Raw genomic sequence first — 56,348 nt, 5'->3', positions numbered from 1 at the left:
GCTCGTTCGAGGTCGCCGCTTACGACCAGGGCGCGCACGTCACCTTCCTTGGACCGTCCGGCTCGCACATGGGTCACAAGGAGACGGTCAAGGACACCGCACGCGTGCTGGGACGGCTGTACGACGCGATCGAGTTCCGCGGGTTCGACCAGCAGGCCGCCGAGGAGCTCGCTACATGGTCGGGCGTGCCGGTCTACAACGGGCTGACCGACGAATGGCACCCGACCCAGATCCTCGCCGACTTCTTGACGTTCACCGAGCACATCCCCAAGCCGTTGGAGCAGGTGGTGTTCTGCTATCTCGGCGACGCGAGATTCAATATGGCCGACTCATACCTGATCGGCGGCGCGAAGCTCGGCATGGACGTCCGCATCTGTTCTCCGAGGTCCCTGTGGCCGCGCGATGAGATCGTGGCCCTCGCGCGCGAGTCGGCGGCAGAGACCGGCGCCACGATCACGCTGACAGACAAGGTCGCGGAAGCGGTGGCCGGCTGCGACGTACTGCTGACCGATGTGTGGGTCTCGATGGGCGAGCCCGACGAGGTCTGGGCCGAGCGCATCGAGCTGCTAGGCCCGTACCAGGTCAACGCGGAGGTGATGGCGGCGACCGGGAACCCGGACGTGAAGTTCATGCACTGCCTGCCGGCGTTCCACAACGCCGACACCCAGGTCGGTCAGGAGATCGCCGACAAATTCGCGAGGGAGTCGCTCGAGGTGACCGAAGAGGTCTTCGAGTCGGCTGCATCGCTGGTCTTCGACGAGGCGGAGAATCGGTTGCACACCATCAAGGCAGTTCTCGTCGCGACCTTGGCCGACTGAGATGAGGATCGTGGTCGCGCTGGGCGGCAACGCGCTGCTGCGCCGGGGCGAGCCGATGACCGCGCAGAACCAGCGGGTGAACGTACGCGCCGCCTGCCAGTCGCTGGCTCCGCTGGCAGCCGACCACGAGCTGGTGATCTCGCACGGCAACGGCCCCCAGGTCGGGCTGCTGGCGCTCCAAGGTTCGGCGTACAAGGAGGTCGACCCGTACCCGTTGGACGTCCTCGGCGCACAGACCGAGGGCATGATCGGCTACCTGATCCAGCAGGAGCTGGGCAACCTGCTGCCCGCGAACCGGCGCATTGCGTCGTTGCTGACGATGATCGAGGTCGACCAACACGACCCGGCATTCGGCAACCCGACCAAGCCGATCGGACCGATCTACAGCGCGGCCGAGGCCGATGCGCTGGCCGCCGACAAGGGCTGGGTGTTCAAACCGGACGGCGAGCACATGCGGCGGGTCGTACCCTCGCCTGCGCCGAAGAGCATCTTCGGCGTCGAGCCGATCCAGTGGATGCTCGAGCACGGCACCGTCATCACCTGCGCCGGAGGTGGCGGGATCCCCGTCATGTACACCGACACCCCCGTCCCGGCCGGCCGCGAGCTCATCGGAGTCGAGGCGGTCATCGACAAGGACCACGCCAGCGCCCTCCTTGCCCTCGACCTCAACGCCGATGCCCTGCTCATCGTCACCGACGTGGACGCCGTCTACAGCGGATGGGGAACCGCCGACCAACAGGCGATTCGCCGGGCTTCACCGGCGGAACTGTCCGCCGCGGAGTTCGCCGAAGGGTCGATGGGACCGAAGGTCAGAGCCGCCTGCACATTCGTCGAACAGACCGGCAGGCTCGCAGCCATAGGCTCCATCGACGACACAGCGGCCATACTGCGCGGTGAGGCCGGGACACTGATCACCACGGCCCGGATCCCCACGGCAGCGGGGGAGGCTCGGTGACCGCCACGGATGGAGCAGGTGCACGAGTCGAGGCAGTGGGAGAGGAGTACGCGCTCGAGGCGGACGAGGTGATCCGACGAGCTGGGTCTGACGCCGGCTCGGGCCTGACGAGCACCGAGGCCGCAGGCCGCCTCCGCTCGGTGGGGCTCAACGAGATCGCCGCGGAGAAGCCGCCGTCGGCCTGGGCGATCGCAGCCCTTCAGTTCCGTGACCCGATGAACATCATGCTGGTCGTCGTCGTGGGCGTCAGCCTGCTGATCGGCGAGATCTCGACCGGGATCATCGTCGCCCTGCTGGTCGTGCTGAACATCGCTCTCGGAACGCGGCAGGAGCTCACTGCCAGGGCGAGCGTCGACGCGCTGGCCAAGATGCAGGTCCCCCAGGCGCGGGTGGTCCGAGACGGCGGGGTCACACTGGTTCCTGCGACGCAGGTCGTGCCCGGTGACATAGTCCAGGTCGAGGCCGGTGACGTCGTGCCGGCCGATGGCCGCATCTTCCGGTCGGCGACGCTGGAGGCGCAGGAGGCGGCCCTCACCGGCGAAAGTGCGCCGATAGCCAAAGACTCCGGCGCCCTCGGATCAGCCGACGTGGCCCTCGGCGACCGGACCAACATGCTCTTCCAGAACACTTCGGTTACCCGAGGGACAGGCGCAATCGTGGTGACCGCGACCGGTATGCAGACGCAGATGGGCCAGATCGCGACCATGCTGAGCTCGGTGACCCGCACCAAGTCACCACTACAGAAAGAGCTCGACTCTCTGACCAAGGTGCTCGGGTTTATCGCCTGGGGCGCGGTCGCCGTGATCGTCGTCGCCGGCCTGATTCGCGGCACGCCGGCGAAGGAACTGCTGCTGCTCGGCATCGCGATGGCTATCTCGGCGATTCCGACCGGTATGCCGGCGTTCGTCTCGGGGCTGCTGTCCCTCGGCGCGAAGCAGCTGGCCGAGGCGAAGGCTGTGGTGAAGAACCTCACCGACGTCGAGACCCTCGGAGCGACAAGCGCGATCAACACCGACAAGACCGGCACCCTCACCCTGAACCAGATGATGGTCTCGACCCTCTACGCGTCCGGCTCGTGGTTCAGCGTGGAGGGTGAGGGCTATCGAAAGACCGGGGGCATCCGGTCGGTGGCCGGTGGGGCGGTCCCCGACTTCACCCGGCTGGGACTCGGCCTGGTCCTCGACAGCGACGCGGTCGTCGGTGACGACGGGTCGGTGATCGGTGACCCGACGGAGGCGGCGCTGGTGGTGCTCGCGGCGAAGCTCGGCATCGACGCGGAGGAAACCCGTCGGATGTATCCACGGCTGGCGGAGGTTCCCTTCGACTCCGAGTACAAGTTCATGGCGACGTTCCACCGGGTCCAGGTCGACGGCGCTGAGCACGTCATGGGGCTGGTGAAGGGCGGGCCCGACGTGGTCATCGCTCGATGTGGGCATGCCGGCGGCCCGTTGAGCGGATCGCAGGTGCCCATCGAGGCAGCACGCGCCGGCATCAACGAGGCCAACGAACGAATGGGGAAGAAGGGTCTGCGTGTCTTGGCGTTCGCTGCTCGTCTGGTGTCGGACGACGAGTTGGAGGCGATGTCGAGCGATCCGATGTCGCTGATCCAGGGTCTCGGGTTCGTCGGGCTCGCGGGCATCATCGACCCGCTGAGGGCAGAGGCCAGGAGCGCGGTGAGCGCGGCGCTGACCGCAGGCATCGACGTCCGGATGATCACCGGGGACCACGCGGTCACCGCCCGGGCGATCGGTGAGGAGCTCGGCCTCGGGCCGGGTGCGATCAGCGGCGCAGAGCTCCAGGCGCTGACCGAGGACGAGCTCAAGCGGCAGCTGCCCGGGCTGCACGTGTTCGGTCGCGTCACCCCCGAGGACAAGTTGCGCCTGGCCCGGGCGATGCAGGAGGAGGGCATGATCGTCGCGATGACCGGCGACGCGGTCAACGACGCAGCGGCCCTCAAGCAGGCCGACATCGGAGTCGCCATGGGTAGCGGCAGCGAAGTGACCAAGCAGGCCGCACGGATGGTGCTCACCGACGACAACTTCGGCACGCTCGTTCACGCGGTCGAGATCGGCCGCCGCGCGTACGACAAGGTCGTCTCGTACGTGCGGTATCAGATGACGCAGCTGCTCTCCTTGGTGTTCCTCTTCCTGGCCGCGACGATCTTCAACCTCAACGAAGGCGTCGCCATGACGCCGTCGATGGTTTTGTACCTGTTGTTCTTCGCAACAGCCGTCGGAGTCGTGACGATCGCGGTCGATCCCGGCGATCCGGACGTGATGCACAGGCCGCCTCGTGACGCGTCGGTGACGATCACGAACCGAAACGCCGTGGTGATGTGGATTGTGTACGCACTGGTGTTGTTCCTCGCTGCGCTGACCCCGCTGGTCGCCGGACCTGACGAGCCGAAGGTTCACACCGCGAGTGTCTCTATGACGATGACGTTTGCCGTCATGGGGCTGGGCACCGCCTTCAACGCAGTGGTCAATCGCCGGGACCCGACCAGCGGTCTGCTACCGCCGATCGTCAGGGCGGTCGGGATCAGCCTCGTGACAGTCGCGCTGCTGTTCCTCGCGACGCAACTGCCAACCCTGCAGGCCGGTCTGCTGACCGTCCCTCTCACCCCGCACCAGTGGCTGGCCTGTGCGGGTCTGGCGGCGCTGCTCCCGATCGTCGTCGAGATCGGCAAGCTGATCCGGAGGCGCAGGAGCGGTAGGACGACGACCTTGGACCCCGAGCATGCGGTCGCTCCGTCCCGTGCCCGGAGCACGCCTCAGGTGTAGACCTCGGCCCACGCGGCGCCGGTGTTCCCGCCAAGGCTTGGCTGACGCGAAAGCACCGCTCGGCCATGCCTCCCGTCAAGCAGGACAAGTTGGCGGCGATCCAGGAGGCCTCAAGACCGGTCTCGCTGATCCTCGCCCCCGGCTGCGGGCGCGGTGCCGGCGTCTCGGTGCTTCCAAACCGCGTCGAGCACGAGCGCCAGGACGGGGAGCAGGATCATGGTCCAGAACGCCTTTGGGTCATTGCCGTAGGTGTCGACGGCGAACACGACAAGCACCACGATCGAGAAGATCACCCCGGCCAGCAGGATCGCCAGGTTGGCGCCGATGGTGTGCCGGAGGCGGATCGCGGCTACTCCGACGAGGACGAAGACGGCGAGCGAGACGGCGCTGCCGATGGAAGCCAGAGCGCCGAGGTCGAACACGTTCACAAACAGCAGCGTTGCGACGGTCGTGATCCAGAGACCGCCGTGGGGTCCGAGTCGAGAGGTCTTGCCGAACACGGTGGGGAACTGACCAACGTCGGCGAGGGCGCTCGTGAGCCCCTCCGAGGCGTACAGGGTCGCTGTGACGGATGAGGCGGTGGCGAGGAGCGCGGCGATCGCCATGGCCGCGAAACCGGCGTCGCCGAGGGTCGGCCGCACCGCTTCGGCGATCGCGGTCGGGCCGAATTCGACGACCTGGCTGACTGTGAGGGTGCCGAACACGCCGAGGGCAATGGCGACGTAGAGCACCGTCGTAACGCCCAGAGCCACGTACATCGCGCGCGGCAAGTTTCTGCGCGGGTTCTCGAGGTCTCCTCCGGTGAAACTGATCACCGCGAAGCCGAGGTAGGCAAAGAATGTGAGCGCGATACTGGAGACGATGGAGTTGACCGAGGGGTACCCACTGGGCGCGAGCAGGTGTGTGTCGAGATGAGTGAGGGTCACCACGACGAAGATCGCGAACACCGCGAGCAGGGCGATGACGATGACGGATTGGGCGCGGTCGACCGTGCGCGGCCCGATGATGCAGAGGAACGTGGTCGCCAGCACCATCGCCGATGCGAAGAGTTTCGTCCACCCGGTTGCATTGTTGTCCCCGACAACGATGGCGCTGGCGTACTCCCCGAACGAAACCGCGACCATCGCACCGACGACCACGATGGCCGTGAGGTAGCCGAGCCAGGCCGCGACTCCGACGAGCCGGCCGTTGCCGAAGCCATGGATCAAGTAGGTGATCAGGCCCCCTGAGGACGGGTAACGCGTCCCCATCTTGGCCATCGCGTAGCCCAGCGCGAGCGACACAACCCCGGCCGCCAGGAACGAGATCCACACGGCCGAACCCGCGATCGCCCCCGCCTCGCCCAGCAGGGCGAAGATGCCGGCGCCGACCATGGCACCGATACCGAGGAAGACCGCGCCGCGAAGCGTTAGTCGAGCATCGGGGGGGCGTGCATCGGATGACGGGGGCTGGTTTGGCTTGATGGCCATCGCAGGATTCCTCTCCCGGTCCGGCGAAATCCTGCCGCCGGTGGTCGGACACGCCGCCTTAATTGAGAATACATTGTTCCGCTGCATCGGCCAGCATGAATGTTGTCAAATAGATCCACGACTGCTCCGGGATTGCGGGATCACCAGGTGCCGAGGATCAAGAACGCCCGCAAGCCTGCGGCCACGACGACATCGCGGGTGCTGGACCGTGACGTGTCTCGATCACGGGACTGCCTGGCCCGGCGCGATCCGCAAACCTGATGATATTGCGCAGATGCTCCGTCGAACGCTCCTCGGAGCCGCCGTGGCTGGCACAAAGGCTGCCCCGGCGACATCGGCGAGATCCTCACCCTGGTCGAAGCGGAGATCGCTTCGCGCGACGCCTCGAAACGCCCGAACCCACGTCCTACTCCTCATCCACGACCTGCAGCCCGAGTCAATCGCAGCAGAGCCTCAAGTCGAACTGGTCAGCCTTGAGCAGGCCGCCAATGAGCGCAGGACAGAACGACGGGCCCATGTGCCGCGTGATGTGGCGCACCTATTTGTCACGGAGCGCCGACGCGTCCATCGGGTGGTCGCTGCTGCTGAGCTTGAAGCCGAGATCATCCGCGACGGTGATGCCCATCCACTCGTCCGCTCAGGTCTGTGCGACGGCCGGGCGGGCATTGTTCTATCGACGATGGCGACGTTGACGTTGTGATCCACGAGCTTGCCGACAAGGCAGTGTGGTCGCTCGGGTCTGGATGGCAGCCCACCGAGTTTTACCTGGACGAGATCGGAAAGTAGCACGACGACACCGTGCTCTCACTCAGGGCTACTTGCCGCCGACAGTCCGCGCTGTCCGTCTCGCGGCGAGGTGTGACGCTCTCCTCTAGGAGCCCCTCGTGCGCCCAAACGCGGGAGTGGTCGGGGTTGACGCCGGCGGCGGCGCGGCCGAATTTGGCTGTTGGTCCGTAGGCCCGCCGGCGGGCTAGCTCGGCTTCCTTAAGGGCAGGTTCGGGTAGTCGCCCGGGCGGCGTCGCCATCGGCCGCGGTGATCGGCAGCGCGTACTTGCCGGCGACCTGGAGGTATCGCAGGACGTAGGTGCATCGGTAGTTGCGGTTGATCGGCAGCCACTCGCCAGGCCCACTGTCGTTCTTGGAGGCGTTCGCCGGTCCGTCGACAGCCAGCAGGTTCGCGGCCTCGTCGTTAGCGAAGTCGACCCGTCGCTGCAGCGGCCACCGGGCCGCGCCCATGTCCCACGCCCGCGCCAACGGGTACAGGTGGTCGATCTGCACCTTGGTCGCGGCGGCCTTGCGGAACTCGATCCGGCGACCGGTGTAAGGGTCGGCGGGAAGCGTGCCGGCGATGACGACGCATCTCGAGCGGGCGCGATACTGCGCCGCCGTCAGCTGGGCCGCGAGTACGTCGTTGCGGGTGTCGCAGCCGTTGTGACCGCCAAGCCCTGCGTGATCGTCGGTCCAGGACTGCCCGAACTGGTCTCGCCTGTAGCCAGCCACCTCCGGCCGGCTGGCGATGACGCGGACCTGGCGGAGCTCGGCGAAGATCAGCTTGGCCGTGCCGGTCGCTGGCGGAGCCGCGGCGGGACTGCGGGTGGGTGTGGTCCGTGCCGGCGGGTTCGACCCGACCGGGTTGGCGCCGGTCATTGGATAGGTGCACCCCGTAGCCGCGAGGCCGACCACGATCGCTGCGGCAAGGAGGGTTCGCATCACGCGACCTTAAGCCACCGCCGAGATCTCGCCCGCCCAGACGCACCGGATCAGCCTCATCTCAGTCGCTACGACTTCGCGAGCTGGCTGACGCTCAGCAGCTCAGCGTGGGAACACTCTGGGACCAAGAGGGGCCAATTCGACTCAACTGGAGTCGAAAGCGACCGAACTGGTGATGACTGGTCACGCCTGGAGAGGAGTATGGAGGTTGGGTGCGTCGGTTTCCCAATCCGCGGGTTGTGGGTTCGAGTCCCACGGCCCACCAAAAACCGTGTATGCGCTGACCTTTGATGCTACGCACGGCTTGGGTGGTGGTGCGGCGCATGACGAGGTCGTCGTTGCCGGGCAGCTCGATGGCCAGGGTTGTCTCGGACTGGAGCACGGTGCGAGAGTGGGCGCCTGCACCCCGGTCTTGCCTTTTGCGGGCTCGCATCCGGCGGCGCCCGTGGTTCAAACCCTTGTCGGAACAGATGCAGGTGTGGCCGAGTATCCTGACCTGCATCGGACTAGCTGGCATCTCATTCTCTGGAGAACCACATGCCCGGCAGCAGTTTTGGCGCGTGCCCGCTCCGTGCCCGTGTCGATCCGCGCCTCTTGCGATTCAGCGCCGGGGCCACAGCGAGTGTGCTCGCCGTGGTGCTGCTCATCGTTGACGTTGCTCGACCATTGGGTCTCGGCCTGCTCGCCTCCCAGGTCGCCGTGTTTGCGTTCACCGCGTTCGTGAGTTTTCAGTGGTCGTTGTGGGCGCAGATCTTCGCCCGTGTCATCTGGCCGCGGATCGGAGTGCCAGCCGAGTTGGAGGATGCTCGGCCGCCGAGATTCGCCCAATTCGTCGGCTTCGTGTTCACCGCTCTGGCGCTGACCACCTTTGCACTCGGTGTCGATGTCGCTGGCTACGGCCTCACCGCTCTCGCCTTCGGCGTGGCAGCCCTCAACGCATCCATCGGGCTGTGTTTGGGCTGCAAGGCCTACCAACTGATCCGCCGACCGAAACCGGCCTGAGTCTGGTCGACCGCGAACCCACCACACGTCCAGGCGCTGCTCGCTCTCCCAGACGTGACTGTCGTGGTCGGAGGACCGCAGGCCACCTGCGACCACCGGATCGAGGAGAACTCTGGGACTGAGCCGGCGGCCGTGCACGGGCTCCTCTTCAACACCCCGAGCCAGAACGCAATATTGAGCGCGCTGGTCAGTGGTGGGTCCCGGCCGGGGATCTGCGGGGCATGCGCGTGACGAGCGGGATGCTGAGGGCGACCAGGGCAAGGACGACGATCAGGCTGATCTTCATGGCGTGGTCCAGGCCTGACGTTGCGCCCTGGAAGAAGATCGAGGTGACTGCTGCCGATCCTATTCCGGCGGCGAGTTGTTGGATCGAGCTGAGCGAGCCGCTGGCACTGCCGGCCTCGTCGGGGTTGATGTCGCCGAGGGCGACGTCGAAGATCTTGCTGTAGCAGGAGCCCAGCCCGAGACCGATCACGCAGAACGCCGGGGTGAGCGTCCGCAGCCCAAGGCCGGTGCCCGAGGCAATGACCAGCACGAGCACCCACCCGCAACCGGCCAGGACGATTGCCAGCCCGATGAAGATCAGGGTGCGGCCGAGCTTTGGCGACCAGGCCACCCATGGCGGCGAACGCGGAGCCGATGGTGCCCAGGGTCAGCGGCAGCATAGCCAGCGCCGCGCCGCGCGGTGAGGCGTGCAGTCCCTCCTGCAGGAACAGCGACAGCACGTAGACCAGCCCGATCGTGGCGGCGAAGACGGCGAGCCCGACGAGCAGGCCGGAGGTGAAGCCTCGGTTTCTCAGCAGCGATGGTTTTGAGCAGCGGGTCTGCGGCAGTCGACTGGCGGTGGGCGAAGGCGGCGGAGAATGCTAGGCCGGCGACGATCGAGGCCATCGGGATCCTGGTCCAGCCGTTGGTGGAGCCCTCGATCAGGCCGTACAACAGGCCGAACATCGCGCCGGCGAGGAGGCCCGAGCCCCAGCCGTCAACGACCGTGGAGTGGTCGCCGTCGTCGTACGGGAGGATCCTGACCGCCACCGCCAAACCGATCACGCCCAGGGCCAGGTTGATCAGGAAGATCGGGCGCCAGGACAGCCCGAACAGGTCGACGCTGATGATGAAGCCGGCCAGTACCGGGCCGCCGATGGTGGCCACCCCTAGCAGCGGGCCGAACAGGGCGAGCGCCTTCGTGAGCATCTCCCGCGAGAACGTCTTCGTCATGATCGCCATGCCCTGCGGGATCAGCAGAGCGCCGAAGGCTCCTGCGCCACCCTGGCCACCACCAGCAACGCCGGGTCGGGGGACAGACCCGCCACCGCCGAGGCGACCGTGAAGCCGGCCATCCCGATCAGGAAAAGCCTCCGCTGCCCGTACTTGTCGCCCAGCCGGCCGCCCACTACGAGCAGCACGCCCATGGCGAGCATGTACGCCGTGCCCAACCATTTGATCAGGCCCTGGCCGCCATGCAGCTCCTCGGCGATGGTGGGCGCGGCGATGTTTGTGACGGTCGAGTCGATCACGTCCAGGGCGTCGGCAAGCAGCACCAGCGCCAGGATCGCCCACATCAACCGGGAGGACGTCGGACGGGTCGTCGTGGTCGTCAGTTTCATGATCGCGGTTCCCTGCTCTTCGGGGCCGGCCCCTCGTGGGCAGCCTCACCCCTGCAACGAGCACCACCGCCCCGATCCGACACCACCTCCCGGATAAGTTGGTTATCTGGAACCGGCAGCAACCTCGGCGTCCTCGGCCAGTACAGCCAGCTCGGCGTCCGTCGCCTCGCAGGCCGGGCCGTCGGGTTGTCGGGCTGTGGGGGCAGAATTGCCGTGTGAAGAAACCCGAGACCGATCCCGTGGTCGCGCGCAACCGCAAGGCTGCCCACGACTACCATCTCGGCGAGTCCTGGGAGGCGGGGATCGTGCTGCAGGGCTTGGAGGTGAAGGCGCTGCGTGCCGGGCGGGCGTCTCTGGTCGGCGGCTTCGCCACTGTCGAAAACCGGGAGATCTGGTTGTACGGCGTGCATATCCCGCAGTACTCGCAGGCCCGCTGGTTCAACGACGGTTCACGCCGCAAGCGGAAGCTGCTGCTGCATCGTGCCCAGATCAACAAGATCGAGCGCAAGGTCAATGAGAGCGGGCTGACGATCATCCCGGTGTCCCTCTACTTCAAGGACGGTCGCGCGAAGGTGGAGATCGCCCTGGCCCGCGGCAAGAAGACCTGGGACAAGCGGCACACGCTCGCCGAGCGCGAGGCCAGCCGGGAGGCCGAGCGTGCGGTCAGCCGCCGGCTGAAGGGTCGCCCGGACTAATCAGCGGTACGCAGGGCTGCCCATGAACGACGCACGCAAGCGGCCCTGGTGACCGGCTCCCCGAGACAGCTCGGCAAGCGGGTGAGCGCCCTGCGGCTCTCCCACGGGGGACGGTGGCCGCGCTCGACCTCCGCAACAGCGTCCACGTCCGCATGGTAGTTGCCGCGGGCAACGGTATGATCGCCCCGGTGATCCAGCATGCGCTGTGAGCTCAGGGCGTAACTATCATGGTCGTCCAGCCAGCTGATGATCTCCATATCGGCCCCGGAGAGGCAGTCGGGGCGGGTGAGGCGCTGGAGGATGAACGACCCGGCGCTCGACGACCGCCCTCCGGGGAGGCTGGCATCGATCGGTCGGCGCTCAGCTCACGCCGACTCGTTCTCGCCACCCCTGGGGGAACCGTCGCCGACTCGTTCTCGCCAGACCCTGGCGAACTCGTCGCCGGCTCTCGCGACGAGACTGGCCTACAGCCGGGGTGCGTCCACCCTGCTGTGAGTACGAACAGCGACGGCTGAGCACCGTCTGCGACATGGTGCGATCCGGGCAGTGGTTCAGCCGATCCTTTACCCCACAAGGGCTGTCGATTCTGAGGTGCGGTGATCGTCAGGTAAGCACCACGGGTCACGAAGAGACCCAGAACCTGAGGAGATCTGATGTCCCATCCAGTTGTTCACACCGAGATCCGGTCCGAGGACCCTGACGTCACGCGCAAGTTCTTCGCGGACCTCTTCGGCTGGAAGGTCGCGTCCGAAGGCGGCTTCCCCGGCTACACGTTCATCGACACCGGCAGCGAAGCCGGCCCTTATGTGGCGATCGGCCCACGGCAAGGCGCCGAGGACGAAGTTCTGTTCTTCGTCGCGGTCGACGACGTGACCGCGACCCTGCAGAAGGCCGAAGAGCTCGGTGGCAAGATCATCCAGCCGACCCAGCAGGTGCCGGGCACCAGCTTCGGCGTCTTCGCCGACGTCCACGGCCACAAGGTCGGAGTCGCCGCGAACGGCTAGGAGCAGACCAGCCTGGCTCGGCCCAGTCGGCGTGGTCGTGGTCGTGGGCGTTGGAGTCGCGGGTCGCGAGGGTCAGGTACTGCGCACCGGTGACGTCGACGGGCTGGGGTGCGGAGGCGTTGGACGTACGGCGTCCTGAAGGGCTTCGACTCGTCCTCGACCATCGCGACGTACGATTCGATCGCGTGATGATGCCGGGGGCAACCACTCCGGCGACCACGCTGACGGCTATGAACATCATTGATCGCAGCAACTACAGCGGTATCACCATCCTCCCGAGCAGGATCCCGAGCCGGAGTCGATGCCGAACCTCGCGCTGAACAAGCCCGCGACCGCCTCGACCGGGTTCGAGATCGCCGGCCAGGCGGTGGACGGGAACCTGTCCCGGTGTGGCTCCGACCACACCGACGATCACTGGCTCCAGGTCGGTCTGGGGACGCCGACGGGCGTCAAGGGCGCGACCATGTACTGGGAGGCGGCGTACGCCAGGACCTATGCCATCCAGGTCTCCGATGACAGCAATGCCTGGCGCGACGTCTACTCCAACAACGCCGGATCGGGTGGGGTCGAGACAGCTAGTACCGCGTCAAGCAAGGTGGGGAGGTAATCCGGAGTGACCACCCCGAAGCCGGCCCCGGCGGCCAGGTGCGGGGTTCACCCCTGATCTAGCCCCTTCACCCCAGGTATGCGGTGGGTAGAAGGGTGCAGCTGCGAGGTTCTCCCCTGAGATTGACCCAGGCGGAAGGCAAGTGCAGTAACGACCTCGACGTTTCCTGGCGCGGCAGTAGCTTCGCTCCGACGACAGCCCGGTACGTCCGGCTGCACTGCATCCAGCGAGCCACCCAGTACGGATTCTCCCTCTGGGAGTTCCAGATCCACAGACACATCCGAGTCGATTTAGGATCGAGCTACATCGACGAAGGGGACCGGCGTGCTGACCTATCAGCTGAGCTCGCGAGACCTGGAGGAGGTGCGATTCGCGATCTCGCCCGCGGCGGAGATGGTTTTGTCGTTGCGGGCGTTGCGAGATCCGGGGCGGTTTCCGTTGCAGCTGGGGTGGGTTCGGGGTGTGCAGCCGGTGGTCGAGCAGGTGGATTGGTCGGTGTTGCGGTGGCTGGTCAATGACACGATGGGGAGTCCGGATTTCCTGACGCCGCGGCCTACCTCGCCGTTGACGCAGATCCAGGATGAGCTCGAGATCATCGGGGCGGTGGATCGGCGGACGTTCGAGCGGCAGTTCGTCGCGGTCAACAAGGAGGTTCCCGACGAGCTTGCCGGTGCTGATGGTCCCGCCAGGGTTGTCGACGCGCTGCGTGCGTACTGGCAGTTGGCGATGGCGCCGTACTGGGATCGGATGCGCACGATTCTGTCGGCCGACATCAGCTACCGCGGGCATGTGCTCACGCAGCACGGGACCGGAGCGATGCTGAACGGACTCGGGCCAGCCATCAGTTATCAGGACGGGCGACTGAAAGTCGATCGGGTCAGCGATCCGAGTCGGACCGAGCGGGTGGACGGGCGGGGGCTGGTGTTGCAGCCGACGTTGTTCGGGCCGCATGCGGTGATTCCGTTCGACGTCGGGGCCGAGCCGCTGCTGGGGTATCCGCCGCGGGGGCAGGCCAATCTGTGGTCCGTCGTCGAACCGCCGTCACGGCAAGACCTTGCACAGTTGATCGGTACGCCGCGAGCCCACATCCTCGCGTTGCTCACGCACCCGCGGACGACGACCGACCTGGCCGGCGAGCTGAAGGTGACGCCCTCGGCCGTGAGCCAGCACCTGCAACTGCTGCGTCGTACAGGGCTGGTCGAGGCTCAACGCACCGGGAAACAGGTGCTCTACCGGCCGACCGAACTCGCCGCCCTGCTCACCGGATCGGACCTCGACTGACCGGGGAAGAGGAGTACTCACGGATTCGGCTTGTTCCCGTTGGCGGCGGCCGTCGGCTTCCCGTTGGCGGTGGACTTTCCGTCGGCGCGGAGACGTCCGGAGCGTCGGCCGCCGTACCGCTGTCCTCGCCGGCCGCCTCCTCTTCTGCCTTCCGGCGTACCCACCACACGCGTGCCAGCTTGGCGGATCCCAGGATCGCGGCGATGACAATCGCGGTCACAACCACGCCGGCGACATCGAGCAACCCCCACGCCCACTCGTACCACGGCGGCTGCGTTTCGGCGTCGACTGCAATCGCCCGCTCGAAGGTACGGCTGCTGAGGGGCAGGTCGTTCAGCTCCACGACCAGGGTGAGACGGAGCGTCCGCACACCATCGGTCTGCGGTGTCACGCGCCAGGCCCACCCGGTCACCCCGTCGATGAGCTGGAACTTGTCGCTGAGCGGCTGTACGTCGAGCCCCGAACCCCGGAGCTCCGCCCGCATGTAGGTGCCGATGGGAAGATTCTCGATGATGACGGGGCCGTGCCGGGCAGCGTTCTAAGCGACGGTGACACCGTCAAGTTGCCGCGCTGCACCCGCACCGTGACCTCGAAGTCCTCTTGCACCCGAGCCTGAGCAGTCGGGTTGTACGCGACCAGACCCTGCTCGAGCTCTCGCCGCGCGGCCTGCTCGTACCGCTCGCGCGAAGTCGGTTCCCGACTCGTCGAGGCACTCGGCTCTGGCGTGGACGACCCGGTCGGCTCCGACGTGGGCGGCGCAGTCGGCCGTGACGTGGCCGGCGCAGTCGGCCCTGACGTAGCCGCCGATGTCGTCGCCGGCTCGGACGTCACGGGACGACACCCGGCGGATCGGCCCCGCCGAATCCGATCCTCAGCGCCACGACAACTGCTGCCAGCACCACAGCTGCGGCTATCAGCAGGCCAAGTCTTGTTCCCCCGTGAGCCCGATCGATCGTCCCCGTCGCTGCTCACGTTCCCCCAATACATACGGTAGCGGTTTCCGGCGTTGGCGTATGCCTTCGAGACGCGTTGGCGATCATGGGAAGACGTGAGCTAGAGTCGAAAGCGCCGCGGGAGCTTGCAGGAGTGGGCTGAGAGGGTGACTGGGCCGTCGCCGACCGCTGAACCTGAATCGGGTAATTCCGGCGTAGGGAGGAAGCGATGCAGGAAGCTGTCTGGGTCAACGGTGCGGCGACCGACGTCGCCCCGGGGAAGTCCGTGGCCGAACTGATCGCCGAGTACTCCGACCGCACCACCGGGATCGCGGTCGCTATCAATCAGAACGTGCTCACCAGGGCCGAATGGGCGTCCACCGCCCTGCGAGCCGGCGATCGGGTCGAGATCGTCAGCGCGGTGCAAGGAGGCTGACATGGACGATCCACTGGAGCTCGGCGGGCGGACGTACACCTCGCGCCTGATCATGGGCACGGGCGGTGCGGCCAACCTGGAAGTGATGGAGGAGGCATTGATTGCCTCCGGCACCCAACTGACCACGGTCGCGATGCGCCGGCTCGGGACCGGCCACGAGGGCTCGGTGCTCGACGTACTCAAGAAGCATGGCATCGACGTCCTGCCGAACACGGCCGGTTGCCACACTGCCGCCGAGGCGGTGTTGACCGCGAAGCTCGCGCGGGAGGCGTTGCAGACCGACCTGATCAAGGTCGAGGTCGTCGCCGACGACCACCTGCTGCTGCCCGATCCGATCGAGTTGCTCGACGCCGTGGACGCCCTGGTGGCCGACGGGTTCACGGTGCTGCCCTACACCAACGACGACCCGATTCTCGCGCGCCGGCTCGAGCAGGCCGGCTGTGCCGCAGTGATGCCGTTGGCGGCGCCGATCGGGTCCGCGCTCGGCATCCGCAATCCGCACAACATCGCCCTCATCGCCGAGGCCGCGAACGTTCCGGTGATCGTCGACGCGGGCATCGGTACGGCGAGCGACGCCGCGCTGGCGATGGAGCTCGGCTGTGCCGCCGTCATGCTCGCCACCCCGGTCACCCGCGCCGAGAAGCCTGCCCTGATGGCCGCGGCCATGCGCGACGCCGTCTCCGCCGGCCGAGCCGCCCGCCTGGCCGGCCGTGTCCCCCGCCGCTGGCAGTCGGCCCTGGCCTCCTCGCCGACGACCGGTCTGCCTACGTTCTAGCCGCCAGTTCGGCAGCTTCGGCGAGGTCGACCGGGCGATCCAGCAGTAGCGCGGTGAGGGACAGGGCGAGGTCTTGGTTGGGCTGGAGGGTCAGCGGGCTGTCCCACGCCAGCGCTGGACCGGCACCGACGTACCCCGTGGAGCGAAGGAACCACGGGCGTACGTCGCTGGGCTGGACCAGGAGCAACGTGGTGATGATGCCGGCGCGATGCTGGACGAAGGCGAGCCACGGACTCAGCGAGCCGAAGGCAGCATCGGTCCCTTCGCCGGCTGAGCTGAGGACAGTCGTGGTCTCGGCGGACGGCAGTCGCCAGAAGATGCCGCCGTACCCGGCGTCCGGACGGCCCGTGGTGGCAGGGCTGTCGATGCGGATCGATCCGTAGCGAGCAGTGAGAACGCTCTGCCAGTCCAGCCGCCAGCCGCCGTCGGCCAGCGAGCCCGTCAGTTGTCGGCGTTCGACCAGTTGCGGCCGGCCTTGTTCGTCGTACCAGGTGAGTTCGTCGCGCAGCGTGTGATCGTCGTCGACGGCGACGCTGCGGCTGCGTTGCTGACCGTGGTTCGTGAGCAGGGTCGGGCCCTGGCCCCGGACGAAGGTCCGGCCGCCCCAATGGGAGGTGCCGTTGACCCCGGCGACCGCGAGCGAGACGCCGTAGTGATGCCGGTGGTCGACCGGGCTGACCTCCGTGAGCGGTTGACCGCCGAGCGTCCGGACCGGATGCAGATAGGGCCGCGGCGAGTGGACCTCCGGCGTCCGCCGCCCGAACTCGTACCGCGCGAGCATGCCGGAATCGCTGCTGAGCTCGAAGATGTCGCCCTGCCGCTGCCAACCCACGCGCCCGGCCGGCGCATCCCCATGCAGGCGCGGCGCCTGCGGCACCGGCCCTGTGCTCGCCCGCACTGCCAGCCGCAGCTCGGGTACGCCGTCCACCTCGACATCGGATCCCGCGATCGTGGCGTACATCCGCCGCCACGCCAGCTCCCCAAGGCCCTTCTGCGGCACCCGCACAGTCGTCAGCGACGGTACGGCGAACCGCGCCAAGCCGATGTCGTCCATCCCGGTCACCGACAGGTCCGCGGGTACGGCGACGCCGACTTCGTTGAGTCGCGCAAGCAAACCGAAGGCCACCAGGTCGTTGAAGGCGACCACGGCTGTCACGTGTGATTCCAGTACGCGCTCGACAGCGGCGTACCCGTCCTCGATCGACCAGCCGCAGTCGAGCCGGACGATCTCCAGCCCGGGAATCTCTCGCTCGGCCACCTCGAGCGATCGCAGCCGGGCCGTGTTGGACGCGCTCGCCGCCGGCCCGGACAGGAAGGACAGCCGCCGGTGGCCCAGGCCGACGAGGTGATCCACCAGGATCCGCACCGCGCGGCCGTAGTCCACGACCACTGACGAGACCTCCGGAGGGCCCTGCCGGTTGACCAGGATCACGGGCTGCACCTGCGGCAGCAGTTCGAGCAGGCTCTCCTCCGGCAACCGCGGCGACACCATGATCAGTGCGTCGCACCGCCGCCGGGCCTCCACGGCGATGGCCGCCTCGGCGCTGGGGTCCTCATCGGTCTCGGCGACCAGCACGCGGTAGCCGGCCGCGGCCGAGGCGTTGGTGATGCCACGCAGGATCTGCTGGAACAGCGGGTTGCCGAGATCCGGCACCACCAGCGCGACCATGTCCGTCCGGCCGAGGGACAGGCTGCGGGCCAGGTCGCTGGGCCGGTAGTTCAGCCGGTCGATGGCGGCCCGCACCCGCTCGGCGATGTCCGGCGCGACGGAGAGGCGCCCGTTCATCACCCGTGACACGGTTGCCCGCGACACCTCCGCCGCCCGCGCGACATCGGCGATCGTGATCGAGTCCTTCGGTGTCCGGCCCACGATGGTATCTTCTCCCGACGGAAACCGGTTTCTCAACCCCGTCCGCGATTTGCCCGGCCAACCGGGAGAAGATGAGGCGACGACTCTCTGGGAGGAACTCTTGACCAAGCTCTCGTTCCCGCGGCCCGATGGTGTTGCCCCGGGCAACGGTTACAGCCATGTCGTGACCGGACCGGGGCAGTGGGTGGCGATCGCCGGGCAGGTGGCACTGGATGCCGACGGGAAGTTCGTCGGGGTGGGTGATCCGGCCGCGCAGGCGCGCCAGGTGTTCGCCAACCTGGACGCGTGCCTGAAGGCAGCCGGCGCCACCTTCGCCGACGTCGTGAAAATGACCTACTTCGTCACCGACATCGCCTACCTGCCCGCAATCCGCGCGGCCCGCGACGCGTACGTCGACACCGCCAACCCACCCGCCGGCACGGCCGTCCAGGTCGTTGCCCTGTTCAGCCCCGACGCCCTCCTGGAAGTCGAGGCCTACGCCGTCATCAACTGACCCACTCCCGTCCTCGCCTTCCTCCCGCCCAGCAACTTCAGGGGATAACCGGCTCTTCTGTTGGATGTGTGGGTCGCTCCGGAGGGCGTTGCGTGGTGCTCCTGGTCGGTTCCCGCTCCGTCCCCGCCTCACCCGGTGTGGGGCGGGGCGGACTGTCGACGGTCGGCCGCTGTTGGTCGGCGGGGGTTTGTCTGGGGGGAGCGATACCCCCTGGATCGGCAGGCCAGACTCCCCCAACCCGGTCGGAGCGTGGGAGAGGGCTGGGCACGGGTCCGTGGTGCTGGAGGGTGTGGGCACGGAGATACCGGCCCGGGATGCGCCCCGTTCTGTTCGGGTGGAGGGTTTTCTGCCAGGGAGGGTTTTCCTCCCTCACCGGGCTAAAACCCTCCTCGCACCAGACACAGACCCCATCGAACCCCACCGACCAGGTGATGGACGATTGCGTGAGCCTAGGTCGGCCAGCCGAACGCGAACACATCCTGTCGAAAGTCCGCTGGACCGCGACCGCACCACCTGCAGTACCACCATCCCCACCCACACATCAGTCAGAAGAGCCGGATAGCCCTTGAGGTGGATGGTCGCGCGGATCGCGGCTGTCGGCTTCACCAGCGTGTCCACTCAGAATCGCAGCGGGCAACCATCCAGGTCGGGGGCGGGCACGGGACCCGGGTGGAGCGAGGTTGGGGAGGGTTAGCGCAGGAGGTCTACCGCGACGCGGGCGGCTTCGCCGATGGCGGCGTCGACGCGTGGCTGGCGGAGATCGCCGCGCGCGGCCAGGGTGAAGATCGCGAGTGCGAAGGCGGCACCGTCGGGCAGGGTGACCACCCCGACCTCGTGGCGGAGGGCTCCGAACGTCCCGGTCTTCCCGGCGACGCGGATCGCGTCGTGCGGGAAGCCAGAGGCCAAACGGTGGCCGAACACCTGCCGATGCATGGTCGCCTGCACGAACGCGGTCTGCTCCGGTGACAGCAACTCCCCCGCCCACAATCGCCGCAACAGCGACGTCAGATCCCGCGGAGTGCTCGCCGACGCATTCGCCGCCTCGTAGATCCCGGCCGGATCGGTCCGGTCGTTGTCAGCGAGTACGGCGAGTGCCGCATCCGGATCGTCCAGCCCCGTCCGACGTTGTAGGTCACGCAGGTTCCCCGCGGTCCCTCGTCGTACCCAGGTCCGTTGCAGGCCGAAGGATTCCAGCAAGCCGGCCAGCCGCCGCAACCCGACCACGTCGAGCAACGCATCGGCCGACGCGTTGTCCGACACCGTCATCATCGACACCGCCAGGTCGCGCAGCGACACCGTCACCGGGTCCGCGAACAACGACAGCCCAGTAGGCCCGGCGGTCCGCGTCGACGGATCCAGCGTCACCCGCTCGCGCGGATCGACCTCGCTCAGATCCACCAACCGGCAGAACCCGGCGAGCAGCGGCAACTTGTACACAGACGCCATCGGTACGACGCGATCCGCATCCACCTCGACGGTCGACTCCGGCGCATCGAGTGCGACCGCGTGCAACCAGCCGCGAACGCCGGCGTCCTCGAAGACCGCGCGGATCCGGGCGCTCACGACGCCACCAACGCATCCGTGAGCTGCGCCATCACGTCCGCCGGGCGGAGGAACGGCGTACGCGTCCTGGACCAGACGAGCCGGAGCCGCAACGGCAGCGGATCATCGACGAGCCGGTGCCGGCCGATCCCCGGAGCGGCGAGCGCCGGATCTGCCGTCACCACCGCGACCTGACCCGCGGCCGCCATCGCCAGTCCGGCCCGTTCGTCCGTGACCACGACGGTCCCGCCGTCGGGCCGGTGCAACGCGAGCGTGTCCAGGAACAGATCCCGCGCCGCCGGCGCCTCGGCCCGCGGCCGGACGGCGATCTGCAGCCGCTCCAGTTGCCGCAACTTCAGCTCCGAGCCGTCATCGGCCATTGCCGACGTCGGCACCAGTGCCCAGGTCGGCAGCAGCGTGACCGGTCCGGCCTCCAACCCGTCGAGCACGGCGGGATGCAGTACAGCGGCCAGCGTCAGCCTGCCCGCGGACACCTGAGCTACGAGCGAGCTGGTCGGCGCGGACAGCACCGTCACCCGGCTGCCCGGGATCACCTCACCACAAGCCGCCGCTACCGCGGCGCCGGCCGACGGCGGGACCTCCGGCGCGAGGCCGAGCCGGATCTCCGGCCCCTCCGGATCGCGCCCGACCGCGGCCTGATGCAGCTCCTCGATCGAGCTCAGTGCCCGCCGCGCGTACGGCAGCAATGCGGCGCCGGCCGAGGTCAGCTCGACCCGGCCCTGGCCGCGCTCGAACAGCTTGGCCCCGACCAGCGCCTCGAGCCGGCGCAGTCCTTGCGACAACGGTGGCTGGGTGATGCCGACCACCCGGGCCGCGTCGCCGAAGTGCTGTTCCTCGGCCAGCGCGATGAAGATCTGCAGATGCCGCTCAGTCAGCATGACCCGGCTGACCTGCGCTGATATCTCCAGCCAATCGCTTCATGCGTAAGAGCATATTCGACAGCCACCAACGGCCTCACCTTGACTGAAGCTCCGGTACGGCGAGAGGAGACACGGTGAAGGTGAGTCGCAGAGGCATGCTGACGGGCGCGGCGGCGGTTGGCGCGGCCGGCGTGATCGGCGCGGCGACCCGCGAGGACGCCGCCACGGCGGAGACACAAGCCGGCCAGACCCAGACGGCCCAGACGTCGCAGACCCAGGCGGCCGAGACACAGGGCGGGTCAGGGCAGCGGACCCCGGTGGAGGTGACCTGGTTCGGGACCCACGCGTGGCAGTTGCGCTGCGGCAAGAGCGTCGTACTGACTGATCCGTGGCTCACCCGCTTCAAGACCGGAACGTTCACGCCGGAGGGTGCGGACCCCAAGACCAAGCTGGTGATCAAGCCTGAGGTGATCGATCGCCACCTCGGGACGGCCGACGCGATCCTCGTCCACCACGCGCATTACGACCACATGGCCGACGTACCGTACGTCGCGAAGAAGACGCAGGCGACGGTCCTGGGCACGCAGACCCACGTCAACCTGCTCCGCGCGATGCGCACCCAGGAGGACCTGCTGTCACCGGTGCGCGGCGGCGAATACCTGCCCTTCGACGGCTTCGCCATCGAGGTGTTCCCGTCCCTCCACTCCTGCGGCGGGAAGCGGCACACCTACGCGTACCCGGGCTACCACCTGGAGTCCGTGCCACCGCGCCCGCGGGTGATCGAGGACCTGGTGGAGGGCGGCACACTGGCGTACGTGATCACGATCGGTGGCCTGCGCATCCTCAGCCTCAGTACGGCGAACTTCGACCAGAACGCACTGCGCGACCTGCAGGTGGACGTCGTGTTCGCGGCGCCCGGCGGCGAACCGGGCATCACCGACCGGCTGTTCGACACCATCAAGCCGGTGCAGAAGGTCATCGCGACCCATTGGGACGACTTCGACAAGCCGCTCGACGAGCCGGGCGTTCCGTGGACCGATCTCGGCCCGCTCCGCGCCTCGGTCGAGAAGGCAGGCGCGGAGTTCGTCCTCCTGGATCACCTGGAGAAGATCACGCTTTGACCCGGTAGTGATACGAGGCGACGGTCTGGAAACCGAGGCGGTCGTAGAGGGCGCGGGCCGGCGCGTTGGCCTCGACCACTGCCAGCCAGATGCGGCCGATCCCCTGGGCCGTTGCCGCCTGCAACAAGCCGTGGATGACTGCCTGGGCCAGTCCCTGCCGGCGCAGGTGGTCGTCGACGGCGAGGCAGTACAACCCCGACCAGTCGTCGACGAGCGCGAGCCGCCCGATCGCCGTGATGTGGTCGCCGGACCAGACGGTTGCGTACAGGGCCCGGCCGCGGTGGAGGATCTGCCGGGCGGTCGCCTGCTCGTCCGGCGAGCCGTGTCCGTCGACCCGCCACCAGAAGTCCGTCCAGCTGTCGTCCGGCGCCGAGGAAATATTCACCTCGACCGTCGGCTCGGCAAGCTTGGCGAGGATGTCCGCGACCTCGGCGCACTGCACCAGCGTCGGTGTCCGGATCTCGTAGCCACGCGCCTCGAGGTGCGCGTCGAGATCGGCGGGCTGCGCCGCCGAGCTGATCTGGAAGGACGGCGTGATGCCGTGCGCCTGGTACAGGTTTTCCACGTAGTCCAAGGCTTTTCCGAGGTCGAACGGCGCGTTCGCGGGCAGCACCGAGTTCGCTCGGAGGGTCACGCCGGCGTTGCGGCGGACCAGCCAGCCGTCGAGTTCGGTGCTGTCCGCGGCGGGCCAGCCTTGGTTCATCAAACCATTCATGCGAGCTGTAGAGATCACTCGCCCAAGAGTAAAAGCAGGCGGATTAAATTGCAACCGATTGCATAATTATTCATACATCCCGGAGTGTCCCGATCACGTCCGCCAGCAGATCGATGCCCTCGACAACTTCCTTCGGGGTGAGCGAGCCGTAGCCGAAGACCAGCCCGGCCGGCCCTGGGGCCGACACCCAGTACGGCGCCAGTCCGTAAACCCCCAGACCGCGTTCGAGCGCAGCCGCCTGGAGTGGTTCCTCGGCCAGATCCGGCGGCAGCAACGCCATCACGTGCAGCCCCGCGGACACCCCGACCGGCTCGAACTCCGGCAACCGCGCCGCCAGTCGATGGACCAGCGTGTCGCGCAGCAGGCGGTAGCGCGGCCGCATCCGGCGCAGATGCCGGTCGAACTCACCCCGGGCCACGAAGTCCGCGAACGCCAGCTGATCGAACACCGGCGATCCCCGATCGTCCATCAGTTTCGCCTGCGACATCGGCTCGACCAGCCGGGCCGGCAGGATCAACCACCCCAGCCGCAGCCCCGGTGCGAGGGTCTTGCTCGCGGTCCCGGCGTACGCGACCCGATCCGGCGCGAGGCCCTGCATCGCCCCGATCGGCTCCCGGTCGTACCGATACTCCGCGTCGTAGTCGTCCTCGAAGACGAGCCGATCGCCGCGGGCCGCCCAGGCCACCAGCGCCGCCCGGGTCTCCGCCGACGCCACCGCACCGGTGGGGAATTGGTGCGCCGCCGTCACCAGTACGACGTCAGCTCCTGACCGTTCGAGCGCGTCGACATCGATCCCCGACTGCAGCACCGGTACGCCGACGGCCTCGAGACCGGCCGCCGCCGCGACGTCACGCAGGTCGTTGTCCGACGGGTCCTCGACCGCGAGCCGCCGATAACCCTGCGCGGCCAGGACTTGCAGGAGCAAGCGCGATCCCTGGGCGAACCCGTTGCAGATCAGCATGTTCTCCGGGCGGGCCGCCGTACCGCGGACGCGGTTCAGGTAGTCGGCGAGCGCGGTCCGCAGCTCGATGGTGCCGCGACCGTCCAGGTAAGCGAGGCTGCGGTACGGCGTCTCGTTCAGCACCTGGCGGATCGACCGGAGCCACGCCGCGCGCGGGAACTGCGAGACGTCCGGCCGGCTGTAACGGAAGTCGATCCGCGGCGGACCGCTCGGCGACGGCTTCACCGCGGAAGGCTCGACCACGGCGATGTCGGCGACCTGCGTGTAGCCGCCGCCCCGGCTGACCAGGTACCCCTCGGCGACCAGCTGTTGATACGCCTCCACCACGACGCCACGGGACAGCCCGAGGTCCTGCGCGAGCGCCCGAGTCGACGGCATCACCGTGTCGGCGCGCAGTAGACCGGCCCGGATCCGTGTCCGGATCCCACTCTCCAGCTGCTGGTGCAGCGGCACGCCGGTGTCCCGCCGGAGCTCGACCAACAGCTCGCCCGGCCCCGAACTGGTACTGATTCGGCTCACACAACTGGACCTTATCGGAGTACCGCAGCGCTGTCAGTGTTGAAGCAAGCCGATCAGAGAAGAGAGAACGATGACCACACTGCTGCGCTCCGGAGACCAGGGGTACGACGAGGCCCGGACTGTTTGGAACGCGATGATCGACCGCCGCCCCGCCGTGATCGCCCGGTGCGAGAGCACCGAGGAGGTGGTCGCCGCGGTCCGGTTCGCCCGGACCAACGGCCTCGAGATCGGGGTCCGCTGCGGCGGGCACAACATCGCGGGTCTCGCCGTGCCGGACGGCGGCCTGATGATCGACCTCACCCCGATGAACGCGGTCCAGGTCGATCCCGAGCGGCAGCTGGCGTGGGTCCAGGGCGGCGCGCTGCTGGGTGAGCTGGACAAGACCGCGCAGCAGCACGGTCTGGCGACGACCGCGGGCAACGTCTCGCACACCGGCGTCGGCGGGCTCACGCTCGGCGGTGGGATGGGGTGGCTGGCCCGGCGATTCGGTCTGGCCTGCGACAACGTCGCGTCGTACGAACTGGTGACGGCGGACGGCTCCGTCGTACGGGCGAGTGCCGACGAGAACCCGGAGCTGTTCTGGGGGCTGCGCGGTGGCGGCGGGAACTTCGGGATCGTCACGTCCTTCGAGTTCCGGCTGCATCAGGTGGGGACGCGGGCGCTCAGCGTCGAGTTCACCTACCCGGCGTCGGCGGGGTTCGAGGTACTGCGCGGGTGGCGTGAGCTGAACGCGAACGCACCGCGGGAGGCGACGTTCACCGCAAGCATCAAGCCGGACTCGGTCACGGTCGGGTACGTATGGGTCGGCGAGGGTGGCTACGCCTTGCTGCCCGCGTTTCGTGCTCTGGGTCCGGTCAGCGATGAGATTGTCGAGCAGACGTCGTACCTCGAGCTGCAGACCCGGGACGACAACGTGCAGGGTCACCGGTACCGCCGCTACTGGAAGGGCCACTACTTCAAGGCGCTGCCCGACGACGCGATCCGTGCGTTGCTCCGGACGCCGGGTGTGTCCGCCAGCCTGCAGGCGTACGGCGGCGCGATCGCCGACGTCCCCGATGACGACGCGGCCTTCAGCCACCGGGACACGCTGTTCGAGTTCGTCACCGCGACGCGCTGGGACGACCCGGCCGAGGACGAGAGCCGGATCGCACAACTCCGCGAGTACGCCGCGGCGCTGGCGTCGTACGCGAACGGGGCCTACGTGAACACGCTCAACGGCGACTCGATCAGCCGCGCGTTCCCGCCGGCCAAGCTGGCCCGGCTGACCGCGCTCAAGACGGCGTACGACCCGGCCAACGTCTTCCACCTCAACCAGAACATCCGCCCCGGCGAGGCGAGTGCGGAGACCGCCGCCTGACTGGTACCTGTTGACGGTGGACTTCGAGTCGGTGTTCGCCGGTGTGGCGCGGGTGATCGAGGGCACCGGCGTGGTCATCATGGCCATCGGGCTCGCCGTTGTCCTGGTCCGCTACCTGTACGACGTCGTCCGCACGGGCACGGGTAGCTACCAGCAACTCCGGGTCAACCTCGGCCGGGTGATCCTGCTCGGCCTGGAGATCCTGATCGTCGGCGACATCATCCGCACGATCATCGTCGACACGTCGCTCCAGAACGTGCTGGTGCTCGGTCTGATCGTGCTGATCCGGGTCGTCCTCAGCTTCGCCCTCGAGGTGGAGATCTCCGGCGCCTGGCCGTGGCAGCAGCGCCGGTCCGAGCCGGCCCCGCCCGACGCGGCATGATGGTGTCGTGACCGAACTGACTCCGGAGCTGGCCGCGACGATCGAGGCGGCCTTCGCGCGCCGGGACCGGGACAACATGCAGCCGACCATCGACTTCTTCGAGAAGCTGCTGACCGAGCACCCGGACAACCCGTACGTGCTCTACGAGGTCGGCGGCTCGTACGACACCGACGGCCAGGAGGAGAAGGCGATCGGGTACTACGAGCGTGCGCTACCCCATCTGACCGGGGAGATACGCCGGAAGTGCCTGCTGCAGTACGGCAGCACCCTGCGCAACCTCGACCGGTTCGACGAGTCGCTGGACGTGTTCAAGAAGGCGTGCGCCGAGTTCCCGGAGTCGGACTCGCTGCGGGTGTTCAAGTCGCTCACCCTGCACGCGGCCGGTCACAAGGACAAGGCGCTGGCCACGCTGCTTCTGGTCATCGCCGACCGGGTGGACAGCCCGGAGATCAAGCGGTACGAGGCCGCCATCCGCGGTAACGCCGACTACCTCGCCAACCTCTGACGGACGGCCGGCTCACGCTTTGCGGGCGACGCCGCCGTAGATGACGTCGCGGGCATCGGCCAGCTGCTCGTCCTCGGCCGGCGCCTCCGCTCCGGGCGCGCGCCACTCGGCCAGCCGGACCACGCCCGGCTCGAGGAGCTCCAGCCCGGCGAACAGCGAGCCGATCTCCTCGACGGTCCGGAACGTCAGGGTCGGGAAGGCGGGCTTGACCTTCTCCGTCAGCTCCGTCGCCATCTGGTCGATCACGCCGCCGTCGCGCGGATTGCACGCGTGGCTGATCGCCAGGTACGACCCCGGGGGCAGGGCGTCGACGTACTGCCGCAGGATCGCGCGGGCATCGTCGAGGTCCTCGACGTAGTGCAGCATCAGCGCCATCACCAGCGCGACCGGCCGGCCCTCCGACAGGATGGCCGTCACGGCCGGGTCGGCCAGCACGTCGTCGGGCCGGGTCAGATCCGCGGCGGCGAAGTACGTGCGGTCGTTGTCCAGCAGCAGGGCCCGCCCGTGCGCGGCCACCGACGGGTCACGGTCGATGTACACCACCGAGGCGGCGCTGTTCTGCGCCTGGGCGATCTGGTGGGTGTTCTGCGCCGTCGGCAGCCCGGAGCCGGCGTCCACGAACCGATCCACGCCGGCCGCACCGGCCAGCCAGCCGATCATCCGCCCGAGCCAGCTCCGGTTCACCCGAGCCCACTCCGGCGCCTCCGGCGCGATCTTCATGATCTGCCGGTACAGCTCGCGGTCGGACTCGTAGTTGTCCTTCCCGCCGAGGAAGTAGTCGTACACCCGGGCGACACTGGGCTTGGTCGTGTCGATCCCCTGGGCGATCAGCCCGCCGTCATCGATCGGCTGATCCGTCACACTGTCTCCTCGCCGTCGGCGTCGCGTACTCCGACGAGGTTATCGCACGGACAGTGAACCGATCAGCACGATGAGTTTCACGGTGTGTAAAACCTCAAGAGCTACAGGTGTTTCAGCAGCGCACGCCCCCACCGCGCGCGGTTGCCCGAGCGCGTGGGGGCAGTGATCCCGGCGAACTGGCCGCCGGTGATCCGTTACCTGCGGCGGGAGGTCCGCCGCGCGGTGCGTCGCCCGGTGCGGCGTGCGACCCTGCGTGATCCGAACATGTGGTTCCTCCTGGTAGTGGAAAGGATCGGTAGTCGTGAACACCGGCCCCATGGTCAGCCGGCGGCGCCCGCCTTCTCCATGTCGTGCACTTCCTTGGCTTCCTCGGCCGACATCAGCCCGAGTCCGACCAGATCCAGCGGGCTGATGAAGCCGTCACTGATGCGGAAGCCGCCCGCGCGGGCAATCGCGTCCCGCAACGGCACAGCCCAGTTGTGCTCCAGCAGGATGAGCGCCGCGGCGGAGTCGTTCGGGATCTCGTCGAGCACATCCCAGGCGTCCTCCTCGTCGAACACGTTCACGCCGCCCTCCTCGGCCACTGCCTCGGCGCCGGCTTCCGCCCCGGCCTCCATGCCCTCTTCACCCTCGAAGCCCAAGCCGATCAGCGCGCCGATCTTGCTACCGAGCTCGATCGCCTCCGCCTCGGTCAGGTTGCTGAGATGCTCTGCCTCGATCTCTCCGTCCGCGCTCTTGTAGACCGCCAGCGAGTCGATCACCCGAACGGTGTCGCTCTCCCGCAGCCGCTCCAGCTCAGCGATGATCTCACCGTGGAACTCAGGGTGTGAGAACCCAAGCACGATGAGCTGCACTGGTCCGATTGCCATCTTCAAACCTCTTCCGTCTGGCCCGTTCCGGCGCACCCCGAGGGCGTCCGTCTCTTATCTCCCACCCTGGACGGCACGTCAGGACTGCGCCTCATCCGGCGCGGGTGAACGCGGGCCGATTCACCCCTCTGAGGTGGCGCGCCGACGGACGCCGGCGCGCATCCTGGTGGGGTGAGCGGCCACCGCCCCGCTCTGGTCCGTACCGACGGCCGGGCGACTGCAGTAAGACGACAAGGAGTGACGGACATGGGCAAGCCGTTCAAGGGCACCATCAACATCGACATCCAGGACTCGACCCCGGACTGGACGCCGTACGCGCAGCCGCTGCCCGCCGACGGGGCGCCGAGCGTGCTGTACGTCATCCTGGACGACGTCGGCTTCTCAGCGCTCGAGTCGTTCGGCGGGACGATCGAAACACCGAATATCAAGCGAATCGCCGACAACGGCCTGATCTACACGAACTTCCACACGACCGCGCTCTGTTCGCCGACCCGGTCGTGCCTGCTCACCGGCCGTAACCACACGACGAACGGCATGGCCTGCATCAGCGAGGCGTCGTCGGGTTTCCCGAACGCGAACGGGCACATCCCGATGGAGTGCGCGACGGCCGCGGAGGTGCTGGGCGAGCGGGGCTGGAACACGTTCATGGTCGGCAAGTGGCACCTGTGCGCCGAGGACGAGGAGAACCTGGCCTCGATCCGGCAGCAGTGGCCGGTCGGCCGCGGTTTCGAGCGCTTCTACGGGTTCCTGGGCGCGGAGACGAACCAGTGGTACCCCGACCTCGTCTACGACAACCACCCGGTGGACCAGCCGAAGACGCCGGAAGAGGGGTACCACTTCTCGATCGACATCACCGACAAGGCGATCGGGTTCGTCCGCGACGCCAAGGCGATCGCTCCGGACAAGCCGTTCTTCCTCTACTACGCCTTCGGCGCCGGCCACGCGCCGCATCACGTGCCGAAGGAGTGGGCGGACAAGTACAAGGGCAAGTTCGACATGGGCTACGAGGCCTACCGCGAACTGGTCTTCGCCAACCAGAAGAAGCTCGGGATCATCCCCGAGCACGCCGAGCTGTCGCCGATCAACCCCTACACGGACCTCAAGGGCCCGCAGGGACAGGAGTGGCCGGCGCTCGACGTCGTACGCCCGTGGGAAACGCTGGCCGACGACGAGAAGAAGCTGTTCGCCCGGATGGCGGAGGTCTACGCGGGCTTCGTCAGCCACGCCGACCACCAGCTCGGGCGGATGCTCGACTACCTCGAGGAATCGGGGCAGCTCGACAACACCCTGATCGTCCTCGTGTCCGACAACGGCGCCTCCGGCGAGGGCGGCCCGAACGGCTCGGTCAACGAGAACAAGTTCTTCAACGGCATCGCCGACACGATGAAGGAGAACCTCAAGTACGCCGACGTGCTCGGCAGCCCGCTGACCTACAACCACTACCCGACCGGATGGGCGTGGGCCTTCAACACACCGAACAAGATGTGGAAGCGCTACGCCAACTACCAGGGCGGCACCGCCGACCCGATGATCATCTCCTGGCCGGCCCAGATCACGACGCCGGGTATCCGGACCCAGTACACGCACGCGATCGACATCGTGCCGACGATCTATGACTGCCTCGAGATCGAGATGCCCGAGGTCTACCGGGGGGCTACCCAGATCCCGCTCGAGGGCGAGAGCTTCAAGGCGAGCCTGCACGACACGAAGGCAAAGGGCCGGCAGACGCAGTTCTACTCGATGCTCAGCACTCGCGCCATCTACCACGAGGGCTGGAAGGCATCGTCGGTGACGCCGGCCTCACCCGACGGCTGGGCGGAGTTCGCGACGCAGCGGTGGGAACTGTTCAACACCGAGACCGACCCGAGCGAATGCCACGACCTCGCCGAGCAACACCCGGCCAAGCTGGCGGAGCTGATCGCGCTGTGGTGGTCGGAGGCGGGCAAGTACAACGCTCTCCCGCTCGAGTCCCGGGGCGCGCTGGCCATCCTCACCGCGGAGCGGCCACAGCTCTCCAAGCCGCGCGACGAGTACGTGTACTACCCGGACTGTGAGGAGGTGCCCGAGTCGGTCGCGGTGAATGTCCGCAACCGCTCCTACGCGATCGCGGCCGAGGTCACCATCGACACGACCGACGCGGCGGGGGTCCTGTTCGCACACGGGGCCCGGTTCGGCGGCCATGCCCTCTACATCAAGGACGGCAAGCTCAAGTACGCCTACAACTATGTCGGCGAGTTCGAGCAGATCGTCGACTCGAGCAAGCCTGTTCCAACGGGTAACTGTGTCCTGTCGGCCTCCTTCGAGAAGGCCGGTACCGGGATGCCGACCGAGGGCCTGCTCAGCCTCTACATCGACGAGGAGAAGGTCGGCGAGGCCAAGATCAGGACCCAGCCGGGCAAGTTCTCCCTCGCCGGGGAGGGTCTCAACGTCGGACGGGACCGTGCCGCGCCCGTCACCGACGACTACCCCGGAACGTCGCCCTGGGCCTTCACCGGCGGAACGATCCGCCGGGTCGTCGTGAACGTGGCCGGGGATCCCTGGGTCGACCTCGACAAGGAGGTACGGGCGGCGTTCGCCCGCGATTGACATCCCAGTCCGTCAGCAGGCACACGCGACACCGCGTGGCGCGGTGAGGGGGTCGGGGAGGCGCCGGTCGATTCCATCGGCGGTCTCCACCGGCAGACCTTCGCGAGCCCAGTACTCGAAGCCGCCGATCATCTCCTTGACCGGATAGCCCAGCTTGGCGAACTCCAGCGCGGCCTTCGTGGCGCCGTTGCAACCCGGCCCCCAGCAGTACGTCACCACCGTGACGCCGGCCGATACGGCGGACGCCGCCCGGGCCGCGATCTCCCGGGTCGGCAGGTGGATCGCGCCCGGTACGTGACCCTGGTCCCAGCTCTCCTGGCTGCGGCTGTCGACCAGGACCCACCCGGTCACGCCGGCGCCGATGTCGGCGGCCACGTCCGAGACATCCGCCTCGAACGACAGCCGGCCGGCGAAGTGCGCGACGGCGGCCTCCGATGCGGCGGTGGAGGTGTGCAGGACGGCCGAGGTCTGAACGGTCATGGCTGGCTCCTTCGTGATCAGGGAGCCACCAGCGTCAGGCATCACCGGCAGTGCGCAACAGTGGCAGAAATGCCCTACTACTACAAAATTCAGCCACGCCGCGCACTGATCTTGGCCCGGGCCCGGGCAGTCTTGATCGCCGCCTTCAGCGTCTCGACGTCGTACGCGCCGTAGTGCCGTTGGCCGTTGACGAAGAAGGTCGGTGTGCCGGACACACCGCTGGTGTCCGCGGACTCCACGTCCTGCGCGACCCGTGCCGCCGCCACGTGCCGCTTCACGTCGTCATGCAGCTTCGCGGTGTCCAGGCCGAGTTGCTCGGCGTACCCGATCAGGTCCGTCGGCTGCAGCTTGTCCTGGTTCGCGAGCAGCAGGTCGTGCATCTCCCAGAACGCACCCTGCTTGGCGGCCGCCTCGGACACCTCGGCGGCGATCTGCGCGCGGGGATGGACGTCGCTGAGCGGCAGGTGCCGCCAGACGAACCGCAGATCGTCGTCCTGCAGCACGTCCCGGACGATGGGCTCCGCCATCCCGCAGTACGGGCATTCGAAGTCGCCGTACTCCACCAGCGTCACCGAGGCGGTCTCCGGGCCGCGGATGTGGTCCCGCTCGGGATCGACCGGGTCGGTCAGGTCGAGCAACTGCTCCGCGTCGCCGAGCAGAGCCAGCGCCTTCTTCGGCGGCGAGAGCAGCTTGGCCCCGTGGAACACCAGCCAGGTCAGCCCCGAGGCGACGATCACCGCCGACAGCAGGCCGACCTTCGCCTCCGCCAACTGCGGTCCCTCGAACGCGATCGTTGCTATCAGCAAGGAAACCGTGAAGCCGATCCCGGCGATGGTGCCGCTGCCGACGACCGCGGCCCAGCCGACCGTCGGCCGGAACCGGCCCCGGCTGAGGCGATCCAGCAGCCAGGACACCGTCGTCACCGCGACCGGCTTGCCGACCACGTAGCCGACCAGGATGCCGAGCGTGATCGGCGCGGTGTACGCGCGGCCGAGGAAGGCGGCGTCGATCGTCACCCCGGCGTTGGCCAGGCCGAACAGCGGGACGATCAGGTAGCTGGTCCACGGGTGGTAGAGGTACTGCAGCCGCTCGTTCGGCGAGATCGTCGCGGTCAGTCCGATCGTCGCGGAGCGCGCCAGCTCGGGCGTCGGCTGCTCCCGGAACAGCCGGAACAACCCGGACGCCTCCTCCAGTTCCTCCCGGCCCGGTGAGTACGCCGAGGCCGTCAGCCCGATCGCGAGTCCCGCGACCACGGGATCCACACCACTCTTGAGCAACGCGGCCCACATGATCACGCCGAGCACGACATACATCCAGGCCTTGCGGACGTGGAACAGGGCGAGGCCCAGGACGACGCCGAACGCCACGATGGCCGCCATCAGCGGCATCAGCTGGATGTTCTCGCTGTAGACGACGGCGATCACGACGAGCGCGAGCAGGTCGTCGACCACGAACACCGTCAGCAGGAACACCCGGACGCGGTCCGGGACCCCACGACCCACCAGCGCGAGCAGGCCGAGCGCCAGCGCGGTGTCGGTGGACATCGCGACACCCCAGCCATGCGAGCCCTCGCCGCCGGCGTTGAACGCCAGGTAGATGAGCACCGGCGCGACCATCCCGCCGACGCCGGCCAGCACCGGCAGCACGAACCGGCTGCGGTCACGCAGGTCACCGAGGTCGAACTCGCGGCGCGCTTCCAGGCCGACCACCAGGAAGAACAGTGTCATCAGGCCGCTGTTGATCCACTCCCGCAGGTCCAGGCTCAGGACGTTGTGGCCGAGTCCGATCGACAGGTCGGTCCGCCAGAAATCGTCGTACATCCCGGGCAGGACATTGGCCCACAGGAGGGCGACCACGATCGCCGCGGCAAGGACGCCGGAGCTGCCCGCCTCGGTCCGGAGGAACGCGCGGAGCGGTGCTGCGAACTCCCGCCGCCAGTTGGTCCGGCCGCTCAGCAGCGCGGGGAAGTCCGTCATGGCATCACTCTAACGTTCTGGGTTGAAGGACCCAGAAAAATCCGTGCTGATCCGGCTAACAGTTCGGGGCTTGCGGGCTGCATGATGTGTCCTGAGGATCACTCCAGCCACGGGGTGCCCGATGGCTTGAGCACGACTGGAGTCCCCTGTGTCCGAGCAATACCTCGCCATGAGCGCGTCCGCGGACTCGTTCGCGCGACTGGCGATCGAGATGCATGAAGCACCCGGGGTGGAGGAGACGATCGAAGCGGTCGTCCAGTTCGCCCTGCAGGCACTGAGTTGTACGTATGCCGGCGTCGCGCTGTATGCCCGCGGCTCACGCCCGGAGGTCGCGGCGGTCACGGACCCGGTCGTCGCCGACGTCTACGACCTGCAGCTCAGCAGCCAGACCGGACCACTGGTCACCGCACTGCAGGAGAAGACAACCGTCCTGATCCGCGACACGACCACCGACGACCGCTGGCCGGAGTGGGCCGCCAAGGTCGCCGCGCTCGGAGTCCGCAGCGTTCTCGACGTACCGCTCGTCACCGGCGGCGGGGCCCACCAGACGGTCGGTGTGCTCGGCCTGTACAGCCCGGCCGCGGACGCCTTCGACGCCGACGACGAGGCGATCGCGCACATCCTCGCCCGGCACGCCTCGGTCGCGGTCGCCTCCGCACGGCACGAGGAGACGATGGCCCAGGCCGTCGACGCCCGCAAGCTCGTCGGCCAGGCGATGGGCATCCTGATGGAACGCTTCGACGTCGACGGCGACCGTGCCTTCGCCATCCTCAAGCGCTACTCCCAGGACAACAACACCAAACTCCGCGACGTCGCCCAGCACCTGATCGACACCCGCAAACTCCCGCACTAGTCCGGTACGCCGGCCGACGTACCGGGCCGGTGACACACGCTCGTGCCGTCCGGCCTGAGAGCACGAGGCCGAATCTGACACCGTTGTCCAGGGAACATTTACCGAAATCGGGTGCATACTTCGAGAAGAATTGGGTACGGCGCCCGCGGATGGTTCATCTGTGCAAGGGGTGTGGACACCTAGGCGCCCTTGGGTTGAGCATGACGCCGGGACTTGTGCGGCCAGAACGGCGGACCGGGTCACGTCCCGGCGTCCCCAGCCCGATCGCGCGGTTACCCTGTCGGGATGGGTGAGTGGCGGCCGCTCTCAGGGCCTTCCCGGCAGGTGGCGCTGGAGATCCTGCTGGACGGGCCACTGTCGCGTGCCGAGTTGTCGCGTCGGGTGGGCCTGTCGCCGGGCAGCCTGACCCGCCTGACGAAGCCGATGGTCGAGTCCGGACTGCTGGTCGAGGTGGCCGGTGGACCGACGGACGCGCGGGTGGGCCGGCCGTCGCAGCCACTCGACCTCGACGCGGCCGCCCACCATTTCGTCGGCATCAAACTCACCGGCGACTCGGCGATCGGCGTACTGACGACGCTGCGTGCCGAAGTGATTGCGAGCGCCGAGCGTCCGCTGACCGATCCGACCCCGTCCGTGGTGGCCGAGCTCGTCCTCGAGCTCACCGACGACCTCGCCATCCAGGTGCCGGGCGCGACCCCGATCACCGGGCTCGGGGTGGCCCTCGGCGGCCGGGTGGCGAACAACACCGAGGTCCGCTGGGGGCCGTACCTGAACTGGGTCGACGTACCGTTCGGCGAGATCGTGGCCGCCCACACCAGCATCCCGGTCGTGATCGCGAACGACCTCACCGCGCTGACCGAGGCGACCCACTGGTTCGGCGCCGGCCGGAGCGTCGACCGCTTCGTGCTGCTGACGATCGGCGCCGGGGTCGGGTACGGACTGGTCGTCCACAACCTGACCGTCGACAGTCCCGACACGGACATCGGCACCATCGGTCACTACCCTCTGCTGCCGGACGGTCCGCGCTGCGAGCGCGGCCACCGCGGCTGTGCGCTCAGCCTCCTGACCGTCAGCGCGATCACCGAACAGGTCGGCACGGCGGTCGGCCGGACGGTCGGCTACGACGAGGCTCTTGATCTCGCGGCCAAGGGCGATCCCGCGGCGAGCGCGGTGATCGGCCGCGCGGGCCGCGCGCTGGGCAAGCTGATCGCGGCGGCCGCGAACTTCACCATGCCCGAGCTCGTCGTCCTCGGTGGCGAGGGTGTCCGGCTCGCCGAAGTCGCGCACGCCGAGCTGCTCGCCGCCCTGCACGCGGACCGCCATCCTTCCTCCGCGGAACTGCCGATGGTGCTGCAGCCCGCCGACTTCACCGAGTGGGCTCGCGGCGCCGCGGTGGTCGCGATCCAGACCTTCGTCCTCGGAATCGAGTAACTGACTATCAGGCTATAAACAGTTACACTCCAGGTCATGGACTCAGTGAGGCGATGGCTCGAGGGCTGGCGGCTCTGCCGCGGACTGGAACCAGTGATCGAGTACGACGACGCGCTGGCCGCCGTACTGCGGTTGCCCGGACGCGAGCGGGAGTTGTTCGCGCTCGGCGACGATCCGGCCACCGTGGATCGGCTTGCGGCGCAGGTGTCCGGGGACATCTGGTTGACCGTGACCACGCAGCATGGCGACGAGATCGGCCGACGGCTCGCCGCCGCGGGGGTGGAGCCGTTCGCGGAGCAGAAGACGCTGATGTCGATCGATTTGCGTGAACACCCGCAACCGACGACAGCGGCGTACCGACTTGAAGTGAGCTCCGACGGCGCGCTGGAGTATGTACGTATGCTCGCGGCGGATGGCACGGTCGCGGCGCGGGGTATGGCGGCGACCGTCGGGAGCGACGCGGTGATGCATGACATCCAGACCGATCCGGCGCATCGGCGGCGCGGGCTGGGCAGCGTCGTGATGGGCGCGCTCAGCCGGCGGGCCTTGGAGCGCGGTGCGCGGACGGGATTGCTGATGGCGACCACCGACGGGTTCCAGCTCTACCGGAAGCTCGGCTGGTTGCCCGAGGCAACCATGGTGACAGGGTCAGGCAGTTCGCGCGCGGTGGGCGGCGACCTTGGTGCGGTTCTGGCAGGCCGTTGAGCAGAACCGCTGCGTGCGGCTCCGGGTCGCGTCGAGGAACAGGTCGTCACAGCGGGTCGCCTCGCACCGGCGGAGACGCTCGACCTCATCGCTGCCGAGCAGCATCGCAGCCGCGGTCGCGAACTCGGCGATCCAGCCAGTCGCCCCAGGCCCGCCGAAGTGCAGATGCCACGGTGCCCCGTCATCCCGCACCAGCTGCGGCGCCGCCTTGGTATCCCTGAGCAAGTCGTTCACCAGGTCGACGGCCCCATCCACATCCGGCAGGCGGCTGAGAGCGTCGTACAACTGCTTGCCCCCGGAGGCGTACGCCGCCACGTCCACCTCGCCGACGCGGTTGGTGGTCAGTCGCAGGACAGCGCGGATGTCGTCCGCCTCGGGCGAGACCGCCGGCCGCCCTTGGCGCGTGGCGGATCCGAAGGCGTTCGCCAGCGCGATCGCTGCGACCAGCGACGCCTTCAGGTGATCCGTAGCCTCCACTCCGCCATTATCGCGTGACGGTGGAAATCGTTCATCCGGAGGAGGTGGGTCAGACCAGGGCACTGCGGCGTGTGCTACCAGGGTCGTACGCTCGGGCGAGGGAACATCCGTCCGGGCTCCGATGCCGCAGATCGTTGCCGGGACCAACAATAGCGGTCATGAACCTGGTCGAGTCCCGCCACCGCCCTGCAGTCCGTGGGATCGCCGGCCTGTCCGAGGCCGTCGTCGACCTCGCGGCCGTTCGCGACAACGTCCAGACCTTCCGGCGGCTGGTGCCGCAGGACATCCTCGCGGTGGTGAAGGCCGACGCCTTCGGCCACGGCGCCGTACCGGTGGCCCGGGCCGCGGTCGAGGCCGGCGCGACCTGGCTCGGCGTGGCCCACGCCGACGAGGCGCTGCAGTTACGCGCCGGAGGCCTGACCGTTCCGATCCTGACTTGGTTGTACGACGCAACCGAACTGCTGCTGCTCGGCGATCTCGAGGTGGATGTCAGCGTCTCGACCGTCGCCGAACTCCAGCGCGTCGTCTCCATCCCCTCTGTGCATTTCGTACACCTCAAGCTGGACACCGGACTCCACCGCGCCGGCAGTGCACCTGACCAGTGGATCGAGCTCACCCGGGCGGCGGCGCACTACGAAACGCTCGGGGCCGTCACGGTCCGCGGGATCTGGTCTCACCTCTCGCACGGCGACTCGCCCGATGCCGCGCAGAGCCGGAGGCAACTACAGCTGCTGCGGACCGGGGTGAGCCTCGCCCGCCGGGCTGGGTTGCGGCCGGACGTCGTACATCTGGCCAACTCGGCCGGCGCGATCACGTTGGATGCACCGGACTGCGATCTGGTCCGGATCGGCGCCGGTCTGTACGGCATCGACGAGGTCGGCGTCGGATTGCGGCCGGCGATGCGGCTGACGAGCAAGCTGGCCCAAGTACGCCGGATCCGAGCAGGCGAAGGGGTTTCGTACGGGCACGACTACGTCGCGGACCGGGACACCACGATCGGCCTGGTCCCGCTCGGGTACGCCGACGGGACCCCGCGGGTCGCCGTACGTCGGGCCGGCGTGCAATGCCGGGGTGTGCGGATGCCGGTGATCGGCCGGATCGCGATGGACCAGTTCGTCGTCGACGCCGGTGATCTGGCGGTTGAGCCCGGTGAGCCGGTGACCGTGTTCGGAGACGGCTCGGGTGGTGAGCCGACCGCCGCTGATTGGGCCGACTGGGCCGGGACCATCCCGCACGAGATCTACTGCGGCATCGGATCCCGGGTCCCCCGTCGCTACGAGGAAGGCATCCGATGAAGGTCGCGGTGGTGCTGGGAGGGGCGAGTCCTGAGCGCCGGGTCTCGCTGGCCAGCGGCAAGGGCGTCGTGAAGGCGGTCGAGCTCCTCGGCCACACGGCGATCCCGCTGGTGATCGATGCCGCGGGCAACTGGTTGGACGGGCAGCACGAGGCGATCGAGATCCTGCAGGCGTGCGACGTCACCATCCCCGCCTTGCATGGTGAGGGCGGTGAGGATGGCACACTGCAGGGCTTCTTCCAGCAACTGAAGATCCCGTACGTCGGCAGCGGCGTAGCAGCCAGCGCGGTTGGGCTGGACAAGCGACTCACCAAGGCGGTCCTCATGGCGCACGGCATCGCGGTCACTCCGGGCGTGACGCTGCGCGGTCCGGACCTGACCGACATCGAGGCCGCGCTGCAGAAGATCAAAGTGGCCGGCCTCGAGTTCCCGGTGTTCGTCAAGCCCGGCAACGGCGGCTCGAGCTTCGGCGTGACCCGGGCGACCGATCTGCGGACGCTGTCGGCCGCCATCGCGGATGCCGCCGTACTGGATCCGGTCGTGCTGGTGGAGCGGGAGATGGTCGGCCGGGAGATCGACCTGGCCGTGCTGGAGTTCCCGGACGGGCGCGTCGACACGGCGCCGGCGCTGGAGATCCACGCTGATCCGGCCGAGCCGTTCTTCAACGCGACTGCCAAGTACGACAGCGGCGCCACGCGGTTCGTCGTACCCGCGCCGCTCGAACCCGGGCTGGCCGAGCGGCTGCGGCGTACGGCGATCGATGTCTTCGATGTGCTCGGGTGCAAAGGGCTGGCCCGGGTGGACTTCTTCGTACCGGCCGATGGACAGCCGGTGGTCAACGAGATCAACACGTTCCCCGGGTTCACGCCGGCGTCGCAGTTCCCCCGGATGTGGGCGGCGGCCGGGATGTCGTACGCCGAGGTCGTCGACACGCTGATCCGGACGGCGGTGGCTCAGCAGTGACTGTTCTGTTGAGCGACGAACGGATCACCCGGATCCCAGTACGACCAGGCTGTGGGGAGCTTGTTCTCCCGAGCTGAGCAGGTCATTCCAGGAGGGCGGCGGTGAACCTCTCGCGGTGATCTACCAGCCACTCCTGGATGCGGTCCCAGCGTTCCCATCCCCCGCGCTCGGCCAGTGCTTGGAGATAGATGGTGTCGCCGTCGGCCACGCGGCGCGCGACGAAGGCCCGGCATACTGCGGTGGCCTGCTCGATGGTGCCCGGCAGTTCGGCGCGTTCCCGCAGCGAGAGGCCGTAGCCGTCGGCAAGGATCCGAAGTCGCGTCGGGGCATCCAATCCGGCAGGGTAATAGCCGGCCGCTGATGCTGGGTCGACCATGGGGCCCAGTAGCGGGCGGTCATGGCGACGTCCCAGAGCGGCCGCCCAGGGGCCGCCACGTCGAAATCGATCAGCCCGGCGGCACGGCCGTCGTGGAAGACGACGTTCTCCGGGCATACGTCGTTGTGACAGAGCAACGTCCCTCCCTCCGGATCAGCCAGATCTCGGGGCCATGCGACGTGGATGTCGAGGGGGATGTCCGAGCTGGCCTCGTGGAGGCGCCGCAGCAGGCTCCCCACCGACGTCAGTGCACTCCGGGTCATGGCCCAAGGCGGGAACGGCGGCAGGGCAACGTCGCCGGGAAGAAAGGTCAGCTGCTCGCGGCCGTCCTTGGTGAGGTGGACGGGGGTCGGTGCCGCGTCGAAGCCGTGATCTCTCAGTGCGAGGAGGTGGGCATGGATGGCACGCGCGGTGCTCGGCGCCGGGCGATCCACAAGCGCCCCGTGACGGAAGACCGCGCCCGTGTTCACCATGCCGCCTGTCAGCACCTCGCGGTTCGTCGCGTCGTCTTCAGCCGTCATGCCGATCACGCTAGCGTCAAACCGGCTCTGTGAGGGCCTACCTCGGGGACCGCCCGGCCGCCCTCTACGGCCCGGCGTCAAGCCTCTCGACCTTGGTGTAGACAGTAAATGTCGAGCCCGGTCGTACGCCTCCGACGTCGCGGACATGAACGACTACGGAGTGACCGGTGCGACCACCGGCGCAGAGGTGTTGCTGAAGCTGCCCGTCGACGCGGTCTGGGCGGGGATCACGGCCATCGACCGGTACGGCGAGTGGAGCCCGGAGTGCTACTACGGCGCCTGGCTCGACGACGCGGACCGGCCTGTCCCCGGTGCCCGCTTCGAAGCGCGGAATCGCTTCGCGGACGGGTACGAGACCTACGTGACGTGCACGGTCACGATCGCCGACGAACCGCTGCGCTTCGGCTGGGACGTGTACGGCGGTGGGGATGTGCCCTTCGCACACTGGGAGTACGAGCTGCAGCCGCAGGGGCGGGTGACGCTGGTCCGGCAGTCCTTCACCCATGGACCTGGTGACAGCGGCCTGCGTTCCGGCGTGCGGCAGCAGCCCGAGCGGGCCGCGGAGGTGATCCAAGGACGCCTGGACCAGCTGTCCGCCAACATGCGGAAAACCCTGCTGTCAATGCAGGAAACGCTGTCCTGATGACGGGGAGGTTCAGGAGGCTTCGCTGGCCTTGGCGGTCGAGGGCGCCACCCACAGGCACTCGGCCGTGCCTTCGGCCAGGTGCTGTTCGTAAACGCCGACCTTGTGGGTGATCACCCGCAGGCACTCGGTGAGCTCCTGGATCTGGGCGGTGACGTGGTCCTGATGGCTGCGGAGCAGGGCGAGGCGGTCCTGTTCGTTGCCGGAGCCCTGGCGGACCAGCTCGGTGTACTTGCGGATCGTGTCCAGCGGCATCCCGGACGAGCGGAACTTGATGCACATGTCCAGCCAGTCGACATCGTCCTCGGTGTAAACGCGCCGGCCGTTCGACTCCCGCCGTACGGCGTCCGCGAGCAACCCCTCGCGCTCGTAGAACCGGAGTGCGTGCACGCTCAGCCCGGTCCGCTCCGCAACCTGTCCGATACTCAGTCCAGCGTCCATACGCGGCACCATAACCCCGGTCGTAGCTCTTACAGCAGTGGTTTCAGGGCCGTCAGCGCCTGATGGACGTCGGCCAAGGTCGTGTAGATGTGGAAGGACGCGCGCAACTTCCCGTCGCGGACGGCCGCACGGATGCCGGCCGACGCGAAGGCCTCCTGCGCGCCGGGGAGCGGCGTGCTCACGATCGCGGAGTCGCCCGGTGGCAGCCCGAGACCGGCGCGGAACTCGTTCGCCAGCTCCAGATTGTGCTGGTGGATCGTCTCGACGCCGATCTGCTCGACCAGCTCGAGCGCGGGCGCGGCCCCGACGAAGGAGAACCACGCCGGCGACTGGTCGAACTTCCGCGCGCCATCGGCGAGCACCATCCGCGTCCCGTAGTACGAGTCGTGCACCTCGGCACCGGCGTACCACCCGGCGGCCGACGGCCGGCAACGCTCCTGCAACCGTGGCGAGAGATACCCGATCGTCGCGCCACGTGGCGACATCAACCATTTGTACGTGTGTGTGACCAGCGCATCGACACCGTCCACCCGCAACGGCAACCAGCCCAGCGCCTGGCTCGCGTCGATCACCACCAGCGCGCCAATTTCCTTGCTAGCGGCAACAACCGCGGCCAGATCGAGGACGGCGCCGGTCGACGACTGGACCGCACTCACCGCGACCAGGTCGAACCCCGGCCGGATCGCCGCGACCAGCTCATCCCCTGGTACGGCGACCACCTCGACGCCACGGTCCGCGTGGACCTGCCACGGAAACACGTCCGACGTGAACTCGACGTCGTCGGTCAGCACCTTCGCCCCGTCCGGCAACGCCGCTGCGATCGGCGCCAACGCCGCGGAGACCGTGCTGCCCACGAACACATCGCCGGCGTCCGCACCGACCAGCCGGGCGAACGACTCCCGGGCCCGGGTCGTCGACTTGTCCCATGGTTCCCAGGACGTCGCGCCGACCCGCCAGTCGGCGAGCGCGGCCTGCAACGCGTCCCAGGCCGGCTTCGGCGGCAATCCGTACGACGCCGTGTTCAGCCAACCCGGCTCCGGATCCCATAGTCCGGCGAAGTCCCCAAGAGTTCCCATTGCTCCAGCCTACGCAGCCGCGCGGACCGGCCGCGGGAGTTGTCCAAAACCGTCAGTTACGCAGGTGCGCTAGCAGCGTCGCCAGCCGCCGCCGTCGGCGGCTCGTGCTCAAGAACGGTTCTGGAGCTGTTGGAACTGCAGACCTCGCACTCCACCTGCGGATTGACCTTGAGAACCCACCAACCATTTTCGGGCGCCGAAAGTGGTTGGTGGGTTCTCAAGGTGGAGCCGCGGCCGGATCAGTGGAGTAGGCCGGCTGACGTCAGGCGGTCGGTGATGGGGTCGTGGGAGACGGCCCGGGCGGTGTTGCCGCGGTGGTCGGTGGTGGTGCGGGATGCGGTGCCGTTGACCTAGACAGTGCTCTAGCTTCTAGCGTTGCGCCGGTCAGGACCGGCAAGACTGGGGAGCTGTTTCATGCGCTATCGCACGCTGGGTGGGACCGGGATCGAGGTCAGTTCGCACTGCCTCGGCGCGATGATGTTCGGCGCGGTCGGGAACCCCGACCACGAGGACTGTGTCCGCATCATCCACGCCGCCCTCGACCAGGGCATCAACTTCGTCGACACCGCGGACATGTACTCGACGGGCGAGTCCGAGGAGATCGTCGGCAAGGCGCTGAAGGGCCGCCGGGACGACGTCGTACTCGCGACCAAGGTGCACTTCCCGTTGCACGACGACAGCCGGAACCGCAGTGGGAACTCCCGGCGGTGGATCACTCGCGCGGTCGAGGACAGCCTGCGCCGGCTCGACACCGAGTGGATCGACCTCTACCAGGTGCACCGGCCGGATCACTCGACGGATATCGAGGAGACACTCTGGGTGCTCAGCGATCTCGTCAGCGCGGGGAAGATCCGGGCATTCGGATGCTCGACGTTCCCGGCCGAGGACATCGTGGAGGCGTACCACGTGGCGGAGCGGCGAGGGTACGGGCGTTTCCGTACGGAGCAACCGCCGTACTCGATGATCGGCCGCGGGATCGAGCGCTCGCTGTTGCCGACGTGTCAACGGCTCGGGATGGGAGTGCTCACGTGGAGCCCGCTCGCGTTCGGCTTCCTGTCCGGCAAGATCCGCAAGAACCAGCCGATCGACCTCACGTCGGGCCGGGCTGCCATCGCTCCGAACCGCTTCGATCCGTCGCTGCCCGCGAACGCGGCGAAGTACAACGCCGTCGAGCGCCTGATCGAAGTCGCCGAGGGCATCGGAGTGTCCCTCCCTGAGCTGGCGATGGCCTTCGTCACCACGCATCCGGCGGTCACGTCGGTGATCAGCGGACCCCGCACGATGGAGCAACTCGACGGCCTGCTGAAGGGCGCTGACCTCACCCTGGACGACGCGACCCTCGACCGGATCGACGAGATCGTCCCGCCAGGCACCGACCTCTGGGACACCGACGCCGCCTGGCGCCCCCAATCCCTCACCAACCCCACCGCCCGCCGCCGCCCACCCACCGACCGCTGAGCCCCCGCCCCGCCCCCATCGCACGACCAGCAAGCCGACCCACCCAAACCGCGACTTTGTGCACCATTGCCGCATCCACAGGCCGCAAAAGCACGGATCCGGTGCACAAAGTCGGCTCGACGCGGGCCGGGTGTCGCGACGACTCGACGTGGCCGGGGCCGGGGCGCGACGGCACGACGCGGCCGTGGGCCGGTCGGCCGGCTCGAGGTCGGCCGGGTGCCGACCCACCCGCACCGCGACTTTGTGCACCGTTGCCGCATCCACAGGCCGGCGAAACACGGATCTGGTGCACAAAGTCGGGTCGGCTTGGGTCTGGGCCGCGTCGGCTCGGGGTGGGTCGAGTGGCTCGGATCGGGGGTGCGGGGTGGGTTAGTTGCCGGTTTGGAGGGTGGTCCAGGTGGCTGGGCCTGCGATGCCGTCGACTGTCAGCTGTCTCGTGCGCTGGTAGTCCTCTACGGCCGCAAATCGCCCCGGGCGGGCGGAAGATGAAGGTTTTCAGTCAGGGGCGTGGCGGCGACGGTTTGTTTTTGGCGGGGCGAGATGGGCACTGGAAGATCGTCAGCCAAGAGAAAGAGTCAGATCGATGAACCCCCTGCCGCAGTCCACCCGTAACGCCGCGGAACCGTGGACGGCGAAGGAAGTCCGGCAGTTCGAGAAACTCGCGGCGGAGAACCTGCCACCCTCGGTGATCAGCCTCCGCCTCGGCCGCCCGGTCGCGGCCATCCTGACCAAGGCCGTCGAGGCGGGTATCAAGCTCACCCCGCTCAACCGCCCGCCGTACGGCGTTTGACGCCGACACCCTGACGCCGGGACGGCGCCGACGTACCGTGGGTGCAAACACGTCCCAGGGAGGGTGTCATGACTGTCCGCAGACCCGGCAGGTGGGATCCCGGCGAAGAGCCGTCCCCGGTGATCGACGAGACGCTGCAGGAGGAAGGCCTTGAGCTGACCAACTACGACGGCGTGCTCCCCGACCACCCCGGTGGCAAATCTCTCGGCCCGCAGCCCAACCCACCCCGGCGCCCGCCCCACAAGGCACCCCCGGAGGAACCGGCGGACGACCCGGCGGAGGAACCGGCGGACAGCTGACCGGAGCGCCCTCCAGCGGCGACGGAGCACGCGGGCGACGGCAACATCCCGCCCGCGTGCATTACCGTGTGTGCCCATGACCGGATGGTTGGGGGTGATGCCGTGGCGGTGACGATGCGGGACGTGGCGCGGCAGGCCGGGGTGTCGCCGAAAACGGTCTCCAACGTGATGAACGGGTATCCGTACATCCGCGAGGAGACCCGGACCAGGGTGCTCGCCGCGATCGATGCCCTCGGCTACCAGATGAACATCTCCGCCCGGAACCTGAAGTCCGGCCGGACCGGCATCATCGCGCTCGCCGTCCCCGAGCTGAGCAACCCGTACTTCGCCGAGCTCGCCGACGCGGCGATCGCGGCCGCCGGTGAGCACGGCCTGACCGTGATGATCGAGACCACCGGCGCCGACCGCGACCGCGAGCTGACCGCACTCGCCCGGCCGCGCGGACACTTGGTCGACGGTCTGCTCTACAGCCCGCTCGGCCTCGGCCCTGAGGACGTCGACCAACTGCGGACACCGACGCCGATGGTGCTGCTCGGCGAGCGGATCTTCCACGGCCCGGTCGACCACGTGATGATCGACAATGTCGAGGGCACCAAAGCGGTCGTCCGGCACCTGCTCGACCAGGGCCGGCGCCGGATCGCGGTGATCGGCATCCGCCCCGGCGAGAAGGTCGGCACGGCCGCGATCCGGTACGGCGCGTACACCGACACGCTCGCGGAGTACGACGTACCCGTTCCGAAGGACCTCGCCGTGTCCGGCGGGAAGTGGCACCGATCGAGTGGCGCCGACGCGATGGAGGAGTTGCTCGCGTCCGGGCAGAGGTTCGACGCCGTCCTCGGTCTGAACGACACGCTCGCACTCGGCGCGGTCCGGGCGCTCACCGCGCACGGCATTCGGATCCCGGACGACGTCGCGGTGGCGGGCTTCGACAACATCGACGAGGCCAGCTACAGCAGTCCGACCCTGACCACGGTCGATCCGAACCGCATCTACATCGCCCGCACCGCGGTCGACCTGCTGGTCCAGCGAATGGCCGGCGACGACTCCGAGCACGCCGAGATCGTCGCGCCGTACGAGCTGCACACGCGCGAATCCACGCTCGGCGCCAGCTGAGGTCTTGACGGTCCCGGAGCACCCGGGCATTATCCCTACACCGATGTAGTACACCGATGTAGAACGCCCTGTCCCCGCCCCCGCCTGGAGGACACGCAGATGCTTGACGACTCCCCTCCGCCCCTCCGCCCACGACGTCGAGCAGTACTTGGTGGCCTGCTCGGCGGCGCCCTCGCCCTCACCGGCTGCGGCAGCCTCAGCAGCAAACCCAGAGTCCGGGAATGGAACCTCTTCGGCGGCGGCGACGGCGCCCGCCTGCTGCAGATCCATCAGCAGTACGTCGCCGAACACCCCGACGTGCGGTTCGAGGCGACCACCCTCGCCTGGGGCCCGCCGTTCTACACCAAACTCGCGATGTCGGCGGCCGGCGGCCGGGCGCCCGAGGTCGCGACCATGCACATGTCCCGGCTGAAGGGATTCAGCCCGACGACGATGCTCGACCCGATCCCGGTCGATCTGCTGTCCGCTGCCGGCGTGCACCAGTCCGACTTCCTGCCGGCGACCTGGGACCGCTGCGTCATCGACGGCAAGCTGTACGCCGTTCCGCTGGACCAGCACCCGTTCGTCCTCTACTACAACCTCGAGATCTGCAAGAAGGCAGGTCTGCTCGGCCCGGACAACAAGATCAAGACCGTCAAGGGCGTGACCGAGTTCCTCGACATGCTCCGGGCGGTCAAGGAGACCACCGGCAAGTACGCCGTCTCCGTCGACACCACCAGCCCGTGGCGGCTGTGGTGGACGCTGTACGGCCAACTCGAGGGCGAGTTCTTCAGTCCGGACGGCAAAGAGCTGGTGATCGACGACGCCAAGGCGCTCGAGGCCCTGGACCTGATCGCGAAGCTCGCGAGCGAAGGACTGACGCCGCGGTCAGCGAACTACGCCGCCCTGGTCGCCCAGTTCAGCAACGGCGAGGCCGGGTTGAGCTTCAACGGTGAGTGGGAGGTCACGACGTACCAGACCGCGAAGCTGCCGTTCAGCATGGCGCCGTTCCCGGTCGTGTACGACGTACCGAAGTTCCAGGGCGACTCGCACACCTTCGTGCTGCCGCACCAGGCCCACCGCAACGCCGACGACACGAAGGCGACGATCGAGTACATCGCCTGGATGCTGAAGCACAGCGTCGAGTGGGCGGCCGGCGGCCACATCCCGGCGTACCAGCCGGTGGTGACGAGCCAGGAGTACCTGGACCTCAAGCCGCAGGCGGAGTACCGCAGCGTCGCTCCGAACGTGCTGTACGACCCGGATGCGTGGTTCAGCGGTTCGGGAGCCCAGCTGGAGAACGAGTCCGCCGCGGCCTTCAACGGGATCGCGACCGGACAGGCCACTCCGAAGGCCGCGCTCGCCCAGTTCAAGGCAGCCACCCAGAAGCTGCTCGACACCCCGTCCCCGGTCTGAAAGGAGGCCATCATGGCTGTGCAGACACCACCTCGTGCCCTCAGTACCACCCGACCGGCCGCACCGAAGCCGGGCACTGGCCGCCCGTGGACGGAGCGTTGGGGCGGACTGTTCTTCGTGGCGCCGTTCCTGCTGCTGTTCGCGGTCTTCCTGCTCTGGCCGATCGTGTCCGGGCTGTGGAACAGCTTCTTCAACACCAGCCTGGCCGGGGTCAAGCACCAGTTCCTCGGCCTGGAGAACTGGCGGGAGATGTTCGGCGACCCGGCTGTCTGGTCGTCGCTGAAGAACACCTTGATCTTCACCGCGATGAGTACGCCGCCGCTGGTGATCATCGCGCTCCTGATGGCTCTGCTCGCCAACCGCAAAGGCCTGCTGGGCTGGCTGTTGCGGTTCTCGTACTTCGCTCCGTTCGTCCTGCCGGCCACCGTCGTGACGCTGATCTGGGTGTGGATCTACCAGCCCGGCTTCGGCCTGGTGAACGGGTTGCTGACGGCCGGTGGGTTCGCCGAGATCGACTGGCTGAACACCGAGAACCGGGCCATGCTCGCGATCGTGATCACCACCGTCTGGTGGACCGTGGGGTTCAACTTCCTGCTCTATCTGGCCGCGCTGCAAGGGATTCCGGCCCAGGTGTACGAGGCGGCCTCGATCGACGGCGCCAACGGGCGGCAGCAGCTGTTCCGGATCACGCTGCCGTTGCTGAGCCGGACCACCGGGCTGATCGTCGTCCTGCAGCTGGTGGCGTCGCTGAAGATCTTCGACCAGGTGTACCTGATGACCGACGGCGGGCCGAACTTCGCGACCCGGCCGATCATCCAGTACATCTACGAGAACGGCTTCACCAACTACCGGATCGGCTACGCGTCGGCGATCTCCTACATGTTCTTCGCGGTCATCGTGGTGGTCGCGCTGCTGCAGTTCAAACTGTTCTCCGGCCGGAAGGAGGCCGGCGAATGAGGACGTCGTGGACCTTCCCGAAGGTGGCGAGCATCGTCGGGGCCGTCATCCTGGCAGTCGTGTGGCTGGTCCCGCTCCTGTGGGCCTTGGACACGTCTCTCAAACCGGAGCCGGAAACGACCCGGTCGCCCATCACCTGGTTGCCCAACGCACCGACCCTGGCTGCCTATCAGAGCGTCATCGATCAGGGTGATCTGATCCGCTGGTTCCTGAACAGCAGCGTCGTGTCCGTCCTGGTGACCGGCCTGACGCTCGTGGTGTCGGTGCTGGCCGCCTTCGGTTTCTCGCGGACCAGGTTTCCCGGCCGGCGGGTGCTGTTCGGGCTGATCATCGCCGGCATCCTGGTCCCGCCGCAGGTGCTGATCGTGCCGCTGTTCCAGGAGATGACCGGGCTCGGCCTGGTCGACACCTATTGGGGCATCGTGCTGCCGCAGGTGGTCGCGCCGGTGATGGTGGTCGTGTTGAAGAAGTTCTTCGACGGCATCTCCCGTGACTACGAGGACGCCGCCCGGGTCGACGGCGCGTCCCGGTGGCGGATCGTCTGGAGCGTGATGGTGCCGATGTCGCGGCCGATCCTCGTTGCCGTCGGCATCTTCACGTTCATCGGTGCCTGGAACAACTTTCTCTGGCCCTTCATCGTGACCACCGACCCGTCGATGATGACGATCCCGGTCGGCCTGGCCAACGTGCAGGGCTCGTACGGCCTGCGCTACGCCCAGATCATGGCCTCCGCGGTCCTGGGCGGACTTCCCTTGCTGATCGTCTACGCCCTGTTCCAGCGCCATGTGGTCCGCGGCGTCGGCGACGCAGGCATCAAGGGTTGACACCACTCACCACGACAGGAGCAACCTGGTGCCCGCTGCCAACCTCACCATCGACCCCGCGTTCACGATCGCGCCCGTGAACCGCCGTACCTTCGGGACCTTCGTCGAACACATGGGCCGGTGCGTCTACACCGGTATCTACGAACCGGGCCACGCGACCGCCGACGAGGACGGGTTCCGCAAGGACGTCCTCGAGCTCACCCGCGAGCTCGGCGTCTCGGTGGTCCGCTACCCCGGCGGCAACTTCGTCTCCGGCTACCGCTGGGAGGACGGCGTCGGCCCGCGCGAAGGACGGCCGCGCCGGCTCGACCTCGCCTGGCACAGCATCGAGACGAACGAGTTCGGCCTGGACGAGTTCATCCGCTGGTGCGCCAAGGCCGGGGTCGAGCCGATGATGGCGCTCAACCTGGGTACGCGCGGAGTCCAGGAGGCGCTCGACCTCCAGGAGTACTCGAACCACCTGGGCGGGACCGCCTTGTCCGATCTGCGGGAGCAGCACGGCGCATCGCCGTACGGCGTCAAGCTGTGGTGCCTCGGCAACGAACTGGACGGCCCGTGGCAGGTCGGCCACAAGACGCCGACGGAGTACGGACGGCTCGCGGCAGAGACGGCACGGGCGATGCGGATGATCGAGCCCGATCTGGAGCTGGTCGCGTGTGGCTCGTCCTCGTCACGGATGCCGCTGTTCGGCACCTGGGAGCGGGAGGTCCTGCGGGAGACGTACGACTTCGTCGACTACATCTCCTGCCACGCGTACTACAGCAACGACGACGGCGACACGGCGTCCTTCCTGGCCTCGGCGGTGAACATGGACCGCTTCATCGAGGCCGTGGTCGCGACGGCGGACCACGTCGGCGCCGAGCTCAAGAGCAGCAAGAAGATCGGCATCTCCTTCGACGAGTGGAACGTCTGGTACGGCGAACGGTCCCGCCGGACCGACGGCCCGCACGACCGGTGGGAGGTGGCGCCGCGGCGGATCGAGGACGAGTACAACGTCACCGATGCCGTTGTCGTGGGCAACCTGCTGATCTCGCTGCTGCGGCACAGTGACCGGGTCGCGGTCGCGTGCCTGGCGCAACTGGCGAACGTGATCGCGCCGATCATGACCGAGCCCGGCGGCCCGGCCTGGCGGCAGCCCACGTTCCACCCGTTCGCGATCACCTCCCGGCTCGCCGCCGGCCAGGTGCTCCAGGTGCGGGCCGACTCGCCGACCGTCAGCACCGCCAAGTACGGCGACATCCCGGCCGTCGACGCGGTCGCGACGTACGACGAGGGCCGGCTCGCGGTCTTCGCCGTGAACCGGTCCACCGAGGGCCCGGTCGAGATCACCGTGGACGTCAGCCGGACCGGCGTCACCGCGATCGAGGAGGCCGTGATCGTCCACGACGAGGACCCACTCGCCACCAACTCGGCCGCGCACCCGGACCGGGTGACCGCCCAGCCACACGAGTCGGTGAGCCTCGCCGACGGCAAGCTGACCATTACGCTCCCAGCGATCAGCTGGACAGCGCTTTCTCTGTCGACGGACTGATGGTGCTAGGTCAGACTGGGTGGCCGTGAGCACCCAGTCTGACCTTGCCGAGACCAACCGCCTGGAAGCCTTCAGCGATGGCGTCTTCGCGATCGCGATCACCCTGCTGGTCCTCGAGCTGCACAGCCCCGAACTCGAGGAGGGGCAACGGCTGTGGCCGGCACTGGTGCACGAGTGGCCACAGTTCGCGGCGTACCTGACCAGCTTCGCGATCCTCGGGGTGATGTGGGTCAACCACCACTCGCTGTTCCGCCAGATCCAGCGCGCCGACCGCGGGCTGCTGTTCCTCAACCTGCAGCTGTTGCTGTGGGCCACGTTGCTGCCGTTCCCGACCAGTCTGTTCGCCGAGCACCTCAGAGACGACTCGATCAACGCCAGCGTCGCCGCAGCCGTCTACAGCACCAACCTGACCCTGGCCGCGATCGCGTTCAGCCTGATCTGGTGGCACGTCCTGCACAAGCATCTGGTCGAGCACAACATGACGAACGCCCAGGTCCGGAGGTCGCTGCTCAGGTACTCGATCGGCACCTTGATCTACGCGGCCTGCATCGGGCTGTCCTTCATCTCCGCGCAGGCAACACTGCTGGTCGTCTTCCTGCTGGCGGTGTACTACGGCTTCGAGCAGCTCAGGACACGCGCCTCAACTGCGTGACGTACACCCCCGGAGCGACTTCGACCTGGTCGGTCTCCGTGTAGCCGCGGGCCTTGTAGAGAGTGATCGCCGGCGTGTTCGCGCTGCCGGTGGATACCAGGCTGACCGGTCGCGGCTCCAGCTGGTCGAGGTGGTCGAGCAGGGCACGACCATGGCCGCGGCGGGCGTAGGCCGGGTCGACGATCAGTCGGCTGATGTCCACCGAGTCGTCGGTCAGCTCGTAGGCGACCGCGCCGACCAGCACGGCACCGTCGTACCGGCCGAGCCAGTGCTCGGTCGACGCCATCAGACCGGCTAGATCCTCCTGCAGTGGCGGGATGCCGTCGAAGCCGATCAGCTCGGCCTCCACGGCGTACGCGGCGTGCTGGATCCTCAGCAATCGCTCGGCGACCGCTGGGTCGGACAAATCGAGACGTCTGATCACGCGCGTCAGGTTACGCTGCCCGCCATGACCCGAGCGCTGTCTGGTAGCAGGCTCACCTGACTGAAACGAGGACCGCTGTGAATGCGAGGGTGTTCCGGGACACGTACGGCGTACCACACCTGCAAGCCGGAGACCCCCTTGCCCTCGTGTACCTGCAAGGCATCAACGTCGCTCGCGACCGGGCCTGGCAGATCGAGTTCGAGCGGCGGCGCTACCTCGGGACGAGTGCGGCGTTCCTCGGTTCCGAGGCAGCGGCGTGGGACGTGTTCGCCCGGCAGGCCCGGCTCGCCGATACCGCGCGGCGCTGCTTCGAGGCGCTCGACGACGAGACGCGGGAGTGGATCACGGCGTACGTCGACGGCGTCAACCACGCACTTCCAGGTGGAGCCCGGCGCGCGCCGGAGTTCGCCGAGACCGGGCTGACGTTGCAGGAGTGGGAGCCGTGGACGCCACTCGGGATCTGGCTGGCGGTGCATGTCCTGTTCGCCGGGTTCCCCTCGAAGTTGTGGCGGACACACGTCGCCCGGCATCTCGGCGACGAAGCGCTCGAGTTGTTCAGCTCGGAAGGGCCGCACACGTCCGGGAGCAACGGCTGGCTGATCCCCGGCTCGCTCACCACCTCCGGCCAGGCGATCGTCGCCGGCGACCCGCACCGGTACATCGAGAGCCCGGGCGTCTACCAGCAGATCCAACTGACCTGCCCCGAGTACGACGTCCTCGGGCTGGCCGTCCCCGGCATCCCGGGTCTCGCCCACTTCGGCCACACCGGAAAGGTCGCGTGGGCCATCACCAACGCCATGGCCGACTACCAGGACCTGTACGCCGAACAACTCCGCCGCACCGGATCCGGCGTGGAGGCCCTCGGCCCGGAGGGCTGGACTGCGTGCGCAGTGCACACCGAGGTGGTCGAGGTCAGTGGGGCCGACCCGATCGAGGTGGAGGTGATCGAGACCGACCGCGGTCCGATCATCACGGACGGAATCAGTCTGAGGTATCCGCCCCGGGTGACCAGCCGACTGGGTTTCGAAGTACTGCCGAAGTTGCTCCGAGCAACAACCGTGGACGATGTCGATGCCGCCTTCGAGCAGTGGGTGGAGCCGGTCAACGTGGTCTTGGCGGCAGACACCGCCGGTGGTTTGCTGCATCGGACGGCCGGGATGGTTCCGCGCCGGCACGAGAGCAACCGGCTGCGCGTCGTACCGGCGTGGGAGGCCGAGCACCAGTGGGACGGCTGGCACGATCCGATGCCGCGGGCAACTGTCGACGGGCCGGCCGTGATGGCGAACGCGCGTGAGCTCGCGGCACCGCTGGGCGTCGAGTTCGCCACCCCGCACCGGTCCCGCCGGATCCGGGAGCTCCTCGCCTCCCGGCCCATGTGGTCGGTCGGCGAGATGCCGGACATCCACACCGACACCTTCCTCGGATCCGCCGGATCGATCCTGGATCTCCTGCCCGGCCTGGAGGATCTCTCCGAACAAGCCGTGGCCCTGCGCACCGAGTTCCTCGGCTGGGATCGCCGGATGGACGCCGCGAGTACGACGGCCTCGTCGTACGCCGCGCTCCGCAAAGCGCTCGTCTCCCGGCTGACCGACCACCTCACGATGCTCGAGGACGCCCACTGCGCGGAGGTGTTCGCGCCGTGGATGGACACCCTCACGCACGTCTCGTTCGCGCTGGAGAACCTGATCCCGACCGACCTGCTCCCGGACGTCAACGTCGGCTGGCTGGCCCGGGAAGCGCTCGAGGAAGTGGCCGCCCGCAAGGCCAGGCCGCCCTGGGGTGAGACCCATCAACTGTCGCCGCTGCATGCGTTGCGCGGTCCGGTGTTCGCGCCGGACGAGGAGCCGTTCGATCTCGGGGTGTCCGGCGACCACCACTGCGTGATGTCGACGTCAAGCCTTCCCGGCCTGACCGACGTGTGCATCCGCGGCTCCGCGGCCCGCTATGCCTTCGATCTCGCGGATCGCTCGGCGAGTGGATGGGTCGTGCCGTTGGGCGCGTCCGGCGTACTCGGGGATCCGCATCATCATGACCAGCTCCCGTTGTGGCAGCGCGGTGAGCTCGCTCCGGTCGAGGGCTCACTCACCCGCGAGGACGACGAAGACGGCGCAGTTCGCCTTCCTCACCCGGGCACAGTTCCTGGGTGAGGTCAGTCCTTGACCGCGAGGACGGCGGCGATGAGCCGCTGCCAGTCGGAGAGCTCGTCCGGCGCGTCCGGGTTGCGCCACTGGACGGCCGGGACCAGGCCCGGCTCGACGACGGTGAAGCCGTCGCCGTAGAGCGCGAGGATCTGCTCGTCGGTGCGCCAGCGGCCGCGACCCAGCGACCCCTGCAGCACCTGCTCCAACTCCTGGCTGCGCGGGTCGTTCTCGCTGCGGAAGTGGCTGATGAAGACGTAGCTGCCGGACGGGATCCGGTCGTACCAGAACCGGACCAGGCCGGCCGGGTCCTCGTCGTCGTTCACGTGGTGCAGGGTCGCGCTGAAGATCACCCCGACCGGCTGCGTGAAGTCGATCAGCCGCTGGGTCTCCTCGTGGTCGAAGATCGCCTTCGGGTCGCGCAGGTCGGCCTGGATGACGCTGGTGTTGTCGTTCTCGGCGAGCAGCGCGCGGCCGTGGGCGAGCACGATCGGGTCGTTGTCGACGTACACGACCTTCGCATCGGGGGCGTACCGCTGGGCGACCTGGTGGACGTTGTCCGCGGTCGGCAGCCCGCTGCCGAGGTCGACGAACTGCCGGACCGGCGTGTTCGAGACGATCTCGCGCACCGCCCGGATCAGGGCGCCCCGGTTGTCGGGCGCGATCTGCCGGGAGCCGGGCAGGTCCGTGATGAACTTGTCCCCGAACGCCCGGTCGACGGCGAAGTTGTCCTTGCCTCCGAGCAGGTAGTCGTACGTGCGAGCGATACTCGGCTTGCTCACGTCGAATCCGGGGAACGGCGGCTTCTCCGGAACCTGCTCGTTTGCATCGGCCATCGCGGCGGTCCTTCCGATCCGGTGGTGACAGCAGTCACTCTATGCGACCCCCGAACGGCCTCGCGCGCGACCCCGGCCAGTCTTTGCCGAGCTTTGTGCTACTGACCGGTTCCCGAACGCGGGTCAGCCGGGTCAGGGCTCGGTGTGGTGGCCGGGCAGGCCGCAGCGGCCGTCGGGTTCCGGCTCGACGGCCGCTGTGGTGGTGCTGATCGAATGAGTGCGGTGACCTGATCTGGCGGGTCCTGCCACCGGTCTCTCAGCCGAGGACGGTCTTGGGCTTGTCGTGCTCGCGGCCGGCCGGATGGCGCTCGCGAGGTGGCGGCTCGTGCAGCGTGTGGTCCGCGGTCCGTGGGGCCGGGCACACCGGGCCCCGGCGGATCGGTCCGCCGCCCAGCCGCCGGCTCTTCCACTGCTTCTCTTCGTAGTCGTAGTAGGTATCGACGCCTCCGATAGTCACTCAGATCCTCCCGTCTACCCCCCGGCTTCCCCTGCTGGCGATTCCACGTTGCGTCACGGGACGCGTGCGCACAAGCGATTCCGGAAATCACCATCGATCAACAGGCTCGAACGCCAGGTTCTGTTGGATTGCGCCGGAATTGGGGGCCGTTGGTAATTCTCAGACCGCGACGATCGCAACGCCGTGACCCGGCAACCGGACACCGCCGGTGACCAGCTCCCCGGCGCCGAAGGCCATCACCAGGTACTCCGGGACCTCGTCGACCGGCACCACGGCCCCGGCCGCGGCCAGATTCACCACCACGCGCAGGCTGCCGCGTGCCACGACCAGCCAGTCCCCGCCGGGATCGAACGAGATGCCGACCGAGTCCAGCCGGTCGTTGCGCAGCTCCGGCATCCGCGCGCGGAACGCGAGCAGGTGGCGATACCAGGCGAGCAGCTCGTGGTGCGGTGAGTCGTCGAGCTCGGACCAGTCCAGCACCGAACTGCGCCACGTCTGCGGGTCCTGCGGATCCGGGATCTCGTCCGCGGTCCAGCCGTGCGCCGCGAACTCGCGTCGGCGGCCGGTCCGGACCGCCTCGCCGAGGGCCGGCTCGTCGAAGTCGGTGAAGAAGCGCCACGGCGTCGAGGCGCCCCACTCCTCCCCCATGAACAGCATCGGGGTGTACGGCGAAGTGACCACGAGCGCGGCGCCGATCGCGAGCTGGCCCGGCGTGAGCGCGGGTCGATCACCGAGCGCGCGGTTGCCGATCTGGTCATGGTTCGAGGTGTAGGCGAGGAACTCGGCACCGCGGTGCCTCGCCGGGTCGACCGGCCGGCCCCAGTCCTTCCCGCGGAACGTCGAGTACGAGCCGTCGTGCCGGAACACCTGCGTCAGCGTCTTCGCGAACACGGCCGGGTCCCCGAAGTCCACGTAGTACCCGAAGCGCTCGCCGGTCAGCAGGCTGTGCAGCGCGTGGTGGAAGTCGTCGCTCCACTGCGCGGTCATCCCCAGACCGCCGTCGACCACCGGCTCGACGACGCGTGGGTCGTTCAGATCGGACTCGGCGACCAGTCCGAGTGGCCGACCGAGTTCTTCGGACAGCTCCTCGGTCTCGAGCGACAGCTGTGCCAGCAGGTGCACCGGGCTGTCGTCGACCAGCGCATGGACGGCGTCCAGCCGCAACGCATCGATGTGGAACGACTGGAACCACCGCAGTGCGTTGTCACACACCCAGCGGCGTACCTCGGTGCTGTAGGTGTCGTCGAGGTTGACCGCCGGACCCCACGGCGTCGTGTGCCGGTCGGTGAAGTACGGACCGAAGCCGGCCAGGTGGTTGCCACTCGGACCGAGGTGGTTGTAGATCACGTCCAGACACACGGCCAGTCCGGCGTCGTGGCATCGGTCGACGAACCGCTGCAACGCTTCCGGCCCGCCGTACGGCTCGTGAACCGCGTAGAGGTGGACACCGTCGTACCCCCAGCCGTGGCGGCCGGGGAACGCGGCGACCGGCATCAGCGAGACCA

The 56,348-nt window shown here is 68.1% G+C and carries 57 protein-coding genes and 1 pseudogene (2 of these 58 running past the window's edge); 32 read left to right on the top strand and 26 right to left on the bottom strand.

The window, feature by feature from the left end; genetic code table 11:
• The 3 genes in view from argF to OG555_RS17275 are tightly spaced (at most 1 nt apart) and all read left to right on the top strand, a layout consistent with a single transcriptional unit that may run on beyond the window.
• Positions 1-818, top strand: partial view of an ornithine carbamoyltransferase gene (gene argF / locus OG555_RS17285; RefSeq protein ID WP_329483922.1) — the 3' portion only. Its footprint begins 190 nt before the window's first position; the window shows 818 of its 1,008 coding nt (coding positions 191-1,008); the start codon falls outside the window, past its left edge; it ends in the stop codon at positions 816-818.
• Between the two features lies 1 nt (position 819).
• Positions 820-1,773, top strand: coding sequence for a carbamate kinase (arcC, locus tag OG555_RS17280; RefSeq protein ID WP_329483921.1), 954 nt, complete (start codon positions 820-822; stop codon positions 1,771-1,773).
• Positions 1,770-4,553 (top strand): cation-translocating P-type ATPase, encoded by a 2,784-nt coding sequence (locus OG555_RS17275; RefSeq protein WP_329483920.1) that lies wholly within the window; start codon positions 1,770-1,772, stop codon positions 4,551-4,553. Before arcC ends, OG555_RS17275 begins: the two co-directional genes overlap by 4 nt.
• A gap of 110 nt (positions 4,554-4,663) precedes the next feature.
• On the opposite strand, the gene OG555_RS17270 is transcribed toward OG555_RS17275, so the two are convergent.
• Complete coding sequence (locus tag OG555_RS17270) at positions 4,664-6,022, bottom strand: APC family permease (protein WP_329483919.1); 1,359 nt, start codon at positions 6,020-6,022, stop codon at positions 4,664-4,666.
• A gap of 984 nt (positions 6,023-7,006) precedes the next feature.
• Complete coding sequence (locus tag OG555_RS17265; protein WP_329483918.1) at positions 7,007-7,732, bottom strand: HNH endonuclease family protein; 726 nt, start codon at positions 7,730-7,732, stop codon at positions 7,007-7,009.
• Between the two features lie 537 nt (positions 7,733-8,269).
• Between OG555_RS17265 and OG555_RS17260 the strand changes: the two genes are divergently transcribed.
• On the top strand, positions 8,270-8,734 hold the full coding sequence (locus tag OG555_RS17260; RefSeq protein ID WP_329483917.1) for a DUF4395 domain-containing protein: 465 nt from the start codon (positions 8,270-8,272) through the stop codon (positions 8,732-8,734).
• Positions 8,735-8,921: 187 nt separating this feature from the next.
• Here the strand turns inward: OG555_RS17260 and OG555_RS17255 are convergent, their stop codons facing one another.
• Genes OG555_RS17255 through OG555_RS17245 form a run of 3 tightly spaced genes read right to left on the bottom strand, consistent with a single transcriptional unit; the run spans position 8,922 to position 10,341 of the window.
• Entirely contained in the window at positions 8,922-9,350 is a 429-nt protein-coding gene (locus OG555_RS17255) for a hypothetical protein (RefSeq protein ID WP_329483916.1), read from the bottom strand.
• Positions 9,317-9,952 carry a hypothetical protein gene (locus OG555_RS17250; protein WP_329483915.1) on the bottom strand — a complete coding sequence of 212 codons (636 nt, stop codon included), beginning with the start codon at positions 9,950-9,952 and terminating at the stop codon, positions 9,317-9,319. Before OG555_RS17250 ends, OG555_RS17255 begins: the two co-directional genes overlap by 34 nt.
• 20 nt (positions 9,953-9,972) lie before the next feature.
• Positions 9,973-10,341, bottom strand: coding sequence for an MFS transporter (locus OG555_RS17245; protein ID WP_329483914.1), 369 nt, complete (start codon positions 10,339-10,341; stop codon positions 9,973-9,975).
• Between the two features lie 215 nt (positions 10,342-10,556).
• Here OG555_RS17245 and smpB point away from each other — a divergent pair, with 215 nt between their 5' ends.
• Together smpB and OG555_RS17235 are read left to right on the top strand one after the other, a co-directional pair.
• Entirely contained in the window at positions 10,557-11,036 is a 480-nt protein-coding gene (smpB, locus tag OG555_RS17240; protein ID WP_329483913.1) for an SsrA-binding protein SmpB, read from the top strand.
• 653 nt (positions 11,037-11,689) lie between these two features.
• Positions 11,690-12,040: a VOC family protein gene (locus OG555_RS17235; protein ID WP_329483912.1), complete on the top strand. Its 351-nt coding sequence runs from the start codon at positions 11,690-11,692 to the stop codon at positions 12,038-12,040.
• On the opposite strand, the gene OG555_RS42855 is transcribed toward OG555_RS17235, so the two are convergent.
• Positions 11,949-12,278 carry an NPCBM/NEW2 domain-containing protein gene (locus OG555_RS42855; protein WP_442914532.1) on the bottom strand — a complete coding sequence of 110 codons (330 nt, stop codon included), beginning with the start codon at positions 12,276-12,278 and terminating at the stop codon, positions 11,949-11,951. The two genes, OG555_RS17235 and OG555_RS42855, sit on opposite strands and share 92 nt — an antisense overlap.
• A 63-nt stretch (positions 12,279-12,341) precedes the next feature.
• Here OG555_RS42855 and OG555_RS17230 point away from each other — a divergent pair, with 63 nt between their 5' ends.
• Together OG555_RS17230 and OG555_RS17225 are read left to right on the top strand one after the other, a co-directional pair.
• Entirely contained in the window at positions 12,342-12,647 is a 306-nt protein-coding gene (locus OG555_RS17230; RefSeq protein WP_329483911.1) for a discoidin domain-containing protein, read from the top strand.
• A 324-nt stretch (positions 12,648-12,971) separates the two neighbouring features.
• Positions 12,972-13,928, top strand: a complete 957-nt coding sequence (locus tag OG555_RS17225; protein ID WP_329483910.1) for an ArsR/SmtB family transcription factor — start codon at positions 12,972-12,974, stop codon at positions 13,926-13,928.
• Here the strand turns inward: OG555_RS17225 and OG555_RS17220 are convergent.
• Positions 13,906-14,412, bottom strand: a complete 507-nt coding sequence (locus OG555_RS17220) for a hypothetical protein (protein ID WP_329483909.1) — start codon at positions 14,410-14,412, stop codon at positions 13,906-13,908. The genes OG555_RS17225 and OG555_RS17220 overlap by 23 nt on opposite strands.
• A gap of 677 nt (positions 14,413-15,089) precedes the next feature.
• Here OG555_RS17220 and thiS point away from each other — a divergent pair.
• Positions 15,090-15,296, top strand: a complete 207-nt coding sequence (gene thiS, locus OG555_RS17215) for a sulfur carrier protein ThiS (protein WP_329483908.1) — start codon at positions 15,090-15,092, stop codon at positions 15,294-15,296.
• Position 15,297: 1 nt separating this feature from the next.
• Positions 15,298-16,071, top strand: coding sequence for a thiazole synthase (locus OG555_RS17210; protein WP_329483907.1), 774 nt, complete (start codon positions 15,298-15,300; stop codon positions 16,069-16,071).
• Here OG555_RS17210 and OG555_RS17205 read toward each other — a convergent pair.
• On the bottom strand, positions 16,061-17,941 hold the full coding sequence (locus OG555_RS17205; protein WP_329483906.1) for a DUF6807 family protein: 1,881 nt from the start codon (positions 17,939-17,941) through the stop codon (positions 16,061-16,063). The genes OG555_RS17210 and OG555_RS17205 overlap by 11 nt on opposite strands.
• A 100-nt stretch (positions 17,942-18,041) precedes the next feature.
• Between OG555_RS17205 and OG555_RS17200 the strand changes: the two genes are divergently transcribed.
• Entirely contained in the window at positions 18,042-18,434 is a 393-nt protein-coding gene (locus OG555_RS17200; protein ID WP_329483905.1) for a RidA family protein, read from the top strand.
• Between the two features lie 690 nt (positions 18,435-19,124).
• Here the strand turns inward: OG555_RS17200 and OG555_RS17195 are convergent.
• Both OG555_RS17195 and OG555_RS17190 read right to left on the bottom strand, forming a co-directional pair.
• Positions 19,125-19,997: a serine hydrolase gene (locus tag OG555_RS17195; protein ID WP_329483904.1), complete on the bottom strand. Its 873-nt coding sequence runs from the start codon at positions 19,995-19,997 to the stop codon at positions 19,125-19,127.
• Complete coding sequence (locus OG555_RS17190; RefSeq protein ID WP_329483903.1) at positions 19,994-20,875, bottom strand: LysR family transcriptional regulator; 882 nt, start codon at positions 20,873-20,875, stop codon at positions 19,994-19,996. The genes OG555_RS17195 and OG555_RS17190 overlap by 4 nt, the downstream gene beginning before the upstream one ends.
• Positions 20,876-20,997: 122 nt before the next feature.
• On the opposite strand from OG555_RS17190, the gene OG555_RS17185 reads away from it, so the two are divergent.
• Positions 20,998-21,978 (top strand): MBL fold metallo-hydrolase, encoded by a 981-nt coding sequence (locus OG555_RS17185; protein WP_329483902.1) that lies wholly within the window; start codon positions 20,998-21,000, stop codon positions 21,976-21,978.
• On the opposite strand, the gene OG555_RS17180 is transcribed toward OG555_RS17185, so the two are convergent.
• Together OG555_RS17180 and pdxR are read right to left on the bottom strand one after the other, a co-directional pair.
• Positions 21,968-22,681 carry a GNAT family N-acetyltransferase gene (locus OG555_RS17180; protein ID WP_329483901.1) on the bottom strand — a complete coding sequence of 238 codons (714 nt, stop codon included), beginning with the start codon at positions 22,679-22,681 and terminating at the stop codon, positions 21,968-21,970. The genes OG555_RS17185 and OG555_RS17180 overlap by 11 nt on opposite strands.
• Before the next feature lie 82 nt (positions 22,682-22,763).
• Positions 22,764-24,173 (bottom strand): MocR-like pyridoxine biosynthesis transcription factor PdxR, encoded by a 1,410-nt coding sequence (pdxR, locus tag OG555_RS17175; protein ID WP_329483900.1) that lies wholly within the window; start codon positions 24,171-24,173, stop codon positions 22,764-22,766.
• Between the two features lie 70 nt (positions 24,174-24,243).
• Between pdxR and OG555_RS17170 the strand changes: the two genes are divergently transcribed.
• From OG555_RS17170 to OG555_RS17160, 3 genes are read left to right on the top strand one after another with little or no spacing between them, the layout of a single operon-like run.
• Entirely contained in the window at positions 24,244-25,530 is a 1,287-nt protein-coding gene (locus tag OG555_RS17170) for an FAD-binding oxidoreductase (protein WP_329483899.1), read from the top strand.
• A gap of 16 nt (positions 25,531-25,546) precedes the next feature.
• Positions 25,547-25,912, top strand: coding sequence for a DUF1622 domain-containing protein (locus OG555_RS17165; RefSeq protein WP_329483898.1), 366 nt, complete (start codon positions 25,547-25,549; stop codon positions 25,910-25,912).
• 7 nt (positions 25,913-25,919) lie between these two features.
• Positions 25,920-26,417, top strand: a complete 498-nt coding sequence (locus OG555_RS17160) for a tetratricopeptide repeat protein (RefSeq protein ID WP_329483897.1) — start codon at positions 25,920-25,922, stop codon at positions 26,415-26,417.
• Positions 26,418-26,429: 12 nt separating this feature from the next.
• Here OG555_RS17160 and OG555_RS17155 read toward each other — a convergent pair whose 3' ends face one another.
• Both OG555_RS17155 and OG555_RS17150 read right to left on the bottom strand, forming a co-directional pair.
• Positions 26,430-27,278 (bottom strand): SAM-dependent methyltransferase, encoded by an 849-nt coding sequence (locus tag OG555_RS17155; RefSeq protein WP_329483896.1) that lies wholly within the window; start codon positions 27,276-27,278, stop codon positions 26,430-26,432.
• 320 nt (positions 27,279-27,598) lie between these two features.
• The gene (locus OG555_RS17150; RefSeq protein ID WP_329483895.1) at positions 27,599-28,147 is read right to left on the bottom strand and encodes a hypothetical protein; all 549 of its coding nucleotides are present in this window, start codon (positions 28,145-28,147) and stop codon (positions 27,599-27,601) included.
• A gap of 246 nt (positions 28,148-28,393) precedes the next feature.
• On the opposite strand from OG555_RS17150, the gene OG555_RS17145 reads away from it, so the two are divergent.
• Complete coding sequence (locus OG555_RS17145) at positions 28,394-30,733, top strand: arylsulfatase (RefSeq protein WP_329483894.1); 2,340 nt, start codon at positions 28,394-28,396, stop codon at positions 30,731-30,733.
• Between the two features lie 12 nt (positions 30,734-30,745).
• Here OG555_RS17145 and OG555_RS17140 read toward each other — a convergent pair whose 3' ends face one another.
• Positions 30,746-31,213 carry a rhodanese-like domain-containing protein gene (locus OG555_RS17140; RefSeq protein ID WP_329483893.1) on the bottom strand — a complete coding sequence of 156 codons (468 nt, stop codon included), beginning with the start codon at positions 31,211-31,213 and terminating at the stop codon, positions 30,746-30,748.
• Between the two features lie 89 nt (positions 31,214-31,302).
• Positions 31,303-33,189, bottom strand: a complete 1,887-nt coding sequence (gene nhaA, locus OG555_RS17135; RefSeq protein ID WP_329483892.1) for a Na+/H+ antiporter NhaA — start codon at positions 33,187-33,189, stop codon at positions 31,303-31,305.
• Positions 33,190-33,358: 169 nt separating this feature from the next.
• Between nhaA and OG555_RS17130 the strand changes: the two genes are divergently transcribed.
• The 3 genes from OG555_RS17130 (at position 33,359) to OG555_RS17120 (ending at position 36,178) form a co-directional block, all read left to right on the top strand.
• Positions 33,359-34,042, top strand: coding sequence for a GAF and ANTAR domain-containing protein (locus tag OG555_RS17130; RefSeq protein WP_329484837.1), 684 nt, complete (start codon positions 33,359-33,361; stop codon positions 34,040-34,042).
• Positions 34,043-34,327: 285 nt separating this feature from the next.
• Entirely contained in the window at positions 34,328-35,473 is a 1,146-nt protein-coding gene (locus OG555_RS17125) for an ROK family transcriptional regulator (RefSeq protein WP_329483891.1), read from the top strand.
• Positions 35,474-35,509: 36 nt separating this feature from the next.
• Entirely contained in the window at positions 35,510-36,178 is a 669-nt protein-coding gene (locus tag OG555_RS17120) for a GNAT family N-acetyltransferase (protein WP_329483890.1), read from the top strand.
• On the opposite strand, the gene OG555_RS17115 is transcribed toward OG555_RS17120, so the two are convergent.
• Entirely contained in the window at positions 36,122-36,655 is a 534-nt protein-coding gene (locus OG555_RS17115) for a CGNR zinc finger domain-containing protein (RefSeq protein WP_329483889.1), read from the bottom strand. The two genes, OG555_RS17120 and OG555_RS17115, sit on opposite strands and share 57 nt — an antisense overlap.
• 158 nt (positions 36,656-36,813) lie before the next feature.
• On the opposite strand from OG555_RS17115, the gene alr reads away from it, so the two are divergent.
• Together alr and OG555_RS17105 are read left to right on the top strand one after the other, a co-directional pair.
• Positions 36,814-37,950 (top strand): alanine racemase, encoded by a 1,137-nt coding sequence (gene alr / locus OG555_RS17110; protein ID WP_329483888.1) that lies wholly within the window; start codon positions 36,814-36,816, stop codon positions 37,948-37,950.
• Complete coding sequence (locus OG555_RS17105) at positions 37,947-38,912, top strand: D-alanine--D-alanine ligase family protein (protein ID WP_329483887.1); 966 nt, start codon at positions 37,947-37,949, stop codon at positions 38,910-38,912. Before alr ends, OG555_RS17105 begins: the two co-directional genes overlap by 4 nt.
• Positions 38,913-38,994: 82 nt before the next feature.
• Here the strand turns inward: OG555_RS17105 and OG555_RS17100 are convergent, their stop codons facing one another.
• Positions 38,995-39,246: a hypothetical protein gene (locus tag OG555_RS17100; protein WP_329483886.1), complete on the bottom strand. Its 252-nt coding sequence runs from the start codon at positions 39,244-39,246 to the stop codon at positions 38,995-38,997.
• 74 nt (positions 39,247-39,320) lie between these two features.
• A pseudogene (locus OG555_RS42850) lies at positions 39,321-39,551 on the bottom strand (phosphotransferase); the annotation flags it as partial.
• A gap of 403 nt (positions 39,552-39,954) precedes the next feature.
• Here OG555_RS42850 and OG555_RS17095 point away from each other — a divergent pair.
• The gene (locus tag OG555_RS17095; RefSeq protein WP_329483885.1) at positions 39,955-40,452 is read left to right on the top strand and encodes an SRPBCC family protein; all 498 of its coding nucleotides are present in this window, start codon (positions 39,955-39,957) and stop codon (positions 40,450-40,452) included.
• A 12-nt stretch (positions 40,453-40,464) separates the two neighbouring features.
• On the opposite strand, the gene OG555_RS17090 is transcribed toward OG555_RS17095, so the two are convergent.
• Positions 40,465-40,893: a MerR family transcriptional regulator gene (locus tag OG555_RS17090; RefSeq protein WP_329483884.1), complete on the bottom strand. Its 429-nt coding sequence runs from the start codon at positions 40,891-40,893 to the stop codon at positions 40,465-40,467.
• 29 nt (positions 40,894-40,922) lie between these two features.
• A complete protein-coding gene (locus tag OG555_RS17085) occupies positions 40,923-41,969 on the bottom strand; it encodes an aminotransferase class V-fold PLP-dependent enzyme (RefSeq protein WP_329483883.1) in 1,047 nt (348 codons plus the stop codon).
• A 414-nt stretch (positions 41,970-42,383) separates the two neighbouring features.
• Here OG555_RS17085 and OG555_RS17080 point away from each other — a divergent pair, with 414 nt between their 5' ends.
• Positions 42,384-43,427 carry an aldo/keto reductase gene (locus OG555_RS17080; RefSeq protein WP_329483882.1) on the top strand — a complete coding sequence of 348 codons (1,044 nt, stop codon included), beginning with the start codon at positions 42,384-42,386 and terminating at the stop codon, positions 43,425-43,427.
• Between the two features lie 369 nt (positions 43,428-43,796).
• Here OG555_RS17080 and OG555_RS17075 read toward each other — a convergent pair whose 3' ends face one another.
• A complete protein-coding gene (locus OG555_RS17075) occupies positions 43,797-43,856 on the bottom strand; it encodes a hypothetical protein (RefSeq protein ID WP_329484836.1) in 60 nt (19 codons plus the stop codon).
• A 154-nt stretch (positions 43,857-44,010) separates the two neighbouring features.
• Between OG555_RS17075 and OG555_RS17070 the strand changes: the two genes are divergently transcribed.
• The 8 genes from OG555_RS17070 (at position 44,011) to OG555_RS17035 (ending at position 50,988) form a co-directional block, all read left to right on the top strand.
• Positions 44,011-44,217 carry a hypothetical protein gene (locus tag OG555_RS17070; protein WP_329483881.1) on the top strand — a complete coding sequence of 69 codons (207 nt, stop codon included), beginning with the start codon at positions 44,011-44,013 and terminating at the stop codon, positions 44,215-44,217.
• Positions 44,218-44,285: 68 nt separating this feature from the next.
• Positions 44,286-44,516 (top strand): hypothetical protein, encoded by a 231-nt coding sequence (locus tag OG555_RS17065; protein WP_329483880.1) that lies wholly within the window; start codon positions 44,286-44,288, stop codon positions 44,514-44,516.
• Positions 44,517-44,618: 102 nt separating this feature from the next.
• Positions 44,619-45,629, top strand: coding sequence for a LacI family DNA-binding transcriptional regulator (locus OG555_RS17060; protein WP_329483879.1), 1,011 nt, complete (start codon positions 44,619-44,621; stop codon positions 45,627-45,629).
• Positions 45,630-45,728: 99 nt separating this feature from the next.
• Positions 45,729-47,024, top strand: coding sequence for an extracellular solute-binding protein (locus OG555_RS17055; RefSeq protein WP_329483878.1), 1,296 nt, complete (start codon positions 45,729-45,731; stop codon positions 47,022-47,024).
• Positions 47,025-47,036: 12 nt separating this feature from the next.
• Entirely contained in the window at positions 47,037-47,981 is a 945-nt protein-coding gene (locus OG555_RS17050; RefSeq protein WP_329483877.1) for a carbohydrate ABC transporter permease, read from the top strand.
• Positions 47,978-48,805: a carbohydrate ABC transporter permease gene (locus OG555_RS17045; protein WP_329483876.1), complete on the top strand. Its 828-nt coding sequence runs from the start codon at positions 47,978-47,980 to the stop codon at positions 48,803-48,805. Before OG555_RS17050 ends, OG555_RS17045 begins: the two co-directional genes overlap by 4 nt.
• Positions 48,806-48,833: 28 nt before the next feature.
• On the top strand, positions 48,834-50,336 hold the full coding sequence (arfA, locus tag OG555_RS17040; protein ID WP_329483875.1) for an arabinosylfuranosidase ArfA: 1,503 nt from the start codon (positions 48,834-48,836) through the stop codon (positions 50,334-50,336).
• A gap of 25 nt (positions 50,337-50,361) precedes the next feature.
• Positions 50,362-50,988 carry a TMEM175 family protein gene (locus tag OG555_RS17035; protein WP_329483874.1) on the top strand — a complete coding sequence of 209 codons (627 nt, stop codon included), beginning with the start codon at positions 50,362-50,364 and terminating at the stop codon, positions 50,986-50,988.
• Here the strand turns inward: OG555_RS17035 and OG555_RS17030 are convergent.
• Entirely contained in the window at positions 50,963-51,412 is a 450-nt protein-coding gene (locus OG555_RS17030) for a GNAT family N-acetyltransferase (RefSeq protein WP_329483873.1), read from the bottom strand. The two genes, OG555_RS17035 and OG555_RS17030, sit on opposite strands and share 26 nt — an antisense overlap.
• A 77-nt stretch (positions 51,413-51,489) precedes the next feature.
• Here OG555_RS17030 and OG555_RS17025 point away from each other — a divergent pair, with 77 nt between their 5' ends.
• On the top strand, positions 51,490-53,559 hold the full coding sequence (locus OG555_RS17025; RefSeq protein WP_329483872.1) for a penicillin acylase family protein: 2,070 nt from the start codon (positions 51,490-51,492) through the stop codon (positions 53,557-53,559).
• 2 nt (positions 53,560-53,561) lie between these two features.
• Here OG555_RS17025 and OG555_RS17020 read toward each other — a convergent pair whose 3' ends face one another.
• The 3 genes from OG555_RS17020 to treZ all read right to left on the bottom strand — a co-directional run.
• On the bottom strand, positions 53,562-54,386 hold the full coding sequence (locus OG555_RS17020) for an SAM-dependent methyltransferase (RefSeq protein ID WP_329483871.1): 825 nt from the start codon (positions 54,384-54,386) through the stop codon (positions 53,562-53,564).
• Positions 54,387-54,642: 256 nt separating this feature from the next.
• Positions 54,643-54,843 carry a hypothetical protein gene (locus OG555_RS17015; protein WP_329483870.1) on the bottom strand — a complete coding sequence of 67 codons (201 nt, stop codon included), beginning with the start codon at positions 54,841-54,843 and terminating at the stop codon, positions 54,643-54,645.
• A gap of 159 nt (positions 54,844-55,002) precedes the next feature.
• Positions 55,003-56,348 carry the 3' portion of a malto-oligosyltrehalose trehalohydrolase gene (gene treZ / locus OG555_RS17010; RefSeq protein ID WP_329483869.1) on the bottom strand. It continues 382 nt past the right edge of the window, so only the last 1,346 of its 1,728 coding nucleotides appear in the window; its start codon lies off the right edge, out of view; the stop codon is at positions 55,003-55,005.

The sequence above is a fragment of the Kribbella sp. NBC_01484 genome, assembly GCF_036227145.1.
GTDB lineage: Bacteria > Actinomycetota > Actinomycetes > Propionibacteriales > Kribbellaceae > Kribbella.
This window is presented reverse-complemented; position numbering and strand designations above follow the sequence as displayed.

Bases quoted from the DNA above. Each gene is read 5' to 3' on its own strand.
- OG555_RS17050 (WP_329483877.1), top strand. From the start codon at position 47,037: ATGGCTGTGCAGACACCACCTCGTGCCCTCAGTACCACCCGACCGGCC.
- OG555_RS17090 (WP_329483884.1), bottom strand. From the start codon at position 40,893: ATGGACGCTGGACTGAGTATCGGACAGGTTGCGGAGCGGACCGGGCTG.
- OG555_RS17095 (WP_329483885.1), top strand. From the start codon at position 39,955: ATGAACGACTACGGAGTGACCGGTGCGACCACCGGCGCAGAGGTGTTG.
- OG555_RS17150 (WP_329483895.1), bottom strand. From the start codon at position 28,147: ATGGCAATCGGACCAGTGCAGCTCATCGTGCTTGGGTTCTCACACCCT.
- OG555_RS17125 (WP_329483891.1), top strand. From the start codon at position 34,328: ATGGGTGAGTGGCGGCCGCTCTCAGGGCCTTCCCGGCAGGTGGCGCTG.
- OG555_RS17045 (WP_329483876.1), top strand. From the start codon at position 47,978: ATGAGGACGTCGTGGACCTTCCCGAAGGTGGCGAGCATCGTCGGGGCC.
- OG555_RS17235 (WP_329483912.1), top strand. From the start codon at position 11,690: ATGTCCCATCCAGTTGTTCACACCGAGATCCGGTCCGAGGACCCTGAC.
- OG555_RS17230 (WP_329483911.1), top strand. From the start codon at position 12,342: ATGCCGAACCTCGCGCTGAACAAGCCCGCGACCGCCTCGACCGGGTTC.
- OG555_RS17210 (WP_329483907.1), top strand. From the start codon at position 15,298: ATGGACGATCCACTGGAGCTCGGCGGGCGGACGTACACCTCGCGCCTG.
- OG555_RS17270 (WP_329483919.1), bottom strand. From the start codon at position 6,022: ATGGCCATCAAGCCAAACCAGCCCCCGTCATCCGATGCACGCCCCCCC.
- OG555_RS17105 (WP_329483887.1), top strand. From the start codon at position 37,947: ATGAAGGTCGCGGTGGTGCTGGGAGGGGCGAGTCCTGAGCGCCGGGTC.
- OG555_RS17220 (WP_329483909.1), bottom strand. From the start codon at position 14,412: ATGCGGGCGGAGCTCCGGGGTTCGGGGCTCGACGTACAGCCGCTCAGC.
- OG555_RS17190 (WP_329483903.1), bottom strand. From the start codon at position 20,875: ATGCTGACTGAGCGGCATCTGCAGATCTTCATCGCGCTGGCCGAGGAA.
- OG555_RS17055 (WP_329483878.1), top strand. From the start codon at position 45,729: ATGCTTGACGACTCCCCTCCGCCCCTCCGCCCACGACGTCGAGCAGTA.
- OG555_RS17080 (WP_329483882.1), top strand. From the start codon at position 42,384: ATGCGCTATCGCACGCTGGGTGGGACCGGGATCGAGGTCAGTTCGCAC.
- OG555_RS17145 (WP_329483894.1), top strand. From the start codon at position 28,394: ATGGGCAAGCCGTTCAAGGGCACCATCAACATCGACATCCAGGACTCG.
- OG555_RS17065 (WP_329483880.1), top strand. From the start codon at position 44,286: ATGACTGTCCGCAGACCCGGCAGGTGGGATCCCGGCGAAGAGCCGTCC.
- OG555_RS17085 (WP_329483883.1), bottom strand. From the start codon at position 41,969: ATGGGAACTCTTGGGGACTTCGCCGGACTATGGGATCCGGAGCCGGGT.
- nhaA (WP_329483892.1), bottom strand. From the start codon at position 33,189: ATGACGGACTTCCCCGCGCTGCTGAGCGGCCGGACCAACTGGCGGCGG.
- arcC (WP_329483921.1), top strand. From the start codon at position 820: ATGAGGATCGTGGTCGCGCTGGGCGGCAACGCGCTGCTGCGCCGGGGC.
- OG555_RS17070 (WP_329483881.1), top strand. From the start codon at position 44,011: ATGAACCCCCTGCCGCAGTCCACCCGTAACGCCGCGGAACCGTGGACG.
- OG555_RS17180 (WP_329483901.1), bottom strand. From the start codon at position 22,681: ATGAACCAAGGCTGGCCCGCCGCGGACAGCACCGAACTCGACGGCTGG.
- OG555_RS17120 (WP_329483890.1), top strand. From the start codon at position 35,510: ATGGACTCAGTGAGGCGATGGCTCGAGGGCTGGCGGCTCTGCCGCGGA.
- alr (WP_329483888.1), top strand. From the start codon at position 36,814: ATGAACCTGGTCGAGTCCCGCCACCGCCCTGCAGTCCGTGGGATCGCC.
- OG555_RS17260 (WP_329483917.1), top strand. From the start codon at position 8,270: ATGCCCGGCAGCAGTTTTGGCGCGTGCCCGCTCCGTGCCCGTGTCGAT.
- OG555_RS17130 (WP_329484837.1), top strand. From the start codon at position 33,359: ATGAGCGCGTCCGCGGACTCGTTCGCGCGACTGGCGATCGAGATGCAT.
- OG555_RS42855 (WP_442914532.1), bottom strand. From the start codon at position 12,278: ATGTTCATAGCCGTCAGCGTGGTCGCCGGAGTGGTTGCCCCCGGCATC.
- thiS (WP_329483908.1), top strand. From the start codon at position 15,090: ATGCAGGAAGCTGTCTGGGTCAACGGTGCGGCGACCGACGTCGCCCCG.
- OG555_RS17140 (WP_329483893.1), bottom strand. From the start codon at position 31,213: ATGACCGTTCAGACCTCGGCCGTCCTGCACACCTCCACCGCCGCATCG.
- OG555_RS17020 (WP_329483871.1), bottom strand. From the start codon at position 54,386: ATGGCCGATGCAAACGAGCAGGTTCCGGAGAAGCCGCCGTTCCCCGGA.
- OG555_RS17170 (WP_329483899.1), top strand. From the start codon at position 24,244: ATGACCACACTGCTGCGCTCCGGAGACCAGGGGTACGACGAGGCCCGG.
- OG555_RS17245 (WP_329483914.1), bottom strand. From the start codon at position 10,341: ATGAAACTGACGACCACGACGACCCGTCCGACGTCCTCCCGGTTGATG.
- OG555_RS17265 (WP_329483918.1), bottom strand. From the start codon at position 7,732: ATGCGAACCCTCCTTGCCGCAGCGATCGTGGTCGGCCTCGCGGCTACG.
- OG555_RS17250 (WP_329483915.1), bottom strand. From the start codon at position 9,952: ATGACGAAGACGTTCTCGCGGGAGATGCTCACGAAGGCGCTCGCCCTG.